This window comes from Streptomyces iconiensis, assembly GCF_028657195.3.
GTDB lineage: Bacteria > Actinomycetota > Actinomycetes > Streptomycetales > Streptomycetaceae > Streptomyces > Streptomyces iconiensis.
In genome coordinates, this window is the sequence record NZ_JANCPR020000024.1 from 1 (window position 1) to 57,093 (window position 57,093).

Here is a 57,093-nt window from a genome sequence, read left to right on the forward strand (position 1 = left end):
GGGGGGGGGGGGGGGGGGGCGGGGGGGGGGGGGGGGGGCCGGGCCCCGGGGGGACGGGTGGCCCGCCGGTCAGGTGGTGGACCCCGCGGGAACGGGGTCGCCCTGTGCCTGTACGGCGGTGATCGCGACCGTGTTCACGATGTCCTGTACGAGGGCGCCGCGCGACAGGTCGTTGACGGGCTTGCGCAGGCCCTGGAGCACGGGCCCCACGGCAACGGCGCCCGCCGAACGCTGCACCGCCTTGTAGGTGTTGTTGCCGGTGTTCAGGTCGGGGAAGATCAGCACGGTGGCCTGCCCGGCGACCTCCGATTCCGGGAGCTTGGTCGCCGCCACCGAGGGTTCGACAGCGGCGTCGTACTGGATGGGTCCCTCCGTCAGCAGGTCGGGGCGGCGCTCGCGCACCAGCTCGGTGGCCCGCCGCACCTTGTCCACGTCGGCGCCGGAGCCCGAGGTACCCGTCGAGTACGACAGCATGGCGATCCTCGGCTCGACCCCGAACCGCGCCGCGGTGGTGGCCGACTGGATCGCGATGTCAGCGAGCTGCTCGGCGTCGGGGTCGGGTACCACGGCGCAGTCTCCGTAGACCAGGACGCGGTCGGCCAGGCACATGAAGAAGACCGAGGAGACGATGGACGCCTCGGGACGGGTCTTGATGATCTCGAAGGCCGGGCGGACCGTGGCAGCTGTCGAGTGGGCTGCGCCCGAGACCATGCCGTCGGCCAGGCCCTCCTGCACCATCAGCGTCCCGAAGTACGAGACGTCCGCGACCACGTCGTGGGCCAGCTCGTAGGTGACGCCCTTGTGCGCGCGCAGCTGTGCGTACACCTCGGCGAAGCGCTCGCGCAGCGGCGACTCGTGAGGGTCCACGATGCGTGCCGTGGCCCTGGTGCCGACCGGAGGCGCCGCTCCGACGCCGGTGCCGGTGGAACCGGCGGAGTCGTCCAGGAGTTCCAGGCCGATGCCCAGGTCCGCGGCGCGCTTGCGTACGGCGGTGGGATCGCCCAGCAGCGTCAGGTCGCAGATGTTGCGCCGCAGCAGCACCTCGGCGGCGCGCAGCACCCGTTCCTCGGCGCCCTCGGGCAGCACGATGTGGCGGCGTGCCAGGCGGGAGCGCTCGACCAGCTCGTGCTCGAACATCATCGGCGTCACCCGTTCACTGCGCACGACGGAGAGGCGCTGCGTCAACTGGGCCGTGTCCACATGGGTTTCGAACAGGCCGAGCGCGATCTCCGCCTTGCGCGGGGTGGCGGCCGTCAGCTTGCCCTCCAGCGACAGCAGTTCACCCGCCGTCGGGATCGAGCCTCCGGGCACGGCGAGCACGGGCGTGCCCGGCGCGAGCCGCGCGGCCAGCGCGAGGGGCTGTTCGCCAGGGCGCTCGTCGAGCGTGAGGAGCACACCGGCGAGCGCGGGGGAGCCGGCCGAGTGTGCTGCGAGGGCGCCGATGAGCAGGTCGGCGCGGTCGCCCGGGGTGATGACCAGGCAGCCTTCGGTCAGCGCGGGCAGGAAGGCGGGCAGATGCGCACCGCCGAAGACGAGGTTCCGTACGTCGCGCGCGAGACCGGCCTCGTCGCCGAGCAGCACATCGGCGTCCATGGCATCCCTGACCTGCGCGACCGTGGGCGCGGCCAGTGCGGGCTCCTCGGGGAGCACGAAGACCGGCTCGGGCAGCCGCTCGCCGAGCCCGCGCACGGCCTCGGCCGCCTCCGGGTCACGGACCCTGTTGGCGATCATCGCGATGAGGTCGGCGCCCAGCGAGGCGTAGGCGTGGTGCGCGTTGCGCACCTCGGCGACCACGGCCTCCGGGCTCTGGTCGCGTACGGCGACGACGGGGATGACGGAGGCCCCGAACTCGTTGGCCAGGCGCGCGTTGAGGGCCAGCTCGGCGGGCAGGCCCGTGTTGGCGAAGTCGGTGCCCAGGACGAGGACCGCCTCATAGTCCCTGGCCACCTCGTGGAAGCGGTCGACGAGGCGGGATATCAGCTCGTCCGTGCCGCTCTCGGCCTGGAGCGTGGCGGCCTCCTCGTAGCTCATGCCCGCCGCCGAGGCAGGGGGCTGCGTGAGGCGGTACCGGCTGCGCAGCAGGTCGTAGAGCCTGTCGGGGCCGTTGTCGTGCACGAGCGGCCGGAACACTCCGACGCGGTCGACCTGGCGGGTCAGCAGCTCCATGACCCCCAGCTCCACGACCTGGCGGCCGTCGCTGCGGCCCGTGCCCGTCACGTACACGCTGCGCGTCACGCGCTGTCTCCTCCGTGTCGAGATCGCCTTGAGTGCTTACGTCTAGAACGTCTGGAAAGCGTCCGTAAAGATACGGCTATACCCTTGACAATACCTGCGCTTCTGGCTAGGTCGCGCGCCAGGTGGATACGGGTACGAGCCCCGGAGGCGGCCCGGCAAGGTGGAGCGCAAGCGTCCGCATCGTGGCCCGCGCCCATGCCCCTGACTTCAAGACGTGAAACAATCGCACCGGCTCACACATGGATCAGCGGCACCCCTGGACAGTGAGGTCCGACCGTGCCCCAGGCGGCCCGTACCCACGCGGGCCCTCAGCGAGCAGGAGAAGCGAAACCCATGCGCATCGGAGTCCTCACCGCCGGCGGAGACTGTCCCGGTCTCAATGCCGTGATCCGGTCCATCGTCCACCGTGCCGTGGCCGACCGAGGCGACGAGGTCATCGGCTTCGAAGACGGTTTCAAGGGCCTGCTCGACGGCAGGTACCGCCCGCTCGACATCAACTCCGTCAGCGGCATCCTCGCCAGGGGCGGCACCATTCTCGGCTCGGCCCGGCTGGAGCGGGACCGGCTGCGCGAGGCGTGCAGCAACTCCGAGGAACTGATCGACCGTCTCGGCCTCGACGTTCTGATCCCGATCGGGGGCGAGGGCACGCTCACCGCCGCCCGGATGCTCGCCGAGTCGGGCCTGCCGGTGGTCGGCGTACCCAAGACCATCGACAACGACATCTCCGCCACCGACCGCACCTTCGGGTTCGACACCGCGGTCGGCGTGGCAACCGAGGCCATGGACCGCCTCAAGACCACGGCCGAGTCCCATCAGCGCGTCATGGTCGTCGAGGTCATGGGGCGGCACGCCGGTTGGATCGCGCTGGAGGCCGGAATGGCGGCGGGCGCGCACGGCATCTGCGTCCCCGAGCGCAACTTCGAGGTCGACGACCTGGCCAAGATGGTGGAGGAACGGTTCGCGCGCGAGAAGAAGTTCGCGATCATCTGCGTCGCCGAGGGCGCGCACCCCGCCGAGGGCTCCATGCCCTACGAGAAGGGCACCATCGACCAGTACGGCCACGAGCGCTTCGCCGGTATCGGCAACCGTCTCGCCATCGAACTGGAGCACCGGATCGGCAAGGAGGCGCGGCCCGTCATCCTCGGGCACATCCAGCGCGGCGGCACGCCCACCGCGTACGACCGTGTCCTCGCGACCCGCTTCGGCTGGCACGCCGTCGAGGCGGCGCACCGGGGCGACTTCGGACAGATGACCGCGCTGCGCGGCACGGACATCGTGATGGCCCCGCTCGCCGACGCCGTGGTCGAGCTGAAGCGGGTGCCGCAGCACCGCATGGACGAGACCGAAGCGGTCTTCTGAGCCTCGCGGGGTGCGTGACCGGAGGGGTCTTCTGAGCCTCGCGGGGGTGCGTGGCCGAAGGGGTCCTCTGGCTCTCGCGGGGTGCGTGACCGAAGAGGCGCTCTGAGCCTCGCGGGTGTGTGACCGAAGCGGTTCTCCGGTCCTCGTCCGGATGCGCGACTGTGCTCAATTCGCCCTGTGTGTGGGCGAGTTGGGTACGGTCGGTTGCTACGGCACCCCCGCGCGGCGCCCCCCGTGCAGCCCCCGGGGCGCTAGAACGCGTCCAGTCCGAGCTTCACCGCCAGGCCGACGCCCGCCAGCGCGATACCCACGCGCAGCGGCGTGGCCGGGACCCGGCGCGCGACGTGGGGTCCGAGCCAGGAGCCCAGCAGCAGTCCCGCCGCCAGCGGCAGCGCCTCCAGCCATGCGACGGGCCCGAAAGCGGCGAAGCCCAGGGCCGCCACCAGGTCGGCCACGATGACCAGTACGTTCTTGAGCGCGTTGCTGCGGTGCAGGCCGTCGGGCACGGTAGCGATCAACAGGGCCAGCAGCAGTACGCCCGAGGCGGCGGCGAAGTACCCGCCGTACACGGAGACCACGAACACCCCGCAGGGCGCCAGCCAGCCGCGGCCCGGGTGTGCGCCGCCGGCGCTCTCCCGCGCGGGCTGCCGCAGCAGGATCACCACCGAGGCGCCGCCCACGAGGAACGGCACCACGCGCTCGAACACCCCGGGCGGCGTCGCCAGCAGCAGCGCGGCGCCCGCCGCGCTGCCGAGCGCGCACGCGGCGCCCAGCCGCCTGAACGTCACACGCTGCCCGGTCAGTTCGTGCCGCGAACTCGGTATGGCGCCGGCGCTGCCCGCCGCCAGCGCGACCGTGTTGGTCACGTTCGCCGCCGTGGGCGGCAGCCCCACCGCCAGCAGCGCCGGGTACGAGAACAGCGAGGCCAGCCCCGCGACGGTTCCCGTCAGCCCGGCGGCGGCCCCGGCACCGAACAGCAGCGCGGCGACTGCGGGCGTCACGGTCCCGCGCCGCCGGACCCGGTCACCAGGCAGGACAGGAGGGCGGCGACCTCGCGCTGCGACGGGGAGCCGTACGCCCGCCGGACCTCCCCCATTCCTCCCGAGCCGGTCAACTGCCGCAGTGCGTAACGGTCGTTCAGCCGGTGCCCTCGCATGGCCACATGTTAGGGCTGACCCGCTGCTGCGACGTTTTCACCATGGCGGCCGGCGGCGTGCGGCGCTCGTGCGCCACAGCCGTAGCTCGATGTCCGATTCCCGCCGGTAACAGCCGCTCGCGCCGCGCAGGCTGGCCGATGTGAACGATGCTTTCGAAGGTCTGGTCGACCGTTACCTCGTCGCCGGCACCGGGTTCGAGAAGAAGCTGCGAGCGGTGCGGCCCGAACAGTGGTGCTGGCCGACGCCCTGCACGGAGTGGAACGTACGGCAGTTGGTCAACCACATGGTCCGGGGGAACCTCAACTACACGCTTCTGCTGCGCGGCGGCAGCGCCGCCGACTTCCTGCGGCTCCGGGACGCCGACGCGCTGGGAACCGACCCGGTCGGCGCGTACACCCGGTCCGTCCAGGAGTGCGCCGGGGCGTTCGGCGAACCCGGCGCACTGGAGCGGACCCTGGACTATCCGCTGGGCCAGGTGTGCGGCCGGCAGGCACTTGCCGTGAGGATCACGGACAGCACGGTCCACACGTGGGATCTCGCATGTGCCCTCGGGGTGGACGACACCCTCGACGGCGATCTCGTGGCCTGGATCGACGAGAACCTGGCCGAGATCTACGCAGGGCTGGCGGAGTCGCCCGTCTCGGACGGGACGACGCACCGGTTCTTCGCCGCTCCCGAGGGCAGGCCCGTCCGCGACGCGTCGCAGCAGGCAGGGCTGCTGCACCGCATGGGCAGGACACCCGCACCTGGCAACTGACGCCGTGACAGCGCTACGCCGCCGGAGGCGCCCGAAGTCCGGCGGTATCCGCGAAGGTGAGGTGCGCCTACTTCGGGTGCCCCGGCTCCCGGTCTGCGGGTGCCCGGGTCGCCGGCTCCCGGGTGGCGGCGGGATCCAGGCCCTGCTTGGCGGCCTGCTTGCGTGCACGGTAGGCGGCGGCTTTGACGCGGCTGCCGCAGCCTTCCATACCGCACCACGTGCGGCGCGCGCCCCGGGAGCGGTCGAGATAGAGGCGTGTGCAGCCAGAACGGCCGCACTCCTTCAGGCACGCGTCAGGGTCGGCGAGTACGGCGATCCCGCTGCGTGCGACGTGGGCCAGCGCCGAGCGGAGGTCCCCTGACAGCCGTACGCCGGCGTCGCCGAGTTCGACCGTGGGCACCGGCCGGGCAGCGGCGCTGTTGACGGTGTCCAGGGCTGCCGGTGTGAAGGGACGGCACTCCAGGCGGTCGAGCGCCAGTTGGTGGAGCGCCTCACGGAGGCGCAGCGCCGAGGCGAAGGTCGCGGCGTCGGCGGTCACCCGGTCCGGCAGCTCGTCGCACTCGCGTACCCACTGCTCAAGGTCGGCCGGTGCGGCCAGGAGGTCGACGGGCTTGTCCCGGCGGGAACCGACGGTGCCGACGAGGTCCAGGGCCGGGTTGCCACTGACGAAGACGAAGCTCACGTCACCATCTTGACCAGTGACGCGGGAGAGGGCAAGAATCGTCACCAGTTGAACCGGTGACGCGGTGGAAGCCGGCGTCCCGGACCGTGCGGCGTCCCGGACCGTGCGGCGGCCCGGGCCACCACTTGCCAGGCCCCCAGGACCGGACACCCGACAGCCCCAGGAGGAGACAGACCGGATGCCCGAGGTACACGACATCGAGGCCGTCGTCTTCGACGTCCTCGGAACGATGGTCGACGAGCCGGGCGGGCTCCGGGCGGCCATCAGCGAAGCGGTCTCCGCGTCCGCCGAGAGGTCCGACGAGAGGTCCGACGACGGGCCCGACGACGGGCCCGCCGACGCAACCGTCGACCACCTGCTCACCGTGTGGCAGGAGCACGTTGAGCATGAGCAGCAGCGCATCGCGAAGGGGAGCAGGGCGTACGCCAGCACCGAGGTCATCGACCGCGAGGCGGCTCACCGCGTGGCCGGGCGTGCCGGGCTCACCGACGGGCCGGCCATCGAGCGGCTGGCCACCGCCTCCCAGCGCCTCGCGCCCTGGCACGACACCCTCGCGGGACTCGCGCGCCTCGCGCGGCACTTCCCCGTACTGGGGCTCTCCCACGCCGGCCGCGCGACGCTGCTCCGGCTCAACGCCCACGCGGGACTGCGCTGGCACCAGGCGCTGTCCGCCGAGGACGCGCGGGCATACAAGCCCGCACCGGAGGTCTACCGGCTCGCGATCGACGCGGCGGGATGTGCGCCGGAGCGCGTGCTGATGGTCGCCGCCCACGCCTGGGACCTGCGCGGAGCGCAGGCCGTCGGCATGCGGACCGCCTACGTCCGGCGACCGGGCGGCGACCCTCCGAAGAGCGGCGACACCTTCGGCCTGCACGCGGAAGGACTGGACGAGCTGGTCACCGCGCTGACGGCTGTGCAGTGACCGGCGCCTCGCCTCCGGGCCCGCGCCCGGTGAGGGCGAGGACGGTCAGGGCGCAGGCGGCCAGTGCGGCGGCGAGGAGGAGGACCGTGGACAAGGGCGTGGTGTCCACGACGCGGCCCCCGGTGAAGGCGCCGAGCGCGATCGCGGCGTTGAACACCGAGGCGAACAGGGCGCCCACGGGCTCGCGTGCCTCGGGGGCCGAGGCGAGCATCCACGCCTGGGCGCTGACGGAGAGCCCGCCGTACGCGACGCCCCACAGCAGAAGTACGGCCACGGCGAAGGGCGTCGCGCTCCCGGCCGCCACCAGGAGCACCGTCGCCGCTGCGATACCGGCGCTCAGCGTCAGCAGGGTGGCCAGCGGGCGGCGGGGTGCGAAAGCGCCCGCTGCGAAGTTGCCCGCGACGCCCGCGACCCCGTAGGCCAGCAGCAGCACACCGATCAGGCCGGGCGCTATGCCGGAGATGTTCTCCAGTACGGGGCGCACGTAGGTGTAGGCGGCGAAGTGGCCGGTCACCACCAGTACGAGGAAGATCAGCCCGGCACGCACCTTCGGGTTGCCGAAGAGGCGCAGCAACTCGCGGGGGCGTACCGGCTTCTCGGGCGGAAGCGGCGGCAGCAGCAGTGCGAGCGCGGCGGCGACGAGCAGCGCCAGGCCGCAGGCGGCGCCGAAGGCGGAGCGCCAGCCCGCGAGTTCGCCCAGCATGGTGCCGGCGGGGACGGCGAGTACGGAGGCGATGCCGATACCGCCGAAGACGGCGGACAGGGCGGTACTGACCGAGCGCGCGGGCACCAGGCGTACGGCGAGGCTGGCCGCGAGGGCCCACACCCCGCCGAGCGCGACGCCCACCAGGACGCGGGCGGTCAGCAGCACGGTGAGCGAGGTGGCGACGGCCGATACGGCGTTGGCCGCGGCCAGCACCAGCATCAGCCCCGCGATGGACAGCCGCCGGTCGAGCCGCCCCACCGCCAGCGGGACGACGGGCGCCGCCAGCGCGGCGACGATCCCCGTGAGGGTGACGGTGAGGCCCGCCGACCCTTCGGATATCCGGAGGCTGTCGCCGAGCGGGGTGAGCAGTCCGACGGGCAGCATCTCCGTCGCCGTGATGGCGAACGTCGCCGCCGTGAGCGCGGCGACCGCCAACCAGGAGCGTACGGTCGCGCGTTCGGGAGGGGCCGTGAGGGGAGGGGCCGTGGTCTCTGTCATGGTCCCCAGCCTTGGCCCCCCGGCCTGCGGGAACAACGGCCGACCTCTCATCCTTCCATGAGCGGGGCTCATCGATGAGGGGGCCTCGTCGATGCCCCCTGGACCGGGGGCAGGGGAAGGGGGACGGGGTGGACAACGGAAGCGGCCCGGAGATCCGCTCCCTGGAGATCAGGGAGCTGGAGTGCTTTCTCGTGCTGGCAGAGGAACTGCACTTCGGGCGGACGGGCGAGCGGCTCTATGTCTCGCAGAGCAGGGTCAGCCAGCTGCTGCGCGCGCTGGAGAGCCGGATCGGCGCGCGCCTGGTGGACCGTACGAGCCGCAGGGTCGCGCTCACGCCGCTCGGTGAGCGGCTGCTGACCAGGCTGCGGCCCGCCTACGGCCAGTTGGCCGACGCCGTGGACGACGCGCGCGCCGCGGCACGGTGCGTGACGGGTGCCCTGCGGATCGGCTTCCTCGGCAGCGCCAACCACGGGACGACCTCCGCGCTCGGCCTCTTCCACGCGCGGCACCCCGAGGTGGAGACGACGGCGGTCGAGGTCACCATGGCGGACCCGTTCGGGCCCGTTCGGCGCGGTGAGGTGGACGCGGCGATCGTGCTGCTGCCCGTCTCCGAGCCCGATCTCACGCTCGGGCCGTGCTTCGAGAGGCAGCCGTGGACCCTCGCGCTCGCCGACGGGCACCCCTTCGCAGGACGCGCCTCGCTGGACGCCGAAGAGCTGGCCGAGGTCGCCCTCGTGGCCCCCGCTGCACCCGCGCCGGCGTACTGGCGCGACAGCCAGGCGCCGCCCCGCACGCCCGGTGGGCGGCCCATTCCGCGCGGGCCCGCCGTCAGCACGCTCCAGGAGGGGCTGGCGACGGTGGCGGCCCGGAGCGGCGGCATGCTGCTGTGCCGGCCGACGGCCGAGACCAACGCGCGCGCCGATGTCGTCTTCGTACCGGTGGAGGGCCTCGCGCCGTCCGAACTCGTGCTGGTGCGCCACCGCGACACGGACACGGCGACGCTGCGCGCTTTCGCGCGTGCCGTCGGCGACGCGATCGGTGTGAGCGCACCGGAGCCCGTCAGCCCTTGACCGCACCGCCCAGCGCGAAACCCCCGCCGAGCCGGCGCGAGATGAGGACGTACAGCAGGATCACCGGGGTCGAGTAGAGGATGGAGAACGCGGCGAGTTGCCCGTAGACCACGGCGCCGTAGTTGCCGAAGAACGTGAAGATGCTGACGGACGCCGGCAGTTGCTCCGGGCTCAGCAGCAGCATGAACGGCACGAAGAAGTTGCCCCACATCATCACGAAGCTGTAGATCGCCACGACGGACACGCCGGGCCCCATCAGCGGCAGGATGACCCGCAGCAGCGACTGCGCCCAGGAGGCGCCGTCGGTCCACGCCGCCTCCTCCAGCACCTCGGGCACGCCGTCCATGAAGTTCTTCATCAGCCAAACGGCGAACGGGAGTTGGGAGGCGGCCAGAAACAGCCCTGTGCCGTACATCGTGTCGATGAGGTTGGTCTGCACGAACAGCCCGTACACCGGGACCATCACCGCCGTGACCGGCAGGCAGGTGGTGAAGAGGACGCCCAGCAGGTACGGGCGGCTGAAGCGCGAGCGGAACCGCGAGAGCGGATACGCGGCGAGCGCGGCGCACACCACGGTCAGCAGGGTCGCCCCGCCGCACAGCAGCAGGCTGTTGCGCATCGGCGTGAAGGTGATCTCGTCGGTCAGCACGGCCGAGAAGTTGTCGAGCGTCGGCTCGTCGGGAGGCCGGACACGGAGCGTCGCGTTGGCATCGAGCGAGGCGAGAACCAGCCACGCCAACGGCACCACGAACGCCGCCGCGACCACCAGCAGCCCGGCGTCGGCAGCCAGCCGCCGACGCGTGCTCCGCCTCATCGCCTTACCCCTTTCACGAGGCATTCCGGTGCGTCCACGAACTGTCCCTTCGGGGGGAAGAGTTGGATATTCCGGGGTCGGTGTGTCGCCGGTTGCGGACGGGAGTACCGTGCTGTTCCCCGCCGTATGTGCTTTCTGCGCGGCGTGGTCCTACCGGAAGGAAGAACATGACAGCACTGCGCCTCAGGTGGCAGCGCTCGGTCGCCATCACGGCGACGGCTGCCGCGGCGTTTCTCGGCACTGCGATAGCCGCGACGCCCGCCCAGGCTCACAGCCATGGCTGGTCGGTCGACTGCTACACCGTCGACCTGAACCTCACGAACTACTCGCAGGACAAGGACAACACCGTCAAGATCACCGTTGGTGACAGGACGGTGCTGTCGGAGACCTTCAAGGGCGAGTACAACAAGAAGCTCGACCTGCCCAAGCACACCGAGGAGCTGAAGGTCACCGCCGACGTCGTCGCCGGGGACGACAGCAAGTTCTCGTGGAACGAGTCGAAGACGGCCCCGGTCTGCGAGACCGAGTCGCCCTCGCCGTCGCCGACCGAGTCGGAGACCACCACTCCGGCTCCCAGCGCCTCGCCCACCACCACGCCCTCGCAGAGCGAGGCCCCGCAGCCGAGCGCGTCCGAGAGCAGCAGCAGCGCTCCGGCAGCCAAGCCGCAGGGCGGTGGCGAGAACCTGGCCGAGACCGGTTCCTCCAGCAACACCCCGATGCTCGTCGGGATCGCCGCAGCGGTGGTCATCGCCGGCGGTGGCCTCGTGGCGTTCGCGCGCAAGCGCCGTTCCTCGCAGGGCTGACGACGCAGCCGGCGAAGCACCTGCCGAGATAGCTGACGAAGCAGTCGAAGGCGGGGCTGACCCCCGTTCAGCTCCGTGACGCGGCATCTGGCACCACCGCCCGGCGGCCCGCCCCACCCGGCCGCCGGGCGCAGCGCGACTACACCTCTTCACGCATCAGCCGCAGATAGACGACCGAGAACAGCGCTCCGACCAGGAGCAGCAGCAGTGCGACCGCCGTCCCGTAGCCGATGAGGGACTTGGTGAACGCCTGGTCGTACATGAACACGGGCAGTGTTTCGCTCCGGTGTGCGGGGCCGCCCTTCGTCATGGCCCAGATCAGCCCGAAGACGGAGAGGGTCTGGAGCGTGTTGAGCATCAGGTTGGTGCCGATCGAGCGGCGGATCATGGGCAGCGTGATGTGCCACAGCCGCTTCCAGCCCCCGGCGCCGTCCACCTCGGCCGACTCGTTGACCTCCTTGGGGATCTCGGACAGCGCCGCGGAGTAGACGAGCATCGAGAAGGCCGTGCCGCGCCATACGTTCGCGAACGAGACGGCCAGGATCGGCAGCGTGTACAGCCAGTTCTGGGCGGGCAGATGGAGCCAGCCGAGGAGGGCGTTGAGCTGGCCTTCCCGGTGGAAGAACGTGTAGAGCAGAAACCCGGCGACGATCTCGGGCAGCACCCACGCACTGATCACGATGGCCCCGGTCAGCGAGCGCACCGCCTTCGAGGAGCGCCGCATCAGCGAGGCCAGCGCGAGGCCCAGCGTGTTCTGTCCCAGGATCGAGGAGACGACCGTGAACACCAGCGTGAGCACGACGGCGTTACGGAAGTTCGCGTCACCGAAGGCCCGGGTGAAGTTGTCGAGCCCGACGAAAGAGGACGACTCCTGCCCTGTCAGGCGCATGTCCGTGAAGGCGATGGCGACGCAGTAGGCGATGGGCCCGATGAGGAAGAGCAGCAGGACGACGGTCGCCGGCGTCAGCGGCAGCCAGCGCCACAGCCGCCGGGCCCGCGTGCCGGGCCGTGTCTGATGCCCCGTCACCAGGTTGGTCGCGGCGGTCACTTGGAGACGACCGCGCCGTCGGCGATACCGGCGAGCGCCTCGTCGTACGTCTTGGCTGCCTCCCGCGGTGAGGCGTCACCCGTGGCGACGGCCTCGGTGGCCTCGGTCAGCGCCGTGGACACCTGCGGATAGACGGGCAGCGCCGGGCGGTAGTGGGTGTTCTGCACGCGCTCGGTGAAGAACTTGATGCCCGGCATGGACTTCAGATAGCGCGGCTCCTTGGCCACGTCCTGCCGTACGGCGACCTGGGAGCCGCGGACGCACCATTCGACCGCGTTCTCCTTGGTCTGCATCGTGCGGATCATCTTCCATGCCAGGTCGGCGTTCCGGGACTTCTGCGGGATCGCCCAGGTCCAGCCGCCCGACATGCTGACCTCGCCGGGTGCGGCGCCGTGCTGGGTGGGCATGGGGGTCAGGCCCATGGTGTCCTTCCACTCCGGCCAGGGCCTGCCGCCCGTCTTGATCCAGTTCTGGCTGAGCCAGGAGCCGTCGAGCGCGATGGCGAGCTTGCCCTCGGGCAGCAGCTGGGTGACCACGTCGGTGCTGACGTTGGGGTCGACGACCTGGTCGGGGTCGGGGCCCAGCTTCTCGCCGTAGAGAGTGTCGAGGAAGCCGAGGCTGTCCTTGAACCCCTTGCTGCCCTTGACCCACTTCTTGGCCCCCGGGTCGTAGAGGGGGTCCTTGCCCGTGCCGTAGAGGAGCATTTCGAAGCCCTGCATGGCGGTGGCCTCGCCCGCGCCCTTGCCTGCGAAGACGTTGAGCGGGATGACGCCGGGGAGCTTCTTCTTGAGGGTGCGGGCCGTGTCCAGCACGTCGTCCCAGGTCTTCGGCTTCCAGTCGGTGGGCAGGCCCGCCTTCGCGAAGAGCTTCTTGTTGAACCACAGGCCGCGGGTGTCCGTGCCGTCAGGGACGCCGTAGGTCTTGCCGTCGGCCGCGCTCGCCGCGCGCTTGGCCGCGGGCTCGAACTGGTTCCAGTCGTCCCACTTGGCCAGGTAGTCGTCCAGCGGGCGCAGATAGCCGCTCTTGATGTCGGAGTTGATGAGGAACGTGTCCTCGTAGACCAGGTCGGGTGCGGTCTTCGGGGAGCGCATCATCTGCTGGATCTTGGTGTAGTAGTCCTGCTGCGGCGCCTGGATGGGGACGAGTTCGACCTTCTTGCCCTTGTTCTCCTTCTCGAACTGCTTGGCGACGAACTTGATGTAGTCGTCACGGAAGGTGACCTTGTTGTCGGTCTCCTTGTGGAAGGCGATGCGGACCGTGTTCTTGTCGCCGCTGCCGGAGCCGCCGCCGCAGGCGGTCAGCGTGCTCGCGGTGAGCGCGGTGAGCGCGGCTGTCAGCAGGAGAACTCTGGTGCGTGGAACGGTGGTTCGTGGAGCGGTGGGGCGCACGGCACGACCTCCTCGGCCAGGTGGTGTCCGTACGGTGGCGCCTGGTGGGCTACCAGGTCAATACGGCCGTGGCACTTGGTCATCTCGCCAGTGCCAACGGGCCCGTGACAGAACCCGAACCTCACGGGCAACGGGCCGTAACTTCGTGTGCGATACAAATAGTGCTGATCACACGCACCGCGCTACCCGTGAGGGAACACCATGAAGTACACGCGTACCGCCGCCATCGCCGCTCTCGGCGTCGCCGCCGCGCTCTCGCTCACCGCCTGCGGCGGGGACGACTCGGGCAAGGAGAACTCCGGCAAGAGCAGCTCCTCGTCGTCTGCGTCGTCCTCGGGCTCCTCGGAGGACTCGAAGACCGGGAACTCGGCGTCGGGCTCGGACGACACCGAGGCCCGCGCCGCCAAGAACGGCGCGGGCCAGGACGCCGAGGGCGCCAAGTTCTGCGCGAAGTCGGGTCTGTCGATGACCGCCGCTGACGAAGGCCCCGACGAGAAGAGCGGCAACGTCGTGGTCACCATGACGAACACGACCGGGGGTACCTGCTCCGTGACCGGCTTCCCGACCGTCAGGCTGACGGACGCCGACCACACCACGAGCGCGCCGCTCAAGCGCGACGACAACCAGCCCCGCATCGCCGTCCTGAAGCCCAACGAGAAGGCCGTCTTCAACATCTCGTTCGACAAGGCCAAGGGCGGCGAGCCCAGCGACTCCGACCCGGTCGACCTGCAGGTGACGCCGCCGCACGGGAAGGGCTTCGTGAAGCTGCACTGGCCCGCGGGCGCGATCAAGGGCATGTCGAACGCCACCGCCCTGGTCCACCCGGTGCACGCGAACCCGTAAGGCGCGCGCCCGCGGTCAGCCCCTGCTACTGGCCGCCGTACCCGGCCAGAATCCTGGAGAACTCCCACTCCTTCTGGTCGATCCCGCTGCACGAGTCGCCCGCACCGCCGCCGCCGGCGCAGGGGCGGTCCCGGTTGACGGCCCAGAAGCTCACCCGCGAGAGTCCCTTGGACTTCGCGTGGTCGACGATCTCCTGGAAGCCGTCAGGCGAGACCGACTCGCCCTCGACATCGGTCCTGCCGTTCATCGAGGAGAGCCCCGACTTCTTGTACGCCTCCGAGTCGGAGATCCCGTACGCGGCCTTCACCTGGTCCTTGAGGCCGTCGACGGCGGACTTGGTGGCGGCGACCATGTCGGTGGTGCCGTCGCCGAAGTCGAACGGCATGACCGTCCAGGCGTCCACGTCGAGCTGCGCCTCGGCGCCCTTCGCGATCAGGTCCTTGCCGTTCTCGTTCGGGCCCTGGGGGGTCGTGCCGAAGGTCAGATAGACCTTGATGCCCGCGTTCTTCTCCTTGACGATCTTCAACGCGTCGATGACCCGCTGCCGCACCTCGGCGTTCTCGACCTCGCTCGCCTCGATGTCGATGTCGATCGACTTGAGCCCGTACGCGTCGATGACCTTCTGGTAGGCACCCGCCAGGTCCTGCGCGCTGGAGCACGCCTCGCCCAGCTTGTTGCCGCTCCAGCCGCCGACGGACGGTGTGATGTCGCCGCCCGCCTGCTGGATCGCCTTGACGGCCTGTTCGTCCTGGCCACCGGTCAGCGGGCGCTGCCCGTCCCAGGCGGGGTTGCAGCCCCCGTCGGAGAGGATGAACGCCATGGTCAGCTGCTTGGTGCCGGTCTGCTCCATGAAGGTGACCGGATCGGGTGGGTTACCCCAACCCAGGTACAGGTAAGGGCCGTTGAGCCCGCTCGGCGCGGCCTGCGCCCGCTCGGGTGCCGCTTCGGGTGTGGCCTGCGCCGTGACCGCGAGCGCCGAGGCGGTGAGTGCGGCTGCGGCGCCCATGCCCAGACCCATGGCGAGTCTGCGGCGGGCCCTGCTCCTGCGGCGGTGGGGGGTGGTGTGGGGGGACACGTGCAACGCTCCCTTCCGGAAAGCCGGTTGGTGAGTGCCGCACGCTAGCGAGAACCTTTGGTCTAGACAATGGGCGCGGCCGGAATCCTGCCGAGGGCCCGCCGGCCCGCCGGGCCACGCCCCGCCCCACCCGTACGTGCCGCCCGTACGTGCACAGCCGGGCCCCGGCCGTACGTGCACCGCCGCGCCCCAGCGGCCCGCCCCTGCTCAGCGCCGCCATACGTAGTGGTGTTCGGGCCGACCCACGTGCCCGTACCGCTGCCGCCTGTGTGCGCGTCCCGTCGTGGCCAGGTGCTCCAGGTAGCGCCCCGCCGTGATCCTGTTGACGCCGATGCGCTCTGCCGCCTCGCTCGCGGTCAGGCCCGCCTCGCCCTGCTCGCGGAGCGCCGAGGTGACGGTGTCCAGCGTTCCTGTGCTCAGCCCCTTCGGCAGCGCCGAGGAGGGCGGTGCAGCGCGCAGCACCGACAGCGCCCTGTCCACCTCGTCCTGGCTCACCGCCTCGCCGTGCGCCTCCGCCGACATCCGGAAGTCCGCGTACCGCCGCAGCCTGTCGCTCAGCGACCTGAACGTGAACGGCTTCAGCACGTGCTGCACCACGCCCAGCGACACGCCCTCCCTGATCACCGTCAGGTCCCGCGCCGAGGTCACGGCGAACACGTCGGCCGTGTGCCCCGCCGCCCGCAGTGAACGCAGCAGCGCCAGCCCGTTGCCGTCCGGCAAGTACAGGTCGAGCAGGATCAGGTCGACCCGCGGTTGCTCGTCCAGTGCGCGTACCGCCTCGGCGCGCGAGTGCGCCACGGCGGCCACCTCGAAGCCCGGCACCCGGGTGACGTACAGCGCGTGCGCGTCCGCCGCCACGGGGTCGTCCTCGACGACGAGTACCCGGAGTGTCACGCGCCCGCCTCCTGTCCTGTCGGCACGTGCACGGTGAACTCGGCCCCGCCGCCGGGCAGTTGGGTCGCTGTCGCCTCGCCGCCGTGACGCCGTGCCGTCTGGCGTACCAGTGCCAGCCCGATGCCGCCGCCCGCCTTGGTCGACCAGCCGCGCTCGAACACCGTCTCCTCGCCGCCCGGCGGCAGGCCAGGACCGTTGTCGGTGACGCGCACCGACAGCTCCTCTCCCCGTGACCGCTGGATCGCCACGGTGACCCGGGGACTGTGCGCGCGGGCCCGGTCCTGTGGCCGGACACCGCCTTCCGGAGTGGCAGCCGGTGCCTCCGCGCCGTCGCGGGGGAGGCCGGTGGCAGCCGCGACTTCCGCGCCGTCGCCGGGGAGGCCGGTGGCAGCGGCTGCCTCCACGGCGTTGTCGATGAGGTTGCCGAGGACGGTGACGAGGTCGCGGGGGGGAAGCCCGGTGATGTCGTCCACGTGGGAGTCGGGGGTGAGGGCGAGTTCGACGCCGCGTTCGTTGGCCTGCGCCGCCTTGCCGAGCAGCAGGGCGGCCAGTACGGGCTCGGACACGGCCGTCACCACGTGGTCGGTGAGGGCCTGCGCCAGCTCCAGTTCCTCCGTCGCGAAGCTGACGGCCTCCCGTGTGCGCCCCAGTTCGATGAGCGAGACGACGGTGTGCAGCCGGTTCGCCGCCTCGTGCGCCTGGGAGCGCAGCGCCTCGGCGAATCCCCGTACGGAGTCCAACTCGCCTGTGAGTGCCTGGAGTTCGGTGTGGTCGCGCAGGGTGACGACGGTGCCGCGCCGGCCGCCGTCATGGACGGGCGAGGTGTTGAGGACGACGACGTGCTCGGCGCTGAGATGGACCTCGTCCACGCGCGGCTCGGACGCGAGCAGCGCGCCCGTGAGCGCACGAGGCAGTCCGAGTGCGGTGACCTCGCGGCCGATGACGGACGCGTCGCGCAGCCCGAGGAGTTCGCGGGCGCCGTCGTTGACGAGGGCGACCCTGCGCTGCCCGTCGAGCATCAGCAGCCCCTCCCGTACGGCGTGCAGCGTGGCCTGGTGGTAGTCGTGCATGCGGCTCAGCTCGGCGGCGTTCATGCCGTGGGTGTGGCGGCGGAGCCTGGCGTTGATGACGTACGTCCCCACTCCGCCCAGCGCGAGCGCGCCGCCCGCGACGGCGAGGAGCGCGGTGAGCTGCTCGCTGACCTGCCTGCTGATGGTGTCGACGGCGATGCCCGCGCTGACGAGGGCCACGATCCGGCCACCGGGACCGCCCTCACGCACGGGAGTGACCACGCGCACGGAGGCGCCCAGCGTGCCGGTGTACGTCTCGTCGAACGTACGGCCCTTGAGCGCGGGGCCGATGTGCCCGACGAACCGTTCACCGATCCTGTCCGGGTCGGGATGCGTCCAGCGCCGCCCCTTGGTGTCCATGATCGTGACGAAGGTGACGCCGGTGTCCCGCCGTACCCGCTCCGCGTACGGCTGGAGGCGGGCGCTGGGGTGCGCGGAGCGTACGGCCTCGTGGACGGAGGGGGAATCGGCCACGGCCTGCGTGGTCGCGCGGGCCCTGTGCGTCGCGGCATCCCTGGCCTGGGAGCGCCCCGAGAGATACGCGAAGACCGCGCACCCCGCCACCACGACGGCCACCAGCACCACCTGCATGGCGAAGAGCTGCCCCGCCAGGCTGCGGGGGCGTGACCGCGCGGAGGTGCGGGGGCGGGGACGGGGGTGGCGCATTACCTCAGTCTGCCGTGGCTGATTTCGTGCACGTAATGCACGTAAGGGTGACGCCCGTCGCACGGTGTTGCATAGTCGCCGGGACTCAACACGATTCGGTTGCGCGATACCCCCTGTTTCAGGGACGTTTCGCGGGAATTCGCCGGAATCGAACCATCAACGAGGAGCCGCCGACGTGTCGAAGAAGACACCGCAGCCGTCTTCACGACCGGACGCAGCGGGCGCTGCCACGGTCTCACCCCAGGTGAAGAAGAAGGACCGCACGCATTACCTCTACATCGCGGTGATCGCCGCCGTGGTCCTGGGCATCACGCTCGGTCTCACGGCCCCGGGGGTGGCCACCGAGCTGAAGCCGCTCGGTGAAGGCTTCGTCAACCTCATCAAGATGATGATTTCGCCCATCATCTTCTGCACGATCGTGCTGGGCATCGGTTCGGTGCGCAAGGCTGCCAAGGTCGGCGCCGTCGGCGGGCTCGCACTCGGCTACTTCCTGACCATGTCGCTGGTCGCGCTCGCCATCGGCCTGGTCGTCGGCAACGTGCTGGAGCCCGGTCACGGCCTGCACCTGACCGAGGCCGCCAGGGACGCCGGCGCCTCGCAGGCCAAGGGCGGCGAGGGCATGACGGACTTCGTGCTCGGCATGATCCCGACCACCATGGTCTCCGCCTTCACCGAGGGCGAGGTGCTCCAGACGCTGCTGATCGCGCTGCTCGTGGGCTTCGCGCTGCAGGCGATGGGCAAGGCGGGCGAGCCGGTGCTGCGCGGGATCGGGCACATCCAGAAGCTGGTCTTCCGGGTGCTCGCGATGGTCATGTGGGCGGCGCCCGTCGGCGCGTTCGGTGCGATGGCCGCCGTGGTCGGGGAGACCGGCGTGGACGCGCTGAAGTCCCTCGCCGTCATCATGATCGGCTTCTACACCACCTGTTTCCTGTTCGTCTTCGTCGTCCTCGGGCTGATCCTGCGGGTGTTCACGGGCATCAATATCTTCTCGCTGCTGCGGTACCTGGGCCGCGAGTTCCTGCTGATCCTCTCGACCTCCTCCTCCGAGTCGGCGCTGCCGCGGCTGATCGCGAAGATGGAGCACCTGGGCGTCAGCAAGCCCGTCGTCGGCATCACCGTGCCGACCGGCTACTCCTTCAACCTCGACGGCACGATGATCTACCTGACGATGGCCTCGATCTTCGTCGCCGAGGCGATGGGCGACCCGCTCTCCCTCGGTCAGCAGATCTCGCTGCTCATCTTCATGTTCATCGCGTCCAAGGGCGCGGCCGGCGTCACCGGCGCCGGACTGGCCACCCTCGCCGGCGGCCTCCAGTCCCACCGCCCCGAACTGGTCGACGGCGTCGGCCTGATCGTCGGCATCGACCGCTTCATGAGCGAGGCCCGCGCCCTCACCAACTTCGCGGGCAACGCGGTCGCCACGGTGCTGGTCGGCACCTGGACCAAGGAGATCGACAGGGAACGGGTCGACCAGGTCCTCGCCGGCGCCATCCCGTTCGACGAGCAGACCCTCTCCACCGACGGCGGCCACGGCACCGAGTCCGACCCCCCGACCGCCACGTCCCCCGCCGACGTCCCCGCACCCCAGGGCGACCAGGACACCCTGACAAAGGCATAGAGCCACCACCCCCCACAGCGACGACCCCTAGAAACCACCCCCGGGAGAGGGCCCTTTCGCGGTACCGGGCGGGCATGGGGCCGGTGTGGGCCCAGCCCGGGCGGGCGATTCAGGTCGCACGCCCGCCAGCACTTTCGACGGCGCCACAGAGTGGGGCACCATGAGACACCTGGGCCTTCCCCGAAGGTCGATTTCGGGGAAGGCCCTCTTCGTGCTGTCACCTGCCGATGGTCAGCAGCTCTTCACCCCGTCGAACCGGCGGGGGGCGATCGGAATCTTGTGCTTCAGGGTCTGGCCCTTCTTTACGGTCACGCACGCGCTGTCCGCGCCGAACGCCCAGACGATCTTGTAGCGCTTCTGCGATGAGCAGTCGTTGCGCCCGTATCCGGTCTGCGTGAGAGTGCCCTTCTTGACCCACGCTGTGATACAGCTCGGTGCTGCGGCGGCGTCTGCCTTGGCGGACGCCGGGCTCGCGGCTTGAGCCGGTGCGACACTGAGCCCCGCCGTCATCGCGACAGCTGCGAGCGTCACGGCTCCTGATCTCTTCAACTTCCCTCTCATGTACGGGACTTCCTCTCATTCGATCGGTTCCTCCGCGGCACGCGGAGTGTTCGCCGAGAAAGCTATGGCGCTCCGAGATGTGGCGTAAGAGTCGTGATTCATGTGGAAGATGCGGTTCTCATGGCTGAAAGCTGAGACGTGAGAGGAAGCGGAGATTTCCGTTCGCCTACCTGCTGACAGGCGCGCAGCCTTTGACGTGCCCTAGCCAAAGATCGAGAGCCGTCCTCACGGTGACGAGGGGTGCGTGCGCCCCCCTTGGCCCTACGTTCAGAGGCTGAAAGTCGACGATCGGATCCCGAAATATGTGACGCAGGTCACCTCCCTTCGGTGAACCGCCCGGCGGGCTCCGTACGACGAAGGGGTGTGACGGAGGAGCGGGGGGCGGGGTGGGACGCCGGGACGGTTGCCGCGCTTGTGGCGGGGGACCGGACGGCGTTCGAAGCCGTGTACCGGCGGTACGCACCGTGGCTCGTCGCCCGGTTGCGCTACCGCTGCTCCGACCGCGCTGTGCTCGATGACGTCGTGCAGGAGACGTTCCTCGCCCTGTGGCGGGCCTGTGACCGGGGGCGGCAGCCCCAAGTGGAAGATTTAGCGGGGTGGTTGTGGCGGATCGCCGCCCGTCGGCTCGCCGATGCCGGACGCGCGAAGGGCGCCCGCGCACGGCTGCACCAGGCACTCGGCGCGCTGCGTACGCGGGACGAGCCGTCCGCCGAGGACCAGGCGCTGCTCGGCGTCGAACACGGGCGGCTGGCCCGTGCGCTCGCCGACCTCGCCCCTGAACTGCGGAGCGTCCTCCAGGCCATGACGCTCGACGGGATGTCCGTCCGGGAGACGGCGGCGCTGCTGGACCTTCCCGAAGGCACGGTCAAAACGCGGGCCATGCGTGCACGGCGACACCTGCGCGCCTCCCTGGAGCGGGCGGCTCAACCGTCCGCCACCGGCTCGACCGACCCCACAACGCCCGGGCGCCTCCCACCCCGGCGCCCCACGGGAAGGAGGAAGCGATGACCGTACCCGGCGGCCACCCGACCGACGAGACCCTCCGCGCCTATGCGGCCGGGCACGCGCGGGCCGAGGAGCTGTGGGCGATCGAGCCCCACCTCACGGCGTGCCCTGCCTGTCTCAGCCGGGCCGGGACACACACCGACCCTGACGTGTGGGACCCGGGCCGGGCCTGGCAGGCGCTGGACGTCGCCATGGACGAGCCCCGACAGGGCCTCCCCGAACGCCTGTTGCGGCGGGCCGGAGTGCCCGAACACGCCTCCCGGCTGGTCGCCGCGACCCCCGCGCTCCGCCTCGCCTGGCTCGCCGCCGCCGCGCTGACGCTGCTCTTCGCCGCGCTCGCCGCCCGCCTCGGTGACCCCGCCGGCGACCCCGTACTCTTCCTCGCCCTGGCGCCGATGCTGCCGCTCCTCGGTGTCGCCTTCTCCTTCGGTCCCCGCTGGGAGCCCGCCTACGAGATGGCGCTGGTGGCCCCCGTCAGCGGACTGCGCGTGCTGCTCGTCCGCACGGCTGTCGTACTCGGGACCTGTGTGGCGCTGACGGTCCCCGTCACCCTCGCCCTGCCCCGCCCGGGGCTGCACGCGCTCGGCTGGTTGGTCCCCGCCTGTGCGCTCACGGCCCTCGCGCTGACCCTGACCGCGCGGGTTGCCCCGGCTCTTGCCGCCGGCGGCGTCGCCGCCGCCTGGTGCGCCGTGCTCCTCACCGTTTCCAGCGGCACGGTCTTCTCGGCCGCTGGACAGACCTGCATGCTCGGGCTCCTGCTGGTGGCCTGCCTGGCACTGGTGCCGCTCAGGGGCGGCTTCGACGTACTGCACCGACGGAACGGAGATCTGCTGTGAGTCCCGACGAGAGCGTGTCCCCTCGCGAGGTGACCGTCCACGAGGTGACCGTCCGCTACCGCGGCGTCCCCGCGCTCGACTCCGTCTCCTTCACCCTGGGATCCGGTGTCACCGGCCTGCTGGGCCCCAACGGAGCGGGGAAGACCACGCTGTTGCGCACGCTCGCCACCGCGCTGGCGCCGGACGCCGGCCGGATCGAGGTACTCGGCCGCGACCCCGCCGACCCGGCCCAACGCACCGGGATCCGGCGCAGGCTCGGCTTCCTCCCCCAGGACCCGGGACTGCACCCGCACTTCACCGCCTTCGAGTTCGTCGACTACGTCGCCATCCTCAAAGAGATCACCGACCGGCGGCGGCGCCACGACGAAGTGCGCAGGGTCCTGGAGGCCGTGGGGCTCGGCGCCGAGCGCGGCAAGCGCGTCAAAGCGCTCTCCGGCGGCATGCGCCAGCGCGTCGCGCTCGCCGCGGCGCTCGCCGGTGACCCCGCATTCCTGGTGCTCGACGAGCCGACGGTCGGCCTCGACCCGGAACAGCGCATGCGCTTCCGCGAACTCGTCGCGGGGCTCGGGGAAGGGCGCACCGTGCTGCTCTCCACGCACCAGACCGAGGACGTGGCGGCACTCTGCCACCGCGTCGTCGTCCTCGACCACGGCGCCGTCACCTTCGACGGTGAGCCGCACGCGCTCGCCGGGATCGCCCGAGGACGCGTCTGGCACAGCGCGGAGCGTTCCCCAGGGGCCGTCGCGGGATGGCGCACCGGCCTGGGCGTCCACCGCAACATCGGCACGGCGCCCCCCGGCGCCGAGTGCGTCGAGCCGACGGTCGAGGACGGCTATCTGCTGCTCCTGGACCTGGCGGGCCGGGGCAGGACCGGGACGGAGGCGCGCGCATGAGCCGCACGGACACCGCCACGGGCCGAGCAAGAGACCAGGAGCCCTTACCCCGTAAGGCCCGTAAGGCCCGTAAGGCCCGTAAGGCGGCCGGGGCTTCCCGCGCGGCCACCCTCGCACTGGCCCGCGCCGAGGGGCTTCGCCTGCCCCGCCACCCCGCATTCCTCGCCGCGCTCGCGCTGTACCTCGCCCAGTGGGGATACGCGGCCTTCGGAGCCGCGGGAGCCGACCGCTACCCGGTACTGCACGACGAGGACCGCTACACCCAGATCCCGCTCCTCCTGCTCGCGGCCGGCACGCTCGTCGCCGCCAACCTGGCTGCGCTGCGCGGCAACCGGCACGGCGCCGACCGACTCTACGACGTGCTGGTGCTCGCGCCCTGGCGGCGCACGCTCGCCCTCCTCCTCGCGACCACCACAGGCGCCGCCGTCGCCGTACTCCTCACCGCGGCCCGGATCGCCTACCTGGCCTCCCGTCCCGGCGCCGTCTCCGCGCCCTCGGTCGCTGAACTCGCCACGGGGCCTGCCCTGGTGCTGCTGGCCGGCGTCCTCGGCGTCCTGCTCGCCCGGCTGACCCGCTCGATGGCCGCCGCCCCACTCACCCTCGCGGCGCTCGGCGTGCTGACGGTCGCCGGGGCGCTGCGGCCGACGAGCGGCTGGCGCTGGCTCGGACTCGTCGCCGTCGAGGACGAGTTCGTCCCGCCGATGCCCAGCGCGCTGCTGGACCGGCCGGCGACCGCACACCTCGGCTACGTGCTCGCGCTGGTCGTACTCGCCTCCTGCTGGGCCCTGTCGCGCGGCGCCGCACCCCGCCGCGCCGTCTCCGTGGCCCTCGCCCTGGGGCTGGCAGCCGCGCTGACCTCCGGCGTCGTACAGGTCCGGAGCCCAGGACAGGACACGCTCGCCGCCCGGGAACGGGCCGAACGCGAACCCGCGACACAGCAGCGCTGCGAGCACCGCGACACGGTCACCTACTGCGCCTTCCCGGAGTTCATGCCCCGGGTCGGCGAATGGGAGACAGCGGTACGCGGTGTGCTGCGGCGGCTGCCCGCCTCCGCGCGCCGGGACGGTTACGCGGTGCGCCAGCACCTCTTCCACGACGACACCACCAACGGCGTCGGCACGTCCCCTCCACTCCGGACGTGGGCCCGTCAGGACCGTGCCGCCGGGACACCAGGTGCCGTTCCGGTCGGTACGGACTGGGGCACGGGCGGACTCGCGGGTGACAGGATGCTCGGCTTCGCCGCCCAGTTCGCCGTACACGCGCTGGCCGGTCGGACGGCGGGCCACGCGCCGGGTGTTCACGCGGCGCCCCGGTGCGGCGGTCGCGCCGTGGCTGCCATGTGGCTCGCGGCCCAGGCCACGCCCGAGCTGACAGAGGCATACCGCTCCCTGCGCGAACGCGCCTACGGCGGCCTGACCGTGAGCACGTTCGACGGCGCGGGCGGCGTCTCCGTCAGCGGGCCAGGGGCCGATGTGGTCTCGGCGCTCCTGGACCGGCCGCAAGAGCGGACCGCCGCGCACGTACGCGAGGTGTGGGCGGAACTGACCGCCCGGGACACCACCACGGCGCGGGCGGCCGAACTGCTGGACGTGCCCGTTCCCGACGGGGCCGACGAGAAGGCAGCCGGGTGCTGAGCCGGACCGTGGCGCCGGGTGCCCCGCCGTCCCGCTGGCTACTCGCGACGGCGCTGCTGCGCCCCGAACTGCGCGCCGCCCGCCTGTGGCCGCTGCTGTACGCGGGCACGGCCGGGCTGTTGCTCTGCGCGGGCCCCGCGGTGTCCGGCGCCGAAGTGCGCCCGCCCGCCGCCGTCCTGCTGGCCCGGCTCGCCTCCGTCCTGTGCGCCGTGGGCCTGGCCATGGCGACGGACGATCCGGCCGCCCGGAGCACCCGCGCGGTGCCGGTTCCGCGCTGGTTGCCGCGCGGTGTCCGGGTGCTGGGGGTGGGCGCGATCGCCGCTGCCTTCTGGGGGGTCTCCCTGGCGTGTCTCGTCCAGGGAGTGGAGGGAGCCGCCCGTGCCGCGGTTCCGGTGGGCGGCCTCGCGGTCGAGGCCGCCGCGCTGGCGTGCCTGGCGCTCACGCTCGGACTGCTCGGCATGCGCGTGACGCAGGACGCCACCGGAAGCCTCGTCGCCGCGCCCGGAGTCGTACTGCTCACCCTGACACTGGTGTTCCTGCCCCCCGACGTTGGCCTCTTCCTGGACCCCGGAAGCCCCGACTGGGCAGCGTCCAGGTGGCGCTGGGCCACACTGCTGTCCCTCACCTGCGCCTGCGCCCCCGCCCTGCTCCGCGACCAGTACCGCTCGCGTCACTGACCGGGCGCCCCCTGGCCGCCCCCGGGCAGAGGCGACCTCAGCCCGCCTTCAGCTCGACCCAGACCGCCTTGCCCCGGCAGTCACGGGTGAAGTCGTGGACGCCCCAGCGGTACGCGAGACACCCGACGAGGAACAGGCCGCGCCCGCGTGTGCGGTACGGGTCCGTCGTGTCCGGCGCGGAGGGGTGCGCGGGGCAGGCGTCCCAGACGCTGATACGGAGCGTTCCGGCGGCGGTGTCCCAGCGGAGGCGGAGGAAGATCTCGCTGTCGGCGTAGCGGTAGGAGTTCGTCACCAGTTCGCTGGTGACGAGTTCGGCGGTGCCGGTGAGCGGGACGAGTTCGTGTTCGTGAAGCACCGTGCGGACCGTCGACCGTGCGATGCCCGGCGCCTGGGCGCTGTGGAAGAGCTGGAGGCTGTAGCGCCAGTTGGCGGGAGGGCCGGGTGGTTCGGGGGAGCCCGAGGTGTCTGTGAGAGGCAGGCTGGTGGCGTGTGTGGGCATAAGGACGGCTCCTATCGCTGGCGCGCCGGGTCAGCACGGCGTGGGCGCACAACGACCCGCGCACTCTGGGTAGTTGACGCGTGACCTACGGTAGGGCATTCCGGTGCATGCTTGTGCCTCAATGGAGGGAAAAGCTTGCGCCTGGGTAAATTGCCCGTCGGATGCCAAGGAGGACCTGCCGTATGCCACCACGGAGCACGCCCACTGCCAGGCAGCAACGCTTGGGGCAGGAGCTTCGCAAGTTGCGCGAACAGTCAGGCATGACCGCGCTGCAAGCAGGTGCCCTGTTGGGGGTGGACCAGGCGCGGATGAGCAACATCGAGTCGGGACGTGCGGGTATCAGCGCCACGCGCGTGCGTACGCTGGCTTGCAACTACGATTGCTCGGACAACGAGTTGACCGAGGCGCTGGCCTCGATGGCGGAAGGACGCTCCCGCAACTGGTGGGACGAGTACCGCGGTGTGCTGCCGCCCGGGTTGTTGGACCTGGCGGAGTTGGAGCACCACTCGACGGAGATGCGGACCGCTCAGACCGCGACGCTGCCCGGCCTGCTCCAGACCACCGAACACGCCCGGATCGTGTTCGGGCAGGCGATCCCGCCGTTGCCCCCGCACGAGGTCGAGCACAGGACATCCTGGCGCATCAAACGGCAAGCGGTGCTCTACAGGGAGGACGCGGCGCCCTATACCGCGCTCATCCACGAGGCGGCCCTCCGCATGCGGTTCGGTGGTCGGGCCGTGACGAGGAGGCAGCTCGCACACATCGTCGAGATGGCGGGGCGGGACAACGTCACGGTGCGGGCGATTCCTTTCGAGGCCGGGGAGTTTCCGGGAGCCGGGCAGACGATCTTCTACGCGTACGGCGCGACCCCACGGTTGGACACCGTGCAACTGGACCAGGCACACGGCACCGTTCTCCTCGACATGGAGGCACAGTTGGTCAAGTACCGCAGGCTCTGGGGCCGTTTGGAAGAACTGAGTCTCGGTGCTGAGGAGACCAGAGAATTCATCAATGGCATCGCTGGCGAACTCTGAAGGGAAGTCTCCCGTGCGCACAGCCCTCAACTGGCAGAAGTCCTCCTTCTGCGCCGAAGGCAACAACTGCCTGGAAGTCACCGCTCCCAGCCCTCATCTCGCGGGCCCTCACCTCGCGATACGTCTCCGCGAATCCGCCGCCCCCGGCGTCGTCCTCACCACCACGCCTGCCCGCCTCGCCGCGCTCCTGCGGGTGGCGAAGGCAGGGGCGTGGGGGAGCGGGGCGGACGCCTGAGGGAGGGGCGCCGTGCCCGTGCCCCCCTCGCCGGTGCCCCGTGCCCGTACCCCGGAAGCCGGAGCCGCGAGGCGCCCGCAGCACGCGACCGTGTCCCGTCAGTCGGGGCGGGTGAAGCGGTGGGCCGCTGCTGTGAGGGTGGTGGTGGCGGCGACCAGCAGGGTGGCGAGTTCCGCTGCGGCGGGGGGCTTCCAGTCGCCCCAGCGGACTCCGCCCCGTGCGGGAGCGCCGCCGAAGGTGTGGAGGGCGTGGTGGAGGAGGTCGACGGCGTAGGCGAGGGGGTTGGCCGCGGCGAGCGTGCCGAGCCAGTCGGGCATCGCGGAGAGGGGGAAGAAGCCGCCGGAGAGGAAGACCAGGGGCAGCATGGTCAGGGCGAGAAGCGTGTTGAAGGACTCCGCGTTGGTCATGGTGACCGCGAGCAGCGTGGTGAGCGCGGTGAGGGTGAAGGCCGTCACGGTGAGCACCGTGAGCATCGACGCCATCAGGAACGGGTCGTAGGCGATTCCCACCGTTCCCGCCAGAGCCAGCAGGACGAGGCCCTGAACGGTGGCGACCGTGGTGCCGCCCAGGCACATGGCCGCCAGCAGGGTGGAGCGGCGGGCCGGTGCCATCAGCGTCTCGCGCAGGAATCCGCTCGTGCGGTCCTCGATGAGCCGCATCCCGACGCCGATGGCAGGGGTCTGGATGGTCATGATCAGGATGCCGGGGAAAAGATAGGCGCTGTAGTCGCCTCCGACGGCCCTGGACGGGATGAGCGCCCCCAGCCCGCCGCCGAACGCGAACAGGAACACCAGCGGGTGGAGCATCATCAAGAAGGCGTGCGTAGGCCGGCTGAGTACGCGCAGCAGATCGCGGTGGACGACGGCCAGAACCGTGCGGCTCTCCCGGTGCAGCGCGGTGAGGCGCGGTGCGGCGGGGGCGTCGGGCACCCCGCCCGCGTGAGGTGCGCCTGGGCGCGTTGTGGTGGCGTGCGGAGTGGTGGGGTGCGATGCGGGCCCGTTGTGGCTCATGGATTGTCCTGAGTGTCGGTGGCGTTCAGGAGTGTCGGGATGGCGCTCGTGGTGTGGCCGCCGGGCTGGAAGTCGTCCCCGTTCGGGCCGGGAAGGTGGACGGTGAGCGGGCTGCGGTCGGTGGTGGTTCCCGTTTCGTCCGCGGGCTGCGGCGGGCTGCGGCGGGCTGCGGCGGTTGTGGGCCCGCGAGGGCGCGAAGCGCGCCAGTAGGCGTGAAGTGGTGCGGCCGGTGCGGCCGTTCAGTGGCGTGTGAGGGCTCCCGCTTCCGTGAGGGTGGCGATGAGTGCGGCGACGTCGCCTCGGGCCTGGTCGGCGCCCGCCGGGTACGCCTGTGCGAGTTGGTCGGCGGCGGTCTCCTCGTCGGCGCCGTTCTGCAGCGCCCGTACGACCACCAGGGCGGTGGCGTTCAACTGCCAGTACTTCCCGGAGCGTTGGTTGAGCAGTACGGCCGTGCCCTCGCCCGTTTCGGTGAGCGTGATGTGCGGGTGCAGGCCCAGGCGCCCTTCGCCTGCCGTCATCGGCCCGTCTCCTTTCCCTCCGGTTCTCCCGGTCTCGTCCTCTGACCCGTCACCGTTCCTCGGTCTGCGGCTGTTTCCTGGTCTGCGGCTGTTCCTTGGTCTGCGGCTGCCCTCCGGTCTGCGGCTGTCCCCTGGCCGGCCGCTGTTCCTTGGCCTGTCGCCGTCCTCTGGCCTGTCACCGTCACCCGGCCCGGGGACGGGGCCGGTGTGCCGTGGGTCCGGCCGGTGCTGGGCGGTTGGCCGGTCTCGACGGCGCGCAGCCACATCTCGCAGGCCAGCGTCGCGTCGAGGGGCGCCAGGGTGCGGGTGTCGGCGTGGGGGCGCAGCAGTGCCTGCCGGGCCGCAGCGGCGTCGATCAGTCCGTGCGCGGCCAGGCGCGAGCCGTCCAGCAGTTCCAGCACCTCCTCGCGGTGGCGGCGCATGCCCTGGTGGAAGTCGGCGCTGAATTCGCCCTTGGTCGTACGGTCCAGCAGCGGGCGCGGCACGATGCCGCGCATGGCCTCGGCCAGCAACGGCTTGTAGCGGCCGGGTGTGTTGCGTTCCTCGGGGCGCACGCTCAGGGCGGCGTACAGCACGTCGTCGTCCAGGAAGGGCGACGCCAGCCGTGTCCCCGCGGCGGCGCTGAGGCGTTCGGCCTGGGAGACCACGACCCCCGTCATACGGGCCAGCGTCAGGACCTCGTGCTGCTCACGCCACCCGGCCAGCGGTTCCACCCCTTCCTCCGCCGTCCTCTCCAGCAGGGCGCGCGCGGCGGCGACGGCCTCGGCCGTCGCCCATGGCGGCATCCGCAACGGCGCGCACCAGCCCGTCTCCAGCGTCCGCGTTCCGGGCTCAGGACCGGTCAGTTCCCGTGCCTGCGAGGCCAGTTCGGCGCCCGGTGTGCGGCGGTCGGTCAGCGCGCGCAGCGCCGCTCGCCACGAGGCGCGTGACATCGCCCGGTAGTCACGCGCCGTGCGCAGGGCCTCCCGTGGGCGCCGCCGGAAGAGGTCGTGCAGATGCGTGTGGCCACCGGGGCGGAACAACTCGTCGCCCCCGTGTCCTGCCAGGTGGAGCCGGGAGCCCTCGGCAGCCGCCGTACGGGCCGTATGTTCCACGCGGGCCAGCGAGCGCACCCACCCGAAGGGTTCGCCCCGCCCCGTTGCCGTCCGTGGTTCCAGCCCGGCGAACATGGCGGGGCCCTGCCCGACGGGGTCCACCAGGTGGCGGGCCTTCGGCAGTTCGCCCGCCGCCAGCTGTGCGTACCGCGCGTCGTCATTGAGGCTGTCCGACTCCGCCCACCGGTAGGTCACCAACTCGACGGGCGCCCTGGCGGCGAGGAACGCCAGCGAGGTGGAGTCCATCCCACCTGACAGGTCGGTGCTCACCGTCCCCCCGTCCGCCGTACGCGCCGCAACGGCGCCCGACAGGGCCGTACGTACCTCTTCCGCTCCGTCGGCCAGGGACAGTTCGGGCTCGGGTACCGTCCAGCGCCGCCGCTCCTCGGCGCGTCCCGCCGGGCCCAGCGCCAGCCAGTGGTCGGCCGGTACGGGCAGTACTCCGCGCCAGGGCACGGACTCGTGCAGCGGAAAGGGCATGGCGAGGCCCGTCAGCCGGGCGGCCAGCCACTCCGGGTCCCACTCTCCACCGGTCAGCGCGGCCAGCACCTCGGCCCGGTCGGACGCCACCTCCGAGCCGTGCACCCGGGCGCGGAAGAGCCGCCGCACCGACGCCAGCGTGCCTTGTACCCGTACCCGGCCGCCGAGCGAGACCGCCAGGTGGTAGCAGCCGGGCATGCCCGCCGCGACGGACCCGGCCTCCTCCACCGACCGCACCCGATCCAGCGCCGCACGCAGGGAAGTGGTGGTGGCCGGACAGTCTCCGGCCACCACCACCCGCGCCTGTCCGGCCGCCGCCGACATCAGCGCGTGGTCCGGCCAGCAGCCCATCAGCCACGGGCGTCCCGAAGCGTGCTCGATCGCCCGCGCGGCGAGGGGGCGCAGGGCGCGCGCCGCACCGGCGGCTGCCTCACCGTCAGCGAGAACGACGAACCACGATCCGTACGACTCCACGCCCGTCCACCTCAGACCCGGTAGCAGGTGTACTGATCCGCCGGTGCGCCCCGGGAGGGGCCGAGGGTGACCTCCTCGAAGCCCCCGGACGCCACCACCGCCGGGGTCTCGTAGACCTCGGTCCGCTCTTCCACAGGGCTCTCCTCCTGCACGGGGCAACGCCGCTTCCCGGCGCCACCGTCGCGTCTGGACTGCCCAACGGTCTGCCGGGGAGAAACTCTCAATTCGTGATATGCGGCAGCAATCCACCCCGACCGGTGAGCCGGAATCGCCAGGGCGTTGAGCTGTTCGACGAACGTCCTCGGGCGTACGCCCGGCGCGGTTCGCCTCCTTGCCGCGAGCTGGGCTCTGCCGTGCTGCTTACGGTCGTCGGCCCTCAGGGTGCGAGCCGGTGCTCCTCTTGCCACCGCTTGCCGTCGAAGCGGTCGATCCAGAGCGTGCGGTCCTTCGCGTAGCCGTGCGCGTCGAAGGCGACGGTGCCGAGTTCGCCCTCAGCGCTGATCTTTCTGAGGTCCCTCGTGAGCGAGGCGCGCACCGCCTCGCTCGACGGCTGCCCCTTCTGCCGGGCCAGCGCGGCGGCCACGGCGAGTGCGGCATCGTGTTCGAGGGATGTGACCGCCTTCGCGCCGGGGGGCGAGGAACGGTAGCGCCGTATGCCCTTCAGCCCCGCTTCCCCTGGCCCTTCGGCCTTGTCCTTGGCCAGGTCGGGGTCACAGCCTGACGGCGATGCGAGCGGTACGAGAACGGGGCCCCGGAACCCGGACCGCAGCAGGCCCTGCGCCGCGAACTCGCCGTCGTACGCGAGATACGGAAGGAGCACGGCGTCCGCATCGGCCTTCTTCACCTGCGAACGGAGGGAAAGCTCCTCCCCGGCCCCCGCGTCCTCGCCGGACACCGGGGCCTTTCCGCCCCCTTGGGACACCTCGTCGCGGAGCCGCTTCGCGAACTCCTCGTGCAGTTGGTCATCGCCGATCAGCGGAGTACGCGCGCCGTGCGTCCGCCGCAGATACGTGACGAGCTGTGCGGCCACCCGCGCGGGGGAGGGCCGTAGCCGGAACGTGTGCTGTCCGGACGGCTCCAGGTCGCTGTCCTCACCGGGCTCGCCGCATGTGCTGATCGTGACGGGCTGCGCCTCTCCCGTGTCCGGATCGCCGAGATCGTCGCCGGGGTCGCCGGGGTCGTCGTCGGGGCCGGGGTAGTCGGGGTCGAGGACCCCGGGGGCGGCGCCGGACGTGTCACCGATGACGGCCACGACATCGGGATACCGCCGCTTGATGCCGTCAAGGTCCATGGTGTCGCTGTCCACGGCGACCACATCGACGGCGGCCTTGAGCCCGAGGGACTTGCGGGCCTCGGCGAAGGCCCTCAGGACAGGCGCGGCGCTGGCACGGTTGATCGCGGAAGCGCTGGTGTAGACGACCGTGTACGCGCCCGACCGGCTCGACGCGTCCGGGGCGTCCGACGTGCCGTCGCCGGGCGCGGGCTCCGGCGGGGTCGTGTCGAAGCCGGCGTGCGGCGCCTCCGACGGCACCGGCGGTTCGGCCCCGCCGCCGTCCTCACCGGCCCCGCCCCCCGAACCGTCGCCGAGCCCCACGCCGACGCCCACACCGGCCAGCAGGACCACACCCAGTCCGACGCCGACGAGCGTACGCACGGTGGACTTACGCGGCGGCCAGCCGGAGGGCGTCACCTCTTCCCCGGCCCCGGTCCCGGCTCCGGCCCCGGTCCCGACCCCGGCCTCGGACCTGGACGCGGGCCTGGACGCGGGCTCCTTCTGGTCCCCGGAACCGTTCCGGGGACCGGATTCGGCCGAGCGCGCCCGCTGGGCGGAGGGCGAGGGCTTGGGGGAGGACGAGGACTTGGGTGAGGGCTTGGGTCTGGGGACGGGTGCGAGAACGGGCTCAGATCCGCGACCGGGCTTGGACGCGGGATCGGGTCCAGGCCCGTCCCCGGCGTCAACTCCTGCCTCTGGCCCGGGTTCAGGCCCCGGACCGGTATCGGGCCCCGGGCCGGCATCCGGCTCAGGCCCGGCATCGCGCCCGGGTACACGCTCGGGCCGAGCCCCAGCCCCAGCGGTCTCCGTCCCGGCTGCCCCGCTGGTCCCTGTCCCGGCAGCCCCGGCAGCCCCCGTCCCGGGCCCGCCGCCCGGTCCCTCCACGCCCGCCCGCAGGGCGACAAGCCGTGCCTGCGCCTCCGCCGCGTCCGCCGGGCGGTCGTCCGGCGACTTGGCCATCAGGTCCAGGACCAACTGGTCGACAGAGGCCGAGAGTTCTGGGCGTGCGCGGCTCGGGCGCAGTGGTACGTCGTTGAGGTGGTTGTACATCACGCCGGCCGCTGGACCGACGAACGGCGGGCGTCCGATGAGGAGTTCGTAGAGCACGCAGCCCAGCGCGTACAGGTCCTCGCGCCCGTCACCGGGTTCCATGCGGAAGCGTTCCGGTGCCATGTAGAGCACGCTGCCCAGCGGCATGTGCCCCGTACGGGTCAGCTTCGACTCCGCCTCGACGGCCTCCTGGAACTTGGCGATGCCGAAGTCGAGCACGACGGCCGTACCGTCGGGGCGTACGACGATGTTGGCGGGCTTGATGTCACGGTGCACGACGCCCGCTGTGTGAGCGGTACCGAGGGCCAGGCAGATCTGTGCGGCCCAGTCGAGGGCCTGGGCCGGCGGGGCGCGTCCGTCGTCGCGCAGCACCTGTTCCAGCGAGCGGCCGTCGATCAGTTCCATCACGAGGTAGGGGGTGCCGTCGTGTGCGCCGTGGTCGTGGATGACGGCGATGTGCGGGCTGTCCAGCGCCGCCGCCGCACGGGCCTCGCGCCGGAAGCGGCCCAGGAGTTCCGTACGTTCCTCGGCCTGGACATCGTCGGGCGGGGCGAAGAGCTTGAGGGCGACCTCGCGCCCCAGGTCGCGGTCGCGCGCCCGCCAGACCTCGCCCATGCCGCCGGCGCCGAGCTTCTCCACCAGCTCGTAACGCCCGCTCAGCACCCGCCCCCGCACGGCACACCCACCCCCCCCCGTAACCCGAACTGACGTGCAAGCGGCCGAGGTTAGCAGCCGTTGATCCCGCCGCTCCCGGGGCCGGGGCGCGGGCCCGTATGTAGCGGGTCCGGTGTCAGCGCTGGTCGTCGGGCGCGTCGGTCCGCCGTCCCTCGGGGGTGTAGAGCAGGAGGAACGAGCAGAGGCCCGCGCCTCCCGCGACGACGCAGACGGCGTCCGTGACGGAGGTGCCGAACATCTCCATCAGCCCCCTGTCACCCGTCGCGAGGGCGAAGGACTGACCTGCCACGACCACACAGCCGCCGAGGAGGAAGGCGGCGAGGAGGACGCGGGTCGCGGTGAGGAGGAAGGCGTGCATGGTCGTTCTCCTTGACGGGCTGGGGGCACGGGCCCTGCGCGGGCCCCGGCTCTCGTGGGCAGAGGACTCACCCGGGGATCCAGACGGCGCCGACCGCGAGGAGTACGCCGATGACGTAGGACGGCACGAGGTAGTACAGGGCGACGGGCAGGAAGATGCGGGCCGGGTTGATGTCGGCGATCCCGGCCGCGACGTACAAGGGCGCGGCGCCCGGCGGCGAACACCCCTCCGACGAGGCCCAGACGATGATCGCGGCGAACGCGACGTGTGCGGGTACACCCGTGGCGATCAGTGCGGCGAAGGCGACGGGGCCGACGGCGGCAAGCGTGGAGGTGGTGTTGAGCGGGCCCGCCACGACGACCACGATCAGGCCCACGACAAGCGCGGCCACCAGTGGCGGCACGCTTTCCAAGCCCCGTAGGTAGGGCGCGAGTTGGTCGCCGAGCCGCAGCCGGTCCAGTACCTCGGAGGCCGCGAACGCCGACACCATGGTCACACCGACGAGACCGAGCTTGGGGGCGATCTGTCCCAGCAGCTCCCACCACGCGCCGGGGCCGCGCGGCAGCGCCTTCCGTTCGACGAGGAGCCCCGCGGCGAGCATCACCACGGGCAGCCACACCAGCAGCGGCACGGCGTCCGTGACATCGAGGCCGCCGAGCCGGCCGGTCGCCCACTCCTTGCCTGGCGAGGTCGTCAGCAGGATCGGCACGGCGATCGCGGCGAGTACCAGAAGCGCGGTCCAGCCCGCACCGAACGACTCGCGCAGCGGTCGGATGTCCTCGGGCGCCATGGTGCCCACGCCGCGCCACCGGACGATCGCGTACGCGATGAGCAGCCGCAGCGCGACCATCCAGGCACCGGTCACGAAGAGCGTCCCGACGACGTCCTGCGAGGTGAGGACGGGCACCACCGTCGGCGCCGCCAGCAGCACGAAGAACGCGCCACTGAACGGGAAGGTCGCGCCGACGCCCGCGTTGCCCGACAGCACGAGCGCCGCCGTCTCGCCGCTGGCGCGGGACCGCTTCATCCAGGGGATCGCGAGCGACCCGACGGTGGCCACGATCGCCGCGCCGTTGTGCGCGACAGCGCCGAACAGCCCGGAGGCCACGGTCGCCGCGTACGCAGAACCGCCCCTGCGGCGGCCGAGGAGCGAACTGAGGATGTCGATCAGGCGGGGCACGAGGCCGGTTCTCGTGAGCAGTTCGCTGACGAAGACGAAGCCCAGCGCGGCGAACGTGATCTCGGACTTCATGCCCTCGACCAGGCTTTCCCAGCCCACCTGCAGCGCGTCCGTACCGGCGAAGGCGGCGCTGGCGGCGAAGCCGACGAGCATCGCCTCGCCGATGTTCCGCTTGAACAGCACGTTCCATACGACGATGGCCGCGATGAAAGCCACCAGGGCGAGGATGGCGTTCACGGCCGTGTGCCCTGGACGCCATGGGTACCCCGAGTGCTCCGGGCCGCTTCCAGCCCGGCGGCGCGGTAGGCGTCCAGCGCCGGAGCACCGGTCAGACACCGGAGCAACGCGACCGCCTCCGGCATGTCCCGCGCCCCGCTCCCGAGCGCGACGGACAGCTCCGTGAAGTGCTGTACGTCGTCCGGCAGCGGCCCCGCGATGGTCGCGCCGGGCACGAAGAGCAGCTCGCTCATCTGCTGCACGGCCAGGTCGGCGCGACCGTCGGTCACCGCGAGCGCCGTGAACCCCTTTTCGACCACGGTCGCCCGGGAGTTGACCTTCTCGGCGATCCCCAGCCGCTCCAGCAGCGCGGCGAAGGCCACGCCACTCGCGCCCGTACGCGAGTACGCCACGGAACGGGCCGAGGTCAGCGCCCGTATCAGCGCTCCCGTGCTGCCGATGTCGGGCACCTCGGCGCCGGGCGCCACGGCGACGCCCATGCCCACCCGCGCGAGCGGGCGCAGCGAACCGGCATCCAGGACACCGGAGGCCGCCAGCTTCTCCAGGGCTCCGCTCACCCCGACCATGACGTCGGGCCGTGCGCCCTCGGCGACCTTCCGCAGGAGGACGTTGGTGGGCTCGTAGACCCCGTCGACGGCGATGCCGGTGTCCTCGGTGAAGGGGCCGAGGACGCTGTCGTCCAGCGCCTTCTTGATCGCCAGCGCGCTGAACAGCGTGACGCGGCGCGGCACTTCGGCCGCGAGCGCTGGGGTGGGGCTCTGTGCGGGTGCGGGTGCGGGTGCGGGTGCGGGGTCGGGTGCGGGGATGGGTGCGGGTGCGGGCACGGGGGCGCGGGCAGGAGCGAGGGCCGCACGCTGCTCCCCGTTGAGCTGCCCGAAGTCCGAGCCCCGCAGCAGCAGGAAGATCCTGGCCGTCTGCTCCAGCTCCTCGCAGCCCTCCAGCGCCGCTTCGAGGGTGGGAGCGGCCACCACGGGGCCGTGATGCCGCAGCAGCAGCGCCGCGTGCGCGCGTGCCTTCTGCTCGGCGACGGTGGACAGTTCCGTGTCCCCGGGGGCGAAGTACGGCAGCAGCGGGAGTCCGCCGAAGCGCATCGCGTAGTAGGCGGTGAGCGGGGGCAGCGCGTCGTCCGGGTCGAGTCCGTTGAGACAGGAGACGGCGGCGGCGTGCGGGGAGTGCGTGTGGACGACGGCGCGCGCTGTGGGGCGCGCACGGAGCACGGCCGCGTGCAGGAAGGCTTCCTTGGAGGGCGGGGGCCCGTCCACGTGGCGGCCGTCGGCGTCGATGACGGACAGCTCTTCCGGTTCCACGGTCGCGAGCCGCGCGCCGGTCGGGGTGACGAGGATCAGGCCGTCTTCCGCGCGCACCGACACATTGCCGGTGCGGCCGTGGACGAGCGAACGGGCGGACAGGGCGCGTGCGGTGGCCACGAGCGCTTCGCGTTCCGGTGCGTGCGTGCGTGGGGTCATGGACGGTCTCCTTCGTGGGAGCTGCGGGTGGAGGCGCCGGGGGAGTCGGTGGGCCGGTCACCGGACGAGTCGCCGGACGAGTCGCCGGACGAGTCGCCGGGCGGGTCGGCTGCGGTGCCGGAAGGGGAGGCGCCAGTGAGGCCGGTGGCCGAGTCGGAGGGCCGGCCGACCGTTGGGCCGGAGCCGGAGCCGGAGCCGGAGCCGGGACCGGAGTCGGCGGTGGGGGCGGGGCCGGAGTCGCGGTGTGCATGGCCGCCGGGGGAGCTGGCCCGGGCCAGCAGATCGGGCGCGCCGAAGTTCCCCGACTTGAGGAGCAGCGCGACCCGCGGCCCCGGTACGGGATGGAGCCACGGCACCCCGGGCGCCGCCGGCGGGCCGACCCAGCCGCCCGCGATGCCCAGCGCGGTCACCACGGCGCCCGAGGTCTCGCCGCCCGCCGCGATCAGCCGCCGCACGCCGCGTTCCACGAGCCCGGAGGCGATGAGACCCGTGGCCTCCTCCAGTACGGCCGCCGCGCGCGCCGCGCCCAAAGCGCGCTGGACTGCGCGCAGTTGGCCCGGGGGTGCCGAGGAGTAGAGGACCGGAGCCGGGCCGCCGGGCGGCAGCGAGTCGTACCAGGCGAGCGCCCCCGAGGCCAGGGCCGCCGGATCCGGCTCAGCCACCGGGTCGAGCCGGTGGGCCGGTCTGCCGTGGTCGAGCAGCACGCCGAGTTGTTCGAGGGTGCGCGCCGAACAGCTTCCCGACAGCACGGCGGCCGGTGCTGGCAGCACCGCGGCACCGCGCCCGGACGGCACGGCCGCACCGCGCCCGGACGGTCCCGCTGCCGCGGCGTCCGGGTGTCCGTGCTCCTCCGCGGGCCGGTGTGCGGCGTCGCGCGGAGCCAGCGCGTGCGCGAGACCGCCGGCCAGCCCGGCCGCACCGGCCGTCAGCTGTGCGTCGGCCGCCGCGTCGCCGAGGGTGCGCAGGTCGCCGTCGTCGAGCGCGTCGGCGACGAGGTAACGGACCCCGCGCGCCCCGGCGTCCGCGACGGCGGCGCGCACTGCCGCCGCACCCGCGCGGACGGTGTCCCACCTGATCAGCTCGACCGGCCGTTCCGTCTGGCCCCGCAGCAGCCGAGGCACGGAGGAGTCGGTCATCGGCGTCACCGGGTGGTGCCGCATGTGCGACTCCGCGAGCGGCACACCGTCGACGAACAGGCACCCCTGGTACTGGGTACGCAGATGCCCCGGCGAACTGGGCGTCAGCAGTACGGGGTTGGTCGGCGGCCCTGCGGCGAGCACGTCGTCGAGTGCGTCGAGTACGGGGCCGATGTTCCCGTCGGACGTGGAGTCGAACGTGGAGCAGAACTTCAGGTAGAGCCGTGTGGCACCGTGCCGCCGCAGCCACCGCGCCGCCTCCAGGGACCGTGCGACGGCCTCGGAGGCGGGCAGCATCCGGCTCTTCAGCGCGACCACCACGGCCTCGCCGCCGTCCGGCGGGGGGACGGCACCGTCGGGCACCCCTTCGGTCACCCCCTCGGGCACCCCGAAGTACAGCAGGGTGCGCATGCCCGCCTGGCGGAAGGCCAGGGACACGTCCGTCGCGCCCGTGACGTCGTCGGCGATGACGCCGATCATGAGGAACTTCCCTCCGCCAGAGCCGACTTCAGGGCCCTGGCCGCCGCCTGCGGTCCGGAGTGCACGGGCAGGCCCAGCCCTGCGGCCAGCTCCTCCGTGTGGGGTGCGAGCGAGTACTGGGCCAGCAGCACGGCGTCGACCTCGTCCGCGTACGCCCGTGCCGCGTCGAGCGGCGGACCGGTGGCCACGGCTCCGACGGCCTCCGTGGCCGCACCTGCCGCACGCGCCGCCGCCGTGAACCTGGCGAGGGAATCCTCCAGTGCCGCCTCGAACGAGGCAAGGACCAGGACCCGCCGGTGGCCGCCGGACAGGGCCGCTTCGAAGGCGGCCGTATCGGGGGCCAGTACGGGCACGCGTGCCCGTACGCGCGTGACGAGAGGCCCGTACAGCGAGCAGGTGAGCAGCACGCCCCGCGCTCCGCCCGCGACGGCGTACGCGATCAACCGCCGCATCCGTGTGGCGAGTTCGGGTACGACGCCGCCGCGTGCCGCGGCGTCGGCGAGCAGCGTGTCGTCGAGCAGGTTCCAGGGCCGTGCCGCGGGGAACTCGGCGGCGAGCCCCGCGACGGCCGGGCCGATGGCGGCCGGTGTGGCGCTGATCAGCGCGATACGGGGAGCGGAAGCCGGTGCGTTCACCCGGCCACCTCCGTGACCCAGCCGAGCCCGGACACCGTGCCGGCCGCCGGCCGGTACTCGCAGCCGAGCCAGCCGGAGTACCCGGCGGCGCGCAGCATGCCGAAGACGGACGGCCAGGAGACCTCCCCGGTCCCCGGTTCGCTCCGGTGCGGCGGATCGGCGATCTGGAGGTGCGCGGCGTAGGGCAGGTAGTGGGGCAGCGTCCCGTCGAGAGCGCCCTCGGTGATCCGTGCGTGGTACAGGTCCAGCAGCAGCGCCACGCGGTCCTGCCCCACGGCCTCGGCCACGGCTGCGGCCTGTGCCTGGGTCTCCAGGAAGTAGCCGGGCGCGTCCCCCGCGTTCTGCGCCTCCAGCAGGAGCCGCACGCCGGTGTCCCGCGCGCGTTCGGCGGCCCAGGCGATGTTCGTGGCGTACGTGGCTGCCGCGCGCTCGCGGCTCACCTCCGGCGGCCGGATTCCGGCCAGTACGTGCAGGAAGCCCGCGCCCAGCCCGGCGGCGTACTCCAGCCCGCGCTCGATCCCCTCGCGGAATCCGGTGGTTCCGCCGGGCAGGCACGCGCATCCGGCGCGCTCCGGCGAACCGGGTGCCCCGGCGGGCGAGTTGATCAGTATCTGGCGCAGCCCCGCGTCCGCCAGCAACGCGCGCAGGCGGGACACCGGGTACGGGTAGGGCGCCGCGTACTCGACGCCGGTGAAGCCCGCCTCGGCCGCGGCCTCGAAGCGCCGCTCGAAGGGCAGCTCGGTGAACAGCCACTTGAGGTTGGCGGCCAGCGGGGGCCCGTCGGGTATCCGCATCAGTTCGCCTCCACCCTCGCGGTCGCGTGGCCCGGGTTGACCAGGTGCGCGGGGGCCCGGCCGCGCAGCACGTCGAGGACCTGGCGCGCCGCCGAGAGGCTGGAGCGTGACCGTGCCTCCACCGTCGCCCCGGCGATGTGGCCGGTGACGAGGACGTTCCCGAAGTCGCGCAGCCTGCTGTCCTGGGGGAGCGGTTCGTGCTCGGTCACATCGAGGGCGGCGCCCGCGAGTTGGCCGCGCGCCAGTGCCCCGGCGAGCGCTTCCTCGTCCACCACGCCGCCCCGCGAGGTGTTGATGAGGTAGGCGCCGGGCTTCATCATGCTCAGCGCGGTCGCGTCGATCAGGTGTCTGCTGGAGTCGTCGAGGGCGAGGTGCAGGGTCACGAAGTCGGACTCGGCCAGCACCTCGGCCAGCGGCAGTGCGCGCGTTCCGGTTTCGTCGAGGAAGGCGTGGTCGAGCCAGGGGTCGTAGCCCACGACCCGCATGCCGAGCGCCTGTCCGAGCCGCGCGACGGTCCTGCCGATGCTGCCGAGCCCGACGACGCCGAGCGTGGCCCCCGCCACCTCCCGGCCGCTGGGCTGCGACCAGCCGCCGGCGCGTACGTCGGCGACGTTCTGCGGGATGCCGCGCGCGCAGCTCACCATCAGCCCGAGGACGTGCTCGGCGACCGACTGCCGGTTGACGCCCGGGGTGTGGGCGACCGCGACACCGTTCCTGGTGGCCGCCGCCACATCGACGTTGTCGTATCCGGCGCCGCACCGTCCGATGACCCTGAGCCCGGGTGCGGCCCCGATGACCTCGGCGGTGAACGGGTCGGTGCCCGCCACGATCCCCGCCACGAGGCCCCGGCCGGCCTCGGCGTGCTCCACGGCCTCGCGCAGTGAGTGGCCGGAGGCGTTGCGGTCGACGGCCCGTGCGAAGACGGTGTCGAGGCCCGCTCCGCCGAGCAACTGGTCGACCTCACCGCCGGGTTCGAGGTACGCCGTGGTCACCAGTACGCGCTTGTTCGTCATCCGGCATCTCCCATGATCGGCCTCGCTATACTATAGCGATAAGCAAAATAGTATAGCGATGGTGCGTGATCAATGGCCTGAGCGGCTGCGATATCGTCGGGCAGCGAAGGAGGCACCATGGCTACAACCCGCCGGCCCGCCCGCCAGCCCTTGGCAGACAAGATGTACGAGGTGCTGCTGGGCCAGTTCATGGACGGACTGTGGTCACCGGGCCAGGTACTCAACATCGGCGCGCTGACCCGTGAACTCGACGTCAGCCAGACCCCGTTGCGTGAGGCGCTCGCCCGGCTCGAACACACCGGGCTCGTACGCCGTGAGGCGCTGAAGGGCTACCGCGTCGCGCCGCTGTTCACCGAGCGCGAGTTGATCAAGTTGATGGACGCGCGGCTCGTCCTCGAACCGGCGCTCACCTACGAGGCCGCGCGGCGGACGACCCCGGAGTTCCTGCGCGAGATCGAGGAGAGCGTCGAGGAACTCAGGCGCTGTGCGGCGGCGCCGAGTTCGAAGTCGGTCCGCACCTACTGGGCGGCCGACGAACGCTTCCATCTGCGCATCGCGGAGCAGGCCGACAACCCCTTCCTCGAAACGGCCTACCGCGCGCTCGGCGGCCACGTGCAGAGGTTCCGCCTCTTCACCGAACTCGCCACCCCCGAGGCTGCCTCCGCCGCCGCTCCCGCACGTGAGCACGACGCCGTCCGCGAGGCGATGGCGGCGGGCGAGGCGGACACAGCGGCCCAGCACATGCGCCGGCACATCGAGAACGCGAAGGCCAGGGCCCTGGAGGACCGCAAGGCCGTGGCCGCGAGCTGACGGTGGCCGCGAGCTAGCAGGGCCGCAGCCACACCGTGCCCAGCGGTGGAAGGGTGGGCGCGATCGAGCGGGCGCGGCCGTGTGCCGGGGCCGCTTCGGCGGTGAGCGTGCCCGGGTTGACCACCCCGCTGCCGCCGTACCGCGTGGCGTCCGTGTTCAGCGCCTCGCACCAGGTGGGCAGCTCGCCGGGCACGCCGAGCCGGTAGGCGTCCCGTACGACGGGCGAGAAGTTGCTCACCGCGAGCAGCGGGGTGCCGTCGGCGGCGAACCGCAGGAACGCGAACACGTTGTCGTCAGCGGCGTCCTCCGTGACCCACGCGAAGCCCTCGGGCGCCGTGTCACGCTCCCAGAGTGCCGGCGTGGAGCGGTATCGCGTGTTCAGGTCGCGCACCAGGTCGCGTACGCCGCGGTGGTCGGCCTCGGCGGAGTAGGAGGGGTCGAGCAGCCACCAGTCGGGGCCGTGCCCCTCGGCCCACTCGGCGCCCTGCGCGAACTCCTGGCCCATGAACAGCAGTTGCTTGCCCGGGTGGGCCCACATGAAGCCGAGGTAGGCGCGGTGGTCGGCGCGCTGCTGCCACCAGTCGCCCGGCATCTTGGAGACCAGGGAGCGCTTGCCGTGCACGACCTCGTCGTGCGAGATGGGCAGGAGGTAGTTCTCCGAGTAGGCGTAGACCATGGAGAAGGTCATCTCCCCGTGGTGGTACTTCCTGTGCGCCGGCTCCTTGCTCATGTACACGAGCGAATCGTGCATCCAGCCCATGTTCCACTTGAAGCCGAAGCCCAGGCCGCCGAATCCGCCCTCACCGACGTGGTGCGTCGCGCGGGTGACGCCCGACCACGCGGTGGACTCCTCGGCCGCGGTGATCACGCCTGGGCAGCGCCGGTAGAGGGTGGCGTTCATCTCCTGGAGGAAGGCGACGGCGTCGAGGTTCTCCCTGCCGCCGTGTTCGTTGGGCGACCATTCGCCCTCGCCGCGCGAGTAGTCGAGGTAGAGCATCGAGGCGACGGCGTCCACGCGCAGCCCGTCGATGTGGAACTCCTCGCACCAGTAGACCGCGTTCGCGACCAGGAAGTTGCGCACCTCTCGCCGCCCGAAGTCGAACTCCAGCGTCCCCCAGTCCGGGTGTTCGGCGCGCGAGGGGTCGGCGTGCTCGTACAGCGGTGTGCCGTCGAAGGCGGCGAGCGCCCACGCGTCCTTGGGGAAGTGCGCCGGCACCCAGTCCATGAGCACCCCGATGCCCTCCCTGTGCAGCGCGTCGACGAGGAAGCGGAAGTCGTCGGGCCCGCCGAGCCGCGCCGTCGGCGCGTAGAACCCCGTCACCTGGTACCCCCACGAACCGCCGAACGGATGCTCGGCCACCGGCATCAGCTCTACGTGCGTGAAGCCGAGGTCCTTCACATAGGCGGGCAGCTGTACGGCCAGCTCGCGGTAGCTCAACCCGGGGCGCCAGGAGGGCAGATGCACCTCGTAGACGGACAGCGGCTCGGTGTGCGGGGCCGCCTGCCCACGGCGCGTGAGCCAGTCCGCGTCCCCCCATTCGTGGTGCCCCGCCTCCACGACCGAGGCCGTCGCGGGCGGGCACTCGGTGCGCCGCGCCATCGGGTCGGCCCGCAGCGTATGGCTGCCGTCGGGGCGCGCGATGTCGAACTTGTAGAGCGCGCCCTCACCGACACCTGGCAGGAACAGCTCCCACACCCCGGAGGAGCCCAGCGAGCGCATGGGCATCGCCGTCGCGTCCCAGTAGTTGAAAGAGCCGGCGATCCGCACCCCGCGCGCGTTCGGCGCCCACACGGTGAAGCGCGTACCGGTCACACCCTCGTGCGTCATGGCGTGCGCCCCCAGCACCCGCCACAGCCGCTCGTGACGGCCCTCGCCGATCAGATGCAGGTCCAGCTCGCCCAGCGAGGGCAGGAAGCGGTAGGCGTCGGCCACCCGTACATCGTCGGTGCCCGGCTCCTCGCCGTAGCGGACCAGCAGCTCGTAGTCGGGAACGGCGGTCAGCGGCAGCACACCGGCGAAGAACCCGTCGCCCTCGTCCCGCAGTTCGGCCCGCAGCCCCTTCGCCAGCACGGTCACCGCCTTCGCGTAGGGCCGCAGGGCCCGGAACGCGATCCCGCCGCTCACCTGGTGTGCGCCCAGCACCGCGTGCGGATCGTGGTGCGTACCGGTCAGCAGCCGCTGACGGTCCTCCGCCGCCGGAGGACAGGGCCGCACCCCCCGGCTGCCCTGCCCCCCCGGCTGCGCCCCCGGCTGCGCCTGCCGCGCCCCCGGCTGCCCCTGGTGCGCCTGCTGCGCCTGCCGCGCCTGCTGTGAGTCGGGCGTACGGGCCTCCGGCACGGGCTCGCGTGTGCCCCGGTGTTCGGGGGAGTCACGGGACTCGCGGGATTCACGCGGCTCCCGCAGGAACGTGGCCGGGATCTGCGCCGAGGGCTGGTCGGGGAGCACGGTGTGGACCTCCAGGTCGGGTGATGCGGGGAGGGGAGAGAGTGGGGAAGCGGGAGGGGAGAGCGGCGGATCGGGAGCCGGGTGGTGGGAGCCCGGTGCGGTGAGCGGAGCCGGCAAGAGGGCGGCGGGCCACGAAAGTTGGGCCCGTGATGGGAGCGCATGGGCGAGGAATCGGTTCAGCCCCCGAGCCCGGCGGGGGCTGCGAGGCGCCGGATCGCCGACATCGGTACGCCCAGCCACGCGGGCCGGTTACGCGCCTCGTAGAGGACCTCGTAGACGGCCTTGTCGGTCTCGTAAGCGCGCAGCAGCACCGCCTCCTCGCGCGGGTCCGACCCGCACGCCTCGGCGTATCCGGCGCAGTAGGCGGCCCTGTTGGCCTCGGCCCACTCGCGCGACCAGGTGTCGCCAGGGCTCGCCGTGCGCTGGCACGCGGCGTAGTCGAACGAGCGCAGCATCCCCGCGATGTCCCGTACGACCGGCTGGTCCGCGCGCCGCTCGGCCAGCGGCCTGGCGGGCTCGCCCTCGAAGTCGATCAGCGTCCATTCCGTCGCCTCCGTGGCGGCCGTGGTAGCCGTGGCGGCCGTGCCCGTGGTCTTCTCCGGCGCCGTGCCCAGCACCTGACCCAGGTGCAGATCGCCGTGTACGCGCTGTGCCGCGCGCCGCCGCCCGTCCCCGCCCAGTTCGGCCAGTTCGCGGTAGGCGCAGCGCAGCGCGGCGCGGTAGGGGCGCAGTGCGGGCACCGCCGCGCTCGCGCCGTCGAGGCGCCCGGCCATCTCGTCCGCCACACGCTCCAGTTGGCGGGTGTCCAGCAGCGAGGTGGGCAGTGCCTGGGCCAGCCCTGTGTGCACCAGCGCCGTCGTACGGCCCAACGCGCCCGCAGCGCCCGTGAAGTCCCTGCGCGCCGCCAGGGCACGAAGGGCGAGCTGCCATCCGTCGCACGCTCCGGCGACGAAGGGCTGGAGCACGCCGAGTGTCATCGAGGCCGAGGCGTCGTCGGCGCCGGGGGGCACCGCCTCGAACCAGGCGGTCGGCGGCGGCACCCGTGCGCAGCCGTGCCGGGCGAGCGCCAGCGTCAGTTCCAGGTCCGGGTTGATGCCGGGCTCCACCCTGCGGAAGAGCTTCAGAATGCAGGAACTGCCGTACACCACCGAGGAGTTGGACTGCTCCGTCGTCAGCGGGCGCGGGCGCAGTCCGGACGGGATCACCGCCTCGGGCTCGCGTGAGAACCGCAGGGGCCCCAGCCTTCCCGGCACCCGCAGCCGCTCCAGGAGGAGCCCTGTCAGCCGCGGGTCGGCCAGTGCCTCGTACACGGCCCTGCCCCGCATCGGCCCCGCGGTGGGTCGGCCGACCAGGGCGGGCGCCAGCTCCGGCGGCAGCGCGTCGCGCACGCCGAGCAGCAGTTGATAGCAGTCGCCCTCACTGTGCGCCTGCTTCTGCGGAGGGGGAACGGCGGCGCGCGCCGTCTGGTGTGCGCGTACGAGGAGATGGAGCAGGCCGGGCGCGGCGTTCCCCGCGCCGCACGGCAGGATCTCGGTCGCGGCCACCAGCGAGAAGCCGGTCAGTGGCCGCCCCTTCCCCGCGAACCACCGCTGCCGTGGCAGCCAGTCCAGAAGGGGCGGTGACAGGGAGCGCAGCAGCGCCGTACCGGCGTGGTCGCCGCGTGCGCCGCTCGCCGGCGCCCCTCCCCGCTCGAAGGGCTCGGGGGAGGGTCCTCCCTGCTCGAAGAGCTCGGGGGAGGGCAAGGAGCTGTCCGACATGGCGTCCTTTCCCCGGGCACACGAAAGGTACGCAGAGTGTCCCGGATGACGGCATCGGTTGTCCGGGTGTGCGGAACGTGTCGAGGTTATTCACTTGGATTCCGGACGAGTCCCCGCTGGAGCGGGTCTCACTCGCCCGGATTCCCGAGTGCGGGGAAAGCGGGGCCCCGCAGTGCCCGGTACTCGCGGGCGCCGCGAAGCGAGCCCTGAAGTGCCTAGGTCCTGCGGAGGCGGAACCAGTAGAAGCCGTGGCCCGCGAGGGTCAGGAGATACGGGAGTTCACCGATGGGGGGGAAGCGCACGCCCCCGATCAGCTCTACGGGAACCCTCCCACCCCACGCGCGCAGATCCAACTCCGTTGGCTGCGGAAAGCGCGAGAAATTGTGCACGCACATCACGAGATCGTCGCCTCCGCCCGGCAGTCTCACTTCCCGGAGAAAGGCCAGAACGGACGGGTTGGAGGACGACAGTTCCTCGTATGTGCCCAGTCCGAAGGCGGGGTTCTGCTTACGGATCTCAATCATGCGCCGCGTCCAGTGCAGCAACGAGCTGGGTGAACTCATCGCGGCCTCGACGTTGGTGACCTGGTAGCCGTGCACCGGGTCCATGATGGTCGGCAGGAACAGCCGTCCGGGATCGCAGGAGGAGAAGCCGGCGTTGCGGTCGGGCGTCCACTGCATGGGGGTGCGTACGGCGTCGCGGTCGCCCAGCCAGATGTTGTCGCCCATGCCGATCTCGTCGCCGTAGTAGAGGATCGGGGAGCCGGGCAGGGACAGCAGCAGGGCCGTGAACAGCTCGATCTGCTTGCGGTCGTTGTCCAGCAGTGGGGCGAGCCGCCTGCGGATGCCGATGTTGGCGCGCATACGCGGGTCCTTGGCGTACTCCGCGTACATGTAGTCGCGCTCCTCGTCGGTGACCATCTCCAGGGTCAGCTCGTCGTGGTTGCGCAGGAAGATCCCCCATTGGCAGCCCGAGGGGATCTGCGGGGTCTTCGCGAGGATTTCCGAGACGGGATAGCGGGATTCGCGGCGTACGGCCATGAAGATCCGCGGCATGACGGGGAAGTGGAACGCCATGTGGCACTCGTCCCCGCCCTTCGCGTAGTCGCCGAAGTAGTCGACCACGTCCTCCGGCCACTGATTGGCCTCGGCGAGCAGCACGGTGTCGGGGTAGTTGGCGTCGATCTCGCTGCGTACCCGCTTGAGGAATTCATGGGAGCGGGAGAGGTTCTCGCAGTTGGTGCCCTCTTCCGCGTACAGATAGGGAACCGCGTCGAGCCGGAATCCGTCGATGCCCAGATCCAGCCAGAAGCGGAGCGCCGAAATCATCTCGTCCTGCACCACGGGGTTCTCGTAGTTGAGGTCGGGCTGGTGCGAGAAGAAGCGGTGCCAGTAGTACTGCTTGCGTACGGGGTCGAACGTCCAGTTGGACACCTCGGTGTCCACGAAGATGACGCGCGCGTCCTGGTATTGCTTGTCGTCGTCGGCCCATACGTAGTAGTCGCCGTACGGACCTTCGGGGTCCTTCCTGGACTCCTGGAACCACGGATGCTGGTCGCTGGTGTGGTTCATGACGAAGTCGATGATGACCCGCATGCCGCGCTGGTGCGAGGCGTCGACGAACTCGACGAAGTCCGCGATGTCCCCGAAGTCCGGGAGGACGGCGGTGTAGTCGGAGACGTCGTAACCCCCGTCCTTCAGGGGGGACTTGAAGAACGGCGGCAGCCAGAGGCAGTCGACCCCCAGCCACTGGAGGTAGTCGAGTTTCGCGGTGAGCCCTTTGAGGTCTCCGATGCCGTCGCCGTCGCTGTCCTGGAAGGAGCGGACGAGCACTTCGTAGAAGACCGCGCGCTTGAACCACTGCGGGTCGCGGTCCTTGACGGGTGTGTCCTCGAAGGTGTCGGGGACGGGCTCATTCACGATCATGAGTGGGTGACCCTCCGGTCGGTGAGGACGGTCGCAGGGTGCAGATATGCGCTGCGGCGGGGGCGTCACCCCCCGGGTCCAGGCGCACATAGTTGTCCCTGCCCCAGTGGTAGGTCTCGCCGGTGAGCTCGTCGCGCACCGGGAAGGACTCGGCCCCGCTCATCTGAGCGACGCTCAGTCCGGATGCTTGGAATTGCGCCATGTCCAACGACACCGTCGCCTCGTGGGTGTGGTGCGCATCCAGGTTGACCACGATCAGCACGGTGTCCCCGTGCGGCCCTGGAGCGTGCTTCGAGTAGGCGATCACGTGCTCGTTGTCGGTGCGGTGGAAGTGCAGGTCACGCAGCTGCTGAAGCGCGGGATGGCGGCGGCGCAGCCGGTTGAGCGCCGTGATCAGCGGGGTCAGCGAGCGGCCCTCGCGGTCGGCTGCCGCCCAGTCGCGGGGCCGCAGTTCGTACTTCTCCGAGGACAGGTACTCCTCGCTGCCCGCGTGCGCCGGAGTGTTCTCGCACAGTTCGTAACCGGCGTACATCCCCCACGAAGGCGACAGCGTCGAGGCCAGCACGGCGCGCACGGCGAAGGCCGCACGGCCGCCTTCCTGAAGGTAGGCGTGCAGGATGTCCGGGGTGTTCACGAAGAAGTTGGGCCGCATGTAGGCGGCGGCCTCGCCCGTGAGTTCGCCGAGGTACTCGGTCAGTTCGGCCTTGGTGTTGCGCCAGGTGAAATACGTGTACGACTGCTGGAAGCCGATCCGCGCGAGAGTGTGCATCATCGCGGGGCGCGTGAACGCCTCGGCGAGGAAGACGACATCGGGGTCGCCGCGGTTGATGTCGGCGATCACCTTCTCCCAGAACGCCACGGGCTTGGTGTGCGGATTGTCCACCCGGAAGATCCGCACACCGTGGTCCATCCAGAAGCGCAGCACGCGCAGGGTCTCGCGCAGGATTCCCCGGTGTGCCAAGGGGTCCTCGTCGAAGCTGAGCGGATAGATGTCCTGGTACTTCTTCGGCGGGTTCTCCGCGTACGCGATCTCGCCGTCCGCGCGCCTGCGGAACCACTCCGGATGCTCCTTGACCCACGGGTGGTCGGGAGAGCACTGGAGCGCGAAGTCCAGCGCCACCTCCATGCGCAGGGCGCGGGCCCGCGCGACGAAGTGGTCGAAGTCCGCCATCGTGCCCAGGTCGGGGTGGAGCGCGTCGTGCCCGCCCGCAGCCGAGCCGATCGCCCAGGGGGAGCCGACATCGTCGGCAGAGGCCGACAGCGCGTTGTCGCGGCCCTTGCGGTACGCGTCGCCGATCGGGTGCACGGGAGGCAGGTAGACCACGTCGAAGCCCATCGCGGCCACCGCGTCCAGCCGTTCGGCCGCCGTGCGCATCGTGCCGCTCACCGGGGGCCTGCCCCGGCGGACGATGGCGCCCTCGGAGCGCGGGAACATCTCGTACCAGGACCCGAACAGCGCACGCGCGCGCTCCACTTGGAGCGTGAGAGGGCGTGAGGAGGTCACCAGTTCGCGCAGCGGATGGCGGTCCAGTACGCCGGTGACCTCCGGCGTGAGGGCAGCGGCGAGCCGGGCCGCCACCGGGCGGCCGGTGTCGCGCAGCGCGTCGACCGCCGCCAGTACGGCGTTCCTGCCGTCCCTCTTGGGCACGCCAGCGGCGGCGCGCTCGTGCAGCGCGGCGCCCTCCTCCAGCGTGAGTTCGGAGTCGATCCCCGCCGGGATCTTGATCCTGGCGTGCTGCCGCCAGGTGCCGACCGGATCGCTCCACGCCTCGACCGCGTAACTCCAGCGCCCCTCGGTCTCGGGGGTGACCTGGGCGCCCCAGCGGTCGGTGCCGGGCGCGAGTTCGCGCATCGGCGTCCAGGGCCCCGCGCGTCCCGCCGGGCCGCGCAGGACGACATTGGCTCCGACCGCATCATGACCTTCGCGGAAGACGGTGGCCGAGACCTGGAACGTCTCGCCTGCCACGGCTTTCGCTGGACGGCTGCCGCACTCGACGAGCGGGCGGACGTCGAGCACGGGGATACGACCGATCATGGGCTCACCTGGGGGCATAGCAGGAGATAACGGGCTCTCCGCACTTTCTATCCGCTCCACCGACTTCTTCCGGGGTGCGGGCATGACGGCTCCTGTCCGCGTTCACTCGGGTGGGGGCCTTGCCTGTGCCGGATCCGGGCGTCGAAGGGGAGGCTTCCCGTCGCGCGGGGGAGTGGAACCCGCCTCGACATGAACTACGCGTACGCCGTGCGAGATAGGCGCTGCCACTCCGACAGTACGGAAACGCGGCGGTCCCGCAAGTGGGTGTGGACGACGGGCGAGTTGGACTGCTTCCGCCGTTACGCTCCCTTATGTGAAGGCCATTCGACGTTTCTCCGTACGCCCAGCCCTTCCCGAACCCCTCCGCCCGCTCAGCGAACTGGCCAGGAACCTGCGGTGGTCCTGGCACCCGGAGACCCGCGACCTGTTCCACACCGTCGACCCCGGCGCATGGCGTGCAGCGGGCGGCAACCCCGTACGGCTGCTCGGCGGTGTGCACCGCGACCGGCTGGAGGAGCTGGCCGGTGACAGGGGGTTCCTGCGCCGGCTCGCGGTCGCCTCCGGCGATCTCCAGGACTATCTGAGCGAGCCGCGCTGGTATCAGCACGCCGGGTCAGGACTCCCCGCCGCCATCGCCTACTTCTCGCCCGAGTTCGGCATCACAGGAGCCCTGCCCCAGTACTCCGGCGGCCTCGGCATCCTGGCGGGCGACCACCTCAAGACGGCCAGCGACCTGGGCGTTCCGCTCATCGGCGTCGGCCTGCTCTACCGGCACGGCTACTTCCGCCAGTCGCTCACGGCCGACGGCTGGCAACAGGAGTCGTATCCGGTCTTCGACCCCAACGAACTCCCTCTCCAGGTGCTCAGGGAGCCGGAGGGCGGCACGCCCGTACGCGTCGAACTGCGGCTGCCCGGCGGGCGTTCGCTCCTCGCGTACGTCTGGCAGGCGCTCGTCGGCCGCGTGCCGCTGCTGCTGCTCGACTCCGACGTGGAGGAGAACGCGCCCGGCGAACGCGACATCACCGACAGGCTCTACGGCGGCGGCAGCGAACACCGCCTCCTGCAGGAGATGCTCCTCGGCATCGGCGGCGTACGCGCCGTACGCGCCTACTGCCGTACGACGGGACACCCCGAACCCGAGGTCTTCCACACCAACGAGGGCCACGCCGGCTTCCTCGGCCTGGAGCGCATCCGCGAGCTGCGCGGTACGGGGCTCGGCTTCGGCGCCGCGCTGGAGACCGTGCGCGCCGGGGCCGTCTTCACCACCCACACCCCGGTGCCCGCGGGAATCGACCGCTTCGACGGCGAACTGGTCGCCAGGCACTTCGGCGACGACGGCGAACTCCCCGGTGTCGCGGCCGACGACGTGCTGCGCCTGGGCATGGAAGAGGGCGGTGACGGCGCCGCGCAGGGTGGGACGCGCCGCTTCAACATGGCCGTGATGGGCCTGCGCCTCGCCCAGCGGGCCAACGGCGTGAGCACCCTGCACGGCGATGTGAGCCGCCGCATGTTCGCCGCGCTGTGGCCAGGGTTCGACCCCGACGAGGTGCCCATCGGCTCCCTCACCAACGGCGTGCACGCGCCCACCTGGACCGCGCGCTCCGTACCGGCCGAACCGGGCGCGGTGAAGGACGGGGCCCTGTGGGAGCTGCGCCGTACCCTGCGCGAGGAGCTGGTGCACGAGGTGCGCGCACGGCTGTACGCCTCCTGGCGGCAGCGCGGCGCCTCGCACGCCGAACTGGGCTGGACCGACTCGGTCTTCGACCCCGATGTGCTGACGATCGGCTTCGCGCGCAGGGTGCCCTCGTACAAGCGGCTCACCCTGATGCTGCGCGAGCGCGAACGCCTGCGTGAGCTGCTGCTGCACCCGCAGCGGCCCGTACAGATCGTCGTCGCGGGCAAGGCGCACCCGGCCGACGACGGCGGCAAGCGGCTCATCCAGGAGCTGGTGCGCTTCGCCGACGATCCGCGTGTACGGCACCGGATCGTCTTCCTGCCCGACTACGGCATGGAGATGGCCGAGAAGCTCTATCCCGGGTGCGACGTATGGCTGAACAACCCGCTGCGCCCGCTGGAGGCGTGCGGCACCAGCGGTATGAAGGCCGCGCTCAACGGGTGCCTCAACCTGTCGGTGCTGGACGGGTGGTGGGAGGAATGGTTCGAGCCGGACTTCGGCTGGGCGGTGCCCAGCGCCGACGGCGCCGCGGCCGACGACGAGAACCGGCGCGACGACATCGAGGCGAGCGCGCTGTACGAACTGATCGGCGACCATGTCGCGCCCTGCTTCTACGACCGCTCGCAGAACGGCGGGGTTCCGGGACGCTGGATCGAGATGGTCCGCCAGACCCTGACCCGGCTCGGCCCCAAGGTGCTGGCCGACCGGATGCTGCGCGCCTACGTGGACACGCTGTACGCGCCGGCGGCGCGCGCCCAGCGGGAGCTGCTGCCCGAGGTGGCGCACGGGCTCGCGGAGTGGAAGGCACGGGTGCGGGCCGCGTGGCCCGGCGTCGTCATCGACCATGTGGAGACCGCGGGTGACTCCGGCGGCGGCCAGGCGCCGGAAGTGGGCGCTTCCCTGGCGCTGCGGGTGAGGGTGGCGCTGGGCGGGCTCGGACCGGACGACGTGGAGGTCCAGGCCGTGTCGGGCCGGGTCGACGAGACGGACAGGATCACCGGCGCCGATGTGGTGCGCACGGCCCTGAAGCCGACCTCGGGGCCCGACATGGAGGGCAGGTGGCTCTACGAGGGGCCGCTCGTCCTCGACCGCACGGGCGCCTTCGGCTACACCGTCCGCGTTCTTCCCGCGCACCGACTGCTCACCGGGGGAGCGGAGATGGGGCTGCTCGCTGTCCCGTCGGAGAGCTCGGCCGCGGTCTCCGACGGGACGGGTGGGGTCCTTATGCGCTAGCGGGCGTCCCCCTGGCCCTGAGCGGCAGCAGGATCAGCAGCGGACGTACGCCTTGTGGATCCAGATGCCCGTGCGTCCGCCCCACAGGTCACCGTGCACCCAATTGCCCTGCACGCCCTTGAGGTTCAGCTTCTGGCCGCGGTTGACCTTTCCGAGGACCGGATATTGGGGTCCGGGCCCGCCGCGGTAGTTCACCCCGTTGTCGATCACGGTGCAGACCCTGTCGACCCGCACCGCCTGCTGAGCCGCCTGGTTCGGCGCCGCGTTGGCCACGCCGGGTGCCAGTGTCAGCGTCAGCCCCAGAACCGCCGCCGCGCCGACTGCCGCGGCGCCGGTCTTCCGGAGCCCTTTCTTCAACTGAGCCACTAGGAATTTCCTCTCAGGTGGTTCCGCTCCCGGATCCGGGAGTCGGAGGAAGAAATGGTGGTGAGTTGAAACGAGCGCGGACCGAAATCCGCAGATCAACCTCGTGTTGACCCGCGACAAGAATAAGTCTGTATTTCTGCCGAAGAGTATCCCTCTTTCGTGTGATCGCAGTAATTGGGGTGAACTGCACGGAGCGTGCTGATAGTTGGCGCTTTCGCTGGACACGGAAACGCGAACGGGCCCCGCCTCCCGGAAGGAGACGGGGCCCTTCGGCATTCGGATGACCCACGTGCGGGTCGGTTCCTGTGTGCCGGCGTTCAGCTGCCCGTGACGTTCACCCCGGTCCAGGCGGCGCCCACGGCCTTCACCTCGGCGCTGCCCGCGCCGTAGAGGGAGGTGGCAGCCGCGAGCGTGGCGCGGCGCGCGTCCATGTAGTCCGTGGTGGAGGTCATCTCCTCGGTGAGCGCCTTGAACCAGATCTTCTCGGCCTTCTCGATGCCGATGCCTTCCAGCTTCGAGTCGTCGTGGGTCGGCGAGTTGTACTTCACGCCGTTGACCTCGCGCTCACCGCTGCCGACGGAGAGCAGGAAGAAGAAGTGGTTGGCGATGCCGGAGGAGTAGTGGACGTCCACGTCGCCGGCTTCGCTGTCCCAGTAGTCGAGCGACTGGCCGTCCTTGCTGGGCTGGTCCATGTAGCGCAGCGGGGTGCCGTCGCCGTTGATGTCGATCTCTTCGCCGACGAGGTAGTCCGGCACGTCCTCCGGGCTGTTGGCCTTGAACTCCACACCGGCCGCGAAGATGTCCGAGGTCGCCTCGTTGAGGCCGCCGGACTCGCCCGCGTACACCAGGTTGGCCGTGGTCGAGGTGACGCCGTGCGACATCTCGTGCGCCGCGACGTCCAGCGAGGTGAGCGGCTTCTTGTTGCCCTCGCCGTCCCCGTAGGTCATGCAGAAGCAGCTGTCGTCCCAGAAGGCGTTGACGTAGTTGTCGCCGTAGTGGACCCGGCTCACCGCGCCCTTGCCGTCACCGGCGATGCCCTCGCGGCCGTGCACGCCCTTGAAGTAGTCCCACGTCTGACCGGCGCCGTAGTGCGCGTCGACGCCCGCCGTCGCCGGGTCGTTGGGCGTACCGTCGCCCCACTTGTCGTCCTCGTCGGTGAACGGCTCGCCGTCGCCGCTCTGGCCGTTCTTGAGGTTGGTGGTCTTGTTGCCGCCCCGGCCCTCGTCGGTCATCGTGAAGCTGCCGGCCGAGCCCGAGGTGCCGATCTCCACCTCGCCGCTGTACTGGCTGGAGCCGGTGCCCTCCTTGACGCCCTGGAACTCGAAGAGCTTCTTGCCGGTCTTCGCGTCCGTGATGACGTGCAGCTGGTTGGGAGCCCCGCTCTTCTGGACGCCGCCGACGACCGTCTCCCAGGCGAGGGTGGGCTTGCCCTTCGCCGCCCACACGATCTTGCGGGGGGCCTTGCTGCCCTTCGCCTCGGCGGTGGCGGGCTTGTGCGCCGCTGCCGCCTCGGTGTCGACGGCGATGCCGGCCCTGGTGGCCTTGGTGACCCCGGTGCGCTTGCCGGATGCCGACTTGTGGACGACGAGGTCGCCGCCCATGACGGGCAGGCCCGCGTAGGTCCGCTCGTAACGGGTGTGTGTGGCCCCGCTCTTGTTCTGGATCACGTCCTTGACGTGCAGCTCTTCCTTCGCTCCAAGGCCCAGCGCACGGGCGTCCGCTGTCCGCGCGGTCTCGGAGTTCGCGGCCTTGACCAGCTTGGTGTGCTGGGCCGCCGTCAGCTTCGCGGGCAGCGCACCGTTCGCGGAGGCTTCTCCGCCGGGTGCCGCGCCTGCCGTGCCCGCTGTGATGCCCGCCGCTACGAGCGCCGCTGTGGCGGCGAGGGCGGATATCCGCTGCTTCTTCGTGAGGGGTCTCACTTCGTGTGGCTCCTTCTGCCGTGGGGTCCGGACGGCATGGTGGGAGGCCGTCCGGGCAGAACTGAAGTGCGGGTGCGCCGCGCGACTGTGCGAGTTGTCCGCGTGGTGCCTGGGCAGACTGCCACCACGGACGTGGACATGTCACTCGATTGACACCACTGGTTCACAGGTTGGCCGGATTCTGTTCGTTGATACGAAAGCTGGGCACGCATATCGGACAGTCGGCGGCCGGCTTCCGGTGTCTGTCCCTGTCGTCGCCCGGGCCTCAACTGCCCGTCACTCGGCCTCACCTGCGGTCGACGGGCTCGGCTTCCGCCGCCCGGCCCCGACCGCCCCTTCTCCGGCCTCGCCCGGCGGGTCCCGGCCTCAACTCCCGGTTGGGCGCTCCGGGTAGACCACGTCGAGCAGCGTGTGTACGAACCGTGCCGGATCGTCGAGCCCCGAGGCCGCCAGGGTCCTGGGGCCGCGCGCCAGGAGGTGCGGGATGGCGGCGTGCAGGACGAGGGTGACGACAGCCGAGCGCTCGGGTGTGACGGGCAACCCGGAGGCGCCCTGCGCCAGTTCGAAGATGCCGAAGTCCGAGACCGCGATCGGGTCCAGTGCCTCGGAGAGCCACGGTCTGCGTGCCGCCTCGGCCTGAAGCTCCAGGTAGGCGAGCAGCCGGGACCTGCCGGGTCCCGCGACGTTCTCCAGCAGTGAGACGAGCAGTGCCTCCAGGCCGGCGCGCTCGCCAGGAGGCGGCCCGGAGGCGGCCAACTGCTCGCTGGTCGCGCGGTAGTGCTCCACGCACCGCTCGGCCACCGCGCGCAGCAGCGCGTCGCGGGTGGGGAAGTAGTTCTTGGCCGTGCCGGCGGGCACCTCGGCCGCCGCGTCGACGGCCCGGTGCGTCAGGCCGCGGCCTCCCGCCTCGGCCAGCACCTCGACGGCCGCGTCCCGCAGCCGGTCCCTCCGGTCCGGATTCACCGGCGTCGCCCCCTCTCTCGTCTCTCTCGTCCGCGGCTCATGTCGGGTGTGTTCCGGGCCGCTGTGGCCGCTGTGGGTTGGCAACGCTACCTCACCCGTGGTACCACAGATGTGGTGGCCCGCCACGGGGGCGGGTCACCACACGGAGCGGGGGAGGCGTCATGGGTGGAAGTGCTGTGGTCGTGGGGGCAGGCGTCGGCGGGCTGGCGACGGCGATCGGACTGCGCCGCGCCGGCTGGCGGGTGTGCGTACTGGACCGGCGTAGCGAACTGGAGCGGTACGGCACGGCGTTCGGCATCCACCCCACCGCTCAGGCCGCGCTCGACCGCCTCGGTGTGGGCGAGGACTTCAGGGCCCGGGCCGTGCCCTACAGGGATGCCCGTATCCGCACGCCCGAAGGCAAGGTGACGGCGCGCATCCCGCTGGAGCGTATCGAGCGCAAGGCGGGGCGGCCCGAACTGCTCGTGTCACGGCCCTACTTGCTCGACGCGCTGCTCGCCGGGCTCGAACGGTTCGGTGACGTGCCGGTCAAGTTCGGCGAGAACGTCACGGGCTCCCCGGACATCGCCGCGCTCTCCGCCGGGCACGACCTCGTCGTCGGAGCCGACGGCATCGGCAGCGCCGTACGCACGGCCCGGTTCGGTACGCGCAGCGCGCCACGGCGCATCGGCAGCGTCGCCTGGATCGGCATCGCGGACTTCGAGACGGGCGTGTACGGCGAGACCTGGGGCAAGGGCCGCTTCTTCGGTATGACGCCCGTCGAGCCGGGCCGCACCAACTGGTACGCCACGGCGCCCGAGGCCACCACGGCCGACGAGTTGCGCGCGCTCTTCGAGGACTGGCACGACCCGGTCCCGCGTGTGCTCGCAGAGACCGACCCGGCCGGCTGGATCCGCTACGAGATGCGGCACCTGTACCCCGCGCTCCCCCGCTTCACCGACGGCGGTGACACCGCGCTCGTCGGTGACGCGGCGCACGCCATGACGCCCAACCTGGGGCAGGGTGCCTGTACCGCCGTGCTCGACGCCGAGGCGCTCGCCCGCGCCGTCGCCGGGCACGGGGGCCCTGCCGGGCTGCCCGCCGCGCTCCGCGCCTACGACGCCGAACGCCGC

48 protein-coding genes and 1 pseudogene (1 of these 49 only partly in view) are annotated in these 57,093 nt (G+C 71.6%); 17 read left to right on the forward strand and 32 right to left on the reverse strand.

The genetic code is table 11. The features are described from left to right. Window positions 1–69: 69 nt before the first annotated feature. Complete coding sequence (gene pta, locus NMN56_RS23245) at window positions 70–2,235, reverse strand: phosphate acetyltransferase (RefSeq protein WP_274045804.1); 2,166 nt, start codon at window positions 2,233–2,235, stop codon at window positions 70–72. A gap of 333 nt (window positions 2,236–2,568) precedes the next feature. Between pta and NMN56_RS23250 the strand changes: the two genes are divergently transcribed. Next, a complete protein-coding gene (locus tag NMN56_RS23250) occupies window positions 2,569–3,594 on the forward strand; it encodes an ATP-dependent 6-phosphofructokinase (RefSeq protein ID WP_274045803.1) in 1,026 nt (341 codons plus the stop codon). Window positions 3,595–3,845: 251 nt separating this feature from the next. Here NMN56_RS23250 and NMN56_RS23255 read toward each other — a convergent pair whose 3' ends face one another. Both NMN56_RS23255 and NMN56_RS23260 read right to left on the reverse strand, forming a co-directional pair. Beyond that, window positions 3,846–4,595 carry a sulfite exporter TauE/SafE family protein gene (locus NMN56_RS23255; protein WP_274045802.1) on the reverse strand — a complete coding sequence of 250 codons (750 nt, stop codon included), beginning with the start codon at window positions 4,593–4,595 and terminating at the stop codon, window positions 3,846–3,848. Further along, window positions 4,592–4,750: a hypothetical protein gene (locus NMN56_RS23260; RefSeq protein WP_274045801.1), complete on the reverse strand. Its 159-nt coding sequence runs from the start codon at window positions 4,748–4,750 to the stop codon at window positions 4,592–4,594. The genes NMN56_RS23255 and NMN56_RS23260 overlap by 4 nt, the downstream gene beginning before the upstream one ends. Before the next feature lie 140 nt (window positions 4,751–4,890). Between NMN56_RS23260 and NMN56_RS23265 the strand changes: the two genes are divergently transcribed. Next, entirely contained in the window at window positions 4,891–5,508 is a 618-nt protein-coding gene (locus NMN56_RS23265) for a TIGR03086 family metal-binding protein (RefSeq protein WP_274045800.1), read from the forward strand. Between the two features lie 67 nt (window positions 5,509–5,575). Here the strand turns inward: NMN56_RS23265 and NMN56_RS23270 are convergent, their stop codons facing one another. Continuing rightward, the gene (locus NMN56_RS23270; RefSeq protein WP_280842870.1) at window positions 5,576–6,190 is read right to left on the reverse strand and encodes a CGNR zinc finger domain-containing protein; all 615 of its coding nucleotides are present in this window, start codon (window positions 6,188–6,190) and stop codon (window positions 5,576–5,578) included. Between the two features lie 178 nt (window positions 6,191–6,368). On the opposite strand from NMN56_RS23270, the gene NMN56_RS23275 reads away from it, so the two are divergent. Continuing rightward, a complete protein-coding gene (locus NMN56_RS23275) occupies window positions 6,369–7,112 on the forward strand; it encodes a haloacid dehalogenase type II (RefSeq protein ID WP_274045798.1) in 744 nt (247 codons plus the stop codon). Here the strand turns inward: NMN56_RS23275 and NMN56_RS23280 are convergent. Then, window positions 7,087–8,316, reverse strand: coding sequence for an MFS transporter (locus NMN56_RS23280; protein ID WP_274045797.1), 1,230 nt, complete (start codon window positions 8,314–8,316; stop codon window positions 7,087–7,089). The two genes, NMN56_RS23275 and NMN56_RS23280, sit on opposite strands and share 26 nt — an antisense overlap. Window positions 8,317–8,468: 152 nt before the next feature. Between NMN56_RS23280 and NMN56_RS23285 the strand changes: the two genes are divergently transcribed. Beyond that, a complete protein-coding gene (locus tag NMN56_RS23285) occupies window positions 8,469–9,386 on the forward strand; it encodes a LysR family transcriptional regulator (protein WP_430542689.1) in 918 nt (305 codons plus the stop codon). Here NMN56_RS23285 and NMN56_RS23290 read toward each other — a convergent pair. Beyond that, window positions 9,376–10,224, reverse strand: coding sequence for a carbohydrate ABC transporter permease (locus NMN56_RS23290; protein WP_430542683.1), 849 nt, complete (start codon window positions 10,222–10,224; stop codon window positions 9,376–9,378). The genes NMN56_RS23285 and NMN56_RS23290 overlap by 11 nt on opposite strands. Window positions 10,225–10,367: 143 nt before the next feature. Between NMN56_RS23290 and NMN56_RS23295 the strand changes: the two genes are divergently transcribed. After that, complete coding sequence (locus tag NMN56_RS23295; RefSeq protein WP_274045794.1) at window positions 10,368–11,003, forward strand: LAETG motif-containing sortase-dependent surface protein; 636 nt, start codon at window positions 10,368–10,370, stop codon at window positions 11,001–11,003. Between the two features lie 139 nt (window positions 11,004–11,142). Here NMN56_RS23295 and NMN56_RS23300 read toward each other — a convergent pair whose 3' ends face one another. Both NMN56_RS23300 and NMN56_RS23305 read right to left on the reverse strand, forming a co-directional pair. Next, window positions 11,143–12,051: a carbohydrate ABC transporter permease gene (locus tag NMN56_RS23300; protein WP_274045793.1), complete on the reverse strand. Its 909-nt coding sequence runs from the start codon at window positions 12,049–12,051 to the stop codon at window positions 11,143–11,145. Then, entirely contained in the window at window positions 12,048–13,439 is a 1,392-nt protein-coding gene (locus tag NMN56_RS23305; protein WP_274045792.1) for an ABC transporter substrate-binding protein, read from the reverse strand. The genes NMN56_RS23300 and NMN56_RS23305 overlap by 4 nt, the downstream gene beginning before the upstream one ends. A gap of 201 nt (window positions 13,440–13,640) precedes the next feature. On the opposite strand from NMN56_RS23305, the gene NMN56_RS23310 reads away from it, so the two are divergent. Continuing rightward, a complete protein-coding gene (locus NMN56_RS23310; RefSeq protein WP_274045791.1) occupies window positions 13,641–14,282 on the forward strand; it encodes a DUF4232 domain-containing protein in 642 nt (213 codons plus the stop codon). A gap of 25 nt (window positions 14,283–14,307) precedes the next feature. Here the strand turns inward: NMN56_RS23310 and NMN56_RS23315 are convergent, their stop codons facing one another. The 3 genes from NMN56_RS23315 to NMN56_RS23325 all read right to left on the reverse strand — a co-directional run bounded on the left by NMN56_RS23315 (window position 14,308) and on the right by NMN56_RS23325 (window position 17,987). Further along, window positions 14,308–15,357, reverse strand: coding sequence for a chitinase (locus NMN56_RS23315; protein WP_274045790.1), 1,050 nt, complete (start codon window positions 15,355–15,357; stop codon window positions 14,308–14,310). A 207-nt stretch (window positions 15,358–15,564) separates the two neighbouring features. Next, window positions 15,565–16,251 (reverse strand): response regulator, encoded by a 687-nt coding sequence (locus tag NMN56_RS23320; RefSeq protein ID WP_274045789.1) that lies wholly within the window; start codon window positions 16,249–16,251, stop codon window positions 15,565–15,567. Further along, window positions 16,248–17,987: a sensor histidine kinase gene (locus tag NMN56_RS23325; protein WP_274045788.1), complete on the reverse strand. Its 1,740-nt coding sequence runs from the start codon at window positions 17,985–17,987 to the stop codon at window positions 16,248–16,250. Before NMN56_RS23325 ends, NMN56_RS23320 begins: the two co-directional genes overlap by 4 nt. Before the next feature lie 175 nt (window positions 17,988–18,162). Here NMN56_RS23325 and NMN56_RS23330 point away from each other — a divergent pair, with 175 nt between their 5' ends. Then, window positions 18,163–19,605 (forward strand): cation:dicarboxylate symporter family transporter, encoded by a 1,443-nt coding sequence (locus tag NMN56_RS23330; RefSeq protein WP_430542684.1) that lies wholly within the window; start codon window positions 18,163–18,165, stop codon window positions 19,603–19,605. Window positions 19,606–19,836: 231 nt separating this feature from the next. Here NMN56_RS23330 and NMN56_RS23335 read toward each other — a convergent pair whose 3' ends face one another. Beyond that, complete coding sequence (locus NMN56_RS23335) at window positions 19,837–20,136, reverse strand: hypothetical protein (protein WP_274045787.1); 300 nt, start codon at window positions 20,134–20,136, stop codon at window positions 19,837–19,839. 393 nt (window positions 20,137–20,529) lie between these two features. Between NMN56_RS23335 and NMN56_RS23340 the strand changes: the two are divergent. The 5 genes and pseudogenes from NMN56_RS23340 to NMN56_RS23360 form a co-directional block, all read left to right on the forward strand. After that, window positions 20,530–21,081, forward strand: a pseudogene (locus NMN56_RS23340) (RNA polymerase sigma factor); the annotation flags it as partial. Between the two features lie 89 nt (window positions 21,082–21,170). After that, window positions 21,171–22,007, forward strand: a complete 837-nt coding sequence (locus NMN56_RS23345; protein ID WP_274045785.1) for a zf-HC2 domain-containing protein — start codon at window positions 21,171–21,173, stop codon at window positions 22,005–22,007. Window positions 22,008–22,021: 14 nt separating this feature from the next. Then, window positions 22,022–22,900, forward strand: coding sequence for an ABC transporter ATP-binding protein (locus tag NMN56_RS23350; protein ID WP_430542690.1), 879 nt, complete (start codon window positions 22,022–22,024; stop codon window positions 22,898–22,900). Next, window positions 22,897–24,534: an ABC transporter permease gene (locus NMN56_RS23355; protein WP_274045784.1), complete on the forward strand. Its 1,638-nt coding sequence runs from the start codon at window positions 22,897–22,899 to the stop codon at window positions 24,532–24,534. Before NMN56_RS23350 ends, NMN56_RS23355 begins: the two co-directional genes overlap by 4 nt. Then, a complete protein-coding gene (locus tag NMN56_RS23360; protein WP_274045783.1) occupies window positions 24,528–25,211 on the forward strand; it encodes an ABC transporter in 684 nt (227 codons plus the stop codon). The genes NMN56_RS23355 and NMN56_RS23360 overlap by 7 nt, the downstream gene beginning before the upstream one ends. A gap of 37 nt (window positions 25,212–25,248) precedes the next feature. Here the strand turns inward: NMN56_RS23360 and NMN56_RS23365 are convergent, their stop codons facing one another. Continuing rightward, on the reverse strand, window positions 25,249–25,710 hold the full coding sequence (locus NMN56_RS23365) for an ATP-binding protein (protein ID WP_274045782.1): 462 nt from the start codon (window positions 25,708–25,710) through the stop codon (window positions 25,249–25,251). Between the two features lie 182 nt (window positions 25,711–25,892). Here NMN56_RS23365 and NMN56_RS23370 point away from each other — a divergent pair, with 182 nt between their 5' ends. Together NMN56_RS23370 and NMN56_RS23375 are read left to right on the forward strand one after the other, a co-directional pair. After that, the gene (locus tag NMN56_RS23370; RefSeq protein ID WP_274045781.1) at window positions 25,893–26,744 is read left to right on the forward strand and encodes a helix-turn-helix domain-containing protein; all 852 of its coding nucleotides are present in this window, start codon (window positions 25,893–25,895) and stop codon (window positions 26,742–26,744) included. 13 nt (window positions 26,745–26,757) lie between these two features. Then, entirely contained in the window at window positions 26,758–26,979 is a 222-nt protein-coding gene (locus NMN56_RS23375; protein ID WP_280842869.1) for a DUF397 domain-containing protein, read from the forward strand. A gap of 98 nt (window positions 26,980–27,077) precedes the next feature. Here the strand turns inward: NMN56_RS23375 and NMN56_RS23380 are convergent, their stop codons facing one another. The 12 genes from NMN56_RS23380 to NMN56_RS23435 form a co-directional block, all read right to left on the reverse strand. Further along, complete coding sequence (locus tag NMN56_RS23380) at window positions 27,078–27,989, reverse strand: ABC transporter permease (protein ID WP_274045779.1); 912 nt, start codon at window positions 27,987–27,989, stop codon at window positions 27,078–27,080. A gap of 239 nt (window positions 27,990–28,228) precedes the next feature. Next, a complete protein-coding gene (locus NMN56_RS23385; protein WP_274045778.1) occupies window positions 28,229–28,507 on the reverse strand; it encodes a lasso peptide biosynthesis PqqD family chaperone in 279 nt (92 codons plus the stop codon). Further along, a complete protein-coding gene (locus tag NMN56_RS23390; protein WP_274045777.1) occupies window positions 28,504–30,555 on the reverse strand; it encodes an asparagine synthase-related protein in 2,052 nt (683 codons plus the stop codon). Before NMN56_RS23390 ends, NMN56_RS23385 begins: the two co-directional genes overlap by 4 nt. Window positions 30,556–30,566: 11 nt before the next feature. Further along, window positions 30,567–30,689, reverse strand: coding sequence for a lasso RiPP family leader peptide-containing protein (locus tag NMN56_RS23395; protein WP_274045776.1), 123 nt, complete (start codon window positions 30,687–30,689; stop codon window positions 30,567–30,569). A gap of 242 nt (window positions 30,690–30,931) precedes the next feature. Next, window positions 30,932–33,553 carry a serine/threonine-protein kinase gene (locus NMN56_RS23400; RefSeq protein WP_274045775.1) on the reverse strand — a complete coding sequence of 874 codons (2,622 nt, stop codon included), beginning with the start codon at window positions 33,551–33,553 and terminating at the stop codon, window positions 30,932–30,934. Between the two features lie 115 nt (window positions 33,554–33,668). Next, window positions 33,669–33,911: a hypothetical protein gene (locus NMN56_RS23405; RefSeq protein WP_274045774.1), complete on the reverse strand. Its 243-nt coding sequence runs from the start codon at window positions 33,909–33,911 to the stop codon at window positions 33,669–33,671. 67 nt (window positions 33,912–33,978) lie between these two features. Further along, complete coding sequence (locus tag NMN56_RS23410) at window positions 33,979–35,328, reverse strand: TRAP transporter large permease subunit (RefSeq protein ID WP_274045773.1); 1,350 nt, start codon at window positions 35,326–35,328, stop codon at window positions 33,979–33,981. Continuing rightward, on the reverse strand, window positions 35,325–36,794 hold the full coding sequence (locus NMN56_RS23415) for a class II aldolase/adducin family protein (protein WP_274045772.1): 1,470 nt from the start codon (window positions 36,792–36,794) through the stop codon (window positions 35,325–35,327). Before NMN56_RS23415 ends, NMN56_RS23410 begins: the two co-directional genes overlap by 4 nt. Further along, a complete protein-coding gene (gene otnK / locus NMN56_RS23420) occupies window positions 36,791–38,410 on the reverse strand; it encodes a 3-oxo-tetronate kinase (protein WP_274045771.1) in 1,620 nt (539 codons plus the stop codon). Before otnK ends, NMN56_RS23415 begins: the two co-directional genes overlap by 4 nt. Further along, entirely contained in the window at window positions 38,407–39,045 is a 639-nt protein-coding gene (locus tag NMN56_RS23425; protein ID WP_274045770.1) for a hypothetical protein, read from the reverse strand. The genes otnK and NMN56_RS23425 overlap by 4 nt, the downstream gene beginning before the upstream one ends. After that, on the reverse strand, window positions 39,042–39,839 hold the full coding sequence (locus NMN56_RS23430) for a hydroxypyruvate isomerase family protein (RefSeq protein ID WP_274045769.1): 798 nt from the start codon (window positions 39,837–39,839) through the stop codon (window positions 39,042–39,044). The genes NMN56_RS23425 and NMN56_RS23430 overlap by 4 nt, the downstream gene beginning before the upstream one ends. Next, complete coding sequence (locus NMN56_RS23435; protein WP_274045768.1) at window positions 39,839–40,852, reverse strand: phosphoglycerate dehydrogenase; 1,014 nt, start codon at window positions 40,850–40,852, stop codon at window positions 39,839–39,841. The genes NMN56_RS23430 and NMN56_RS23435 overlap by 1 nt, the downstream gene beginning before the upstream one ends. A 117-nt stretch (window positions 40,853–40,969) precedes the next feature. Here NMN56_RS23435 and NMN56_RS23440 point away from each other — a divergent pair, with 117 nt between their 5' ends. Continuing rightward, complete coding sequence (locus NMN56_RS23440; RefSeq protein ID WP_274045767.1) at window positions 40,970–41,662, forward strand: GntR family transcriptional regulator; 693 nt, start codon at window positions 40,970–40,972, stop codon at window positions 41,660–41,662. Window positions 41,663–41,675: 13 nt separating this feature from the next. On the opposite strand, the gene glgB is transcribed toward NMN56_RS23440, so the two are convergent. From glgB to NMN56_RS23460, 4 genes are all read right to left on the reverse strand, one after another. Beyond that, entirely contained in the window at window positions 41,676–43,877 is a 2,202-nt protein-coding gene (glgB, locus tag NMN56_RS23445; protein WP_274045827.1) for a 1,4-alpha-glucan branching enzyme, read from the reverse strand. A gap of 407 nt (window positions 43,878–44,284) precedes the next feature. Beyond that, a complete protein-coding gene (locus NMN56_RS23450) occupies window positions 44,285–45,865 on the reverse strand; it encodes a maltokinase N-terminal cap-like domain-containing protein (protein WP_274045766.1) in 1,581 nt (526 codons plus the stop codon). A 215-nt stretch (window positions 45,866–46,080) separates the two neighbouring features. Further along, window positions 46,081–47,790, reverse strand: coding sequence for a maltose alpha-D-glucosyltransferase (gene treS / locus NMN56_RS23455; protein ID WP_274045765.1), 1,710 nt, complete (start codon window positions 47,788–47,790; stop codon window positions 46,081–46,083). After that, window positions 47,777–49,825 carry an alpha-1,4-glucan--maltose-1-phosphate maltosyltransferase gene (locus NMN56_RS23460; RefSeq protein ID WP_274045826.1) on the reverse strand — a complete coding sequence of 683 codons (2,049 nt, stop codon included), beginning with the start codon at window positions 49,823–49,825 and terminating at the stop codon, window positions 47,777–47,779. The genes treS and NMN56_RS23460 overlap by 14 nt, the downstream gene beginning before the upstream one ends. A 313-nt stretch (window positions 49,826–50,138) precedes the next feature. On the opposite strand from NMN56_RS23460, the gene glgP reads away from it, so the two are divergent. Further along, window positions 50,139–52,733, forward strand: a complete 2,595-nt coding sequence (gene glgP, locus NMN56_RS23465; RefSeq protein ID WP_274045764.1) for an alpha-glucan family phosphorylase — start codon at window positions 50,139–50,141, stop codon at window positions 52,731–52,733. A 33-nt stretch (window positions 52,734–52,766) separates the two neighbouring features. On the opposite strand, the gene NMN56_RS23470 is transcribed toward glgP, so the two are convergent. From NMN56_RS23470 to NMN56_RS23480, 3 genes are all read right to left on the reverse strand, one after another. Continuing rightward, the gene (locus tag NMN56_RS23470) at window positions 52,767–53,099 is read right to left on the reverse strand and encodes an SH3 domain-containing protein (RefSeq protein WP_274045763.1); all 333 of its coding nucleotides are present in this window, start codon (window positions 53,097–53,099) and stop codon (window positions 52,767–52,769) included. 317 nt (window positions 53,100–53,416) lie between these two features. Beyond that, window positions 53,417–55,018, reverse strand: a complete 1,602-nt coding sequence (locus NMN56_RS23475; RefSeq protein ID WP_274045762.1) for a M4 family metallopeptidase — start codon at window positions 55,016–55,018, stop codon at window positions 53,417–53,419. A 366-nt stretch (window positions 55,019–55,384) separates the two neighbouring features. Beyond that, complete coding sequence (locus NMN56_RS23480) at window positions 55,385–55,981, reverse strand: TetR/AcrR family transcriptional regulator (RefSeq protein WP_274045761.1); 597 nt, start codon at window positions 55,979–55,981, stop codon at window positions 55,385–55,387. 161 nt (window positions 55,982–56,142) lie between these two features. On the opposite strand from NMN56_RS23480, the gene NMN56_RS23485 reads away from it, so the two are divergent. Next, window positions 56,143–57,093, forward strand: partial view of an FAD-dependent oxidoreductase gene (locus NMN56_RS23485; RefSeq protein ID WP_274045760.1) — the 5' portion only. 102 nt of this gene lie beyond the right edge of the window; 951 of the gene's 1,053 nt are visible here — the first part of the coding sequence; the start codon lies at window positions 56,143–56,145; its stop codon lies off the right edge, out of view.

What these genes read in the sequence shown, in the direction of transcription:
- NMN56_RS23355 (WP_274045784.1), top strand. Translation starts at nt 22,897, where the DNA reads ATGAGCCGCACGGACACCGCCACGGGCCGAGCAAGAGACCAGGAGCCC.
- NMN56_RS23250 (WP_274045803.1), top strand. Translation starts at nt 2,569, where the DNA reads ATGCGCATCGGAGTCCTCACCGCCGGCGGAGACTGTCCCGGTCTCAAT.
- NMN56_RS23365 (WP_274045782.1), bottom strand. Translation starts at nt 25,710, where the DNA reads ATGCCCACACACGCCACCAGCCTGCCTCTCACAGACACCTCGGGCTCC.
- treS (WP_274045765.1), bottom strand. Translation starts at nt 47,790, where the DNA reads ATGATCGTGAATGAGCCCGTCCCCGACACCTTCGAGGACACACCCGTC.
- NMN56_RS23310 (WP_274045791.1), top strand. Translation starts at nt 13,641, where the DNA reads ATGAAGTACACGCGTACCGCCGCCATCGCCGCTCTCGGCGTCGCCGCC.
- NMN56_RS23385 (WP_274045778.1), bottom strand. Translation starts at nt 28,507, where the DNA reads ATGACGGCAGGCGAAGGGCGCCTGGGCCTGCACCCGCACATCACGCTC.
- NMN56_RS23430 (WP_274045769.1), bottom strand. Translation starts at nt 39,839, where the DNA reads ATGCGGATACCCGACGGGCCCCCGCTGGCCGCCAACCTCAAGTGGCTG.
- NMN56_RS23280 (WP_274045797.1), bottom strand. Translation starts at nt 8,316, where the DNA reads ATGACAGAGACCACGGCCCCTCCCCTCACGGCCCCTCCCGAACGCGCG.
- NMN56_RS23415 (WP_274045772.1), bottom strand. Translation starts at nt 36,794, where the DNA reads ATGACCCCACGCACGCACGCACCGGAACGCGAAGCGCTCGTGGCCACC.
- NMN56_RS23260 (WP_274045801.1), bottom strand. Translation starts at nt 4,750, where the DNA reads ATGCGAGGGCACCGGCTGAACGACCGTTACGCACTGCGGCAGTTGACC.
- NMN56_RS23450 (WP_274045766.1), bottom strand. Translation starts at nt 45,865, where the DNA reads ATGTCGGACAGCTCCTTGCCCTCCCCCGAGCTCTTCGAGCAGGGAGGA.
- NMN56_RS23440 (WP_274045767.1), top strand. Translation starts at nt 40,970, where the DNA reads ATGGCTACAACCCGCCGGCCCGCCCGCCAGCCCTTGGCAGACAAGATG.
- NMN56_RS23295 (WP_274045794.1), top strand. Translation starts at nt 10,368, where the DNA reads ATGACAGCACTGCGCCTCAGGTGGCAGCGCTCGGTCGCCATCACGGCG.
- NMN56_RS23405 (WP_274045774.1), bottom strand. Translation starts at nt 33,911, where the DNA reads ATGCACGCCTTCCTCCTCACCGCGACCCGCGTCCTCCTCGCCGCCTTC.
- NMN56_RS23325 (WP_274045788.1), bottom strand. Translation starts at nt 17,987, where the DNA reads ATGCGCCACCCCCGTCCCCGCCCCCGCACCTCCGCGCGGTCACGCCCC.
- NMN56_RS23290 (WP_430542683.1), bottom strand. Translation starts at nt 10,224, where the DNA reads ATGCCTCGTGAAAGGGGTAAGGCGATGAGGCGGAGCACGCGTCGGCGG.
- NMN56_RS23380 (WP_274045779.1), bottom strand. Translation starts at nt 27,989, where the DNA reads ATGAGCCACAACGGGCCCGCATCGCACCCCACCACTCCGCACGCCACC.
- NMN56_RS23275 (WP_274045798.1), top strand. Translation starts at nt 6,369, where the DNA reads ATGCCCGAGGTACACGACATCGAGGCCGTCGTCTTCGACGTCCTCGGA.
- NMN56_RS23435 (WP_274045768.1), bottom strand. Translation starts at nt 40,852, where the DNA reads ATGACGAACAAGCGCGTACTGGTGACCACGGCGTACCTCGAACCCGGC.
- NMN56_RS23345 (WP_274045785.1), top strand. Translation starts at nt 21,171, where the DNA reads ATGACCGTACCCGGCGGCCACCCGACCGACGAGACCCTCCGCGCCTAT.
- NMN56_RS23370 (WP_274045781.1), top strand. Translation starts at nt 25,893, where the DNA reads ATGCCACCACGGAGCACGCCCACTGCCAGGCAGCAACGCTTGGGGCAG.
- otnK (WP_274045771.1), bottom strand. Translation starts at nt 38,410, where the DNA reads ATGATCGGCGTCATCGCCGACGACGTCACGGGCGCGACGGACGTGTCC.
- NMN56_RS23460 (WP_274045826.1), bottom strand. Translation starts at nt 49,825, where the DNA reads ATGATCGGTCGTATCCCCGTGCTCGACGTCCGCCCGCTCGTCGAGTGC.